Annotated in this window: 47 protein-coding genes and 1 tRNA gene (2 of these 48 running past the window's edge); 9 read left to right on the top strand and 39 right to left on the bottom strand. The window is 50.7% G+C overall.

Annotated elements, in window-relative coordinates; translation table 11 throughout:
* A protein-coding gene (locus DZK30_RS23775) for a T9SS type A sorting domain-containing protein (RefSeq protein WP_118976695.1) crosses the window boundary here: on the top strand, nt 1-133 show its 3' portion. Its footprint begins 1436 nt before the window's first position; only the last 133 of its 1569 coding nucleotides appear in the window; the start codon falls outside the window, past its left edge; it ends in the stop codon at nt 131-133.
* A 144-nt stretch (nt 134-277) separates the two neighbouring features.
* Here the strand turns inward: DZK30_RS23775 and DZK30_RS23770 are convergent, their stop codons facing one another.
* On the bottom strand, nt 278-577 hold the full coding sequence (locus DZK30_RS23770; protein ID WP_118976694.1) for a class I lanthipeptide: 300 nt from the start codon (nt 575-577) through the stop codon (nt 278-280).
* Between the two features lie 1116 nt (nt 578-1693).
* Here DZK30_RS23770 and DZK30_RS26115 point away from each other — a divergent pair.
* From DZK30_RS26115 to DZK30_RS23760, 3 genes are all read left to right on the top strand, one after another.
* Nucleotides 1694-1927 (top strand): hypothetical protein, encoded by a 234-nt coding sequence (locus tag DZK30_RS26115; RefSeq protein WP_162903398.1) that lies wholly within the window; start codon nt 1694-1696, stop codon nt 1925-1927.
* A 59-nt stretch (nt 1928-1986) separates the two neighbouring features.
* Nucleotides 1987-7125 (top strand): PKD domain-containing protein, encoded by a 5139-nt coding sequence (locus DZK30_RS23765; protein ID WP_118976693.1) that lies wholly within the window; start codon nt 1987-1989, stop codon nt 7123-7125.
* 82 nt (nt 7126-7207) lie between these two features.
* Complete coding sequence (locus DZK30_RS23760) at nt 7208-10093, top strand: T9SS type A sorting domain-containing protein (RefSeq protein WP_118976692.1); 2886 nt, start codon at nt 7208-7210, stop codon at nt 10091-10093.
* A gap of 619 nt (nt 10094-10712) precedes the next feature.
* On the opposite strand, the gene DZK30_RS23750 is transcribed toward DZK30_RS23760, so the two are convergent.
* The 12 genes from DZK30_RS23750 to DZK30_RS23695 all read right to left on the bottom strand — a co-directional run bounded on the left by DZK30_RS23750 (nt 10713) and on the right by DZK30_RS23695 (nt 20254).
* Nucleotides 10713-11213 (bottom strand): DinB family protein, encoded by a 501-nt coding sequence (locus tag DZK30_RS23750; protein WP_118976690.1) that lies wholly within the window; start codon nt 11211-11213, stop codon nt 10713-10715.
* Nucleotides 11214-11268: 55 nt separating this feature from the next.
* Complete coding sequence (gene dinB, locus DZK30_RS23745) at nt 11269-12381, bottom strand: DNA polymerase IV (protein WP_240432981.1); 1113 nt, start codon at nt 12379-12381, stop codon at nt 11269-11271.
* An 80-nt stretch (nt 12382-12461) separates the two neighbouring features.
* A complete protein-coding gene (locus tag DZK30_RS23740; protein WP_118976688.1) occupies nt 12462-14801 on the bottom strand; it encodes an FdhF/YdeP family oxidoreductase in 2340 nt (779 codons plus the stop codon).
* 2 nt (nt 14802-14803) lie between these two features.
* Entirely contained in the window at nt 14804-15172 is a 369-nt protein-coding gene (locus DZK30_RS23735; protein ID WP_118976687.1) for a DUF7009 family protein, read from the bottom strand.
* 11 nt (nt 15173-15183) lie between these two features.
* A complete protein-coding gene (gene fdhD, locus DZK30_RS23730) occupies nt 15184-15993 on the bottom strand; it encodes a formate dehydrogenase accessory sulfurtransferase FdhD (protein WP_240432980.1) in 810 nt (269 codons plus the stop codon).
* 57 nt (nt 15994-16050) lie between these two features.
* On the bottom strand, nt 16051-16653 hold the full coding sequence (locus DZK30_RS23725; RefSeq protein WP_118976685.1) for an NTP transferase domain-containing protein: 603 nt from the start codon (nt 16651-16653) through the stop codon (nt 16051-16053).
* The gene (locus DZK30_RS23720) at nt 16650-17144 is read right to left on the bottom strand and encodes a hypothetical protein (RefSeq protein WP_118976684.1); all 495 of its coding nucleotides are present in this window, start codon (nt 17142-17144) and stop codon (nt 16650-16652) included. Before DZK30_RS23720 ends, DZK30_RS23725 begins: the two co-directional genes overlap by 4 nt.
* Complete coding sequence (locus DZK30_RS23715; RefSeq protein ID WP_205529555.1) at nt 17131-18177, bottom strand: hypothetical protein; 1047 nt, start codon at nt 18175-18177, stop codon at nt 17131-17133. The genes DZK30_RS23720 and DZK30_RS23715 overlap by 14 nt, the downstream gene beginning before the upstream one ends.
* A 56-nt stretch (nt 18178-18233) precedes the next feature.
* On the bottom strand, nt 18234-18674 hold the full coding sequence (locus DZK30_RS23710) for a hypothetical protein (protein ID WP_118976682.1): 441 nt from the start codon (nt 18672-18674) through the stop codon (nt 18234-18236).
* 32 nt (nt 18675-18706) lie between these two features.
* On the bottom strand, nt 18707-19096 hold the full coding sequence (locus DZK30_RS23705) for a hypothetical protein (protein WP_118976681.1): 390 nt from the start codon (nt 19094-19096) through the stop codon (nt 18707-18709).
* Between the two features lie 51 nt (nt 19097-19147).
* A complete protein-coding gene (locus DZK30_RS23700) occupies nt 19148-19564 on the bottom strand; it encodes a hypothetical protein (RefSeq protein ID WP_118976680.1) in 417 nt (138 codons plus the stop codon).
* 132 nt (nt 19565-19696) lie between these two features.
* Nucleotides 19697-20254 (bottom strand): hypothetical protein, encoded by a 558-nt coding sequence (locus tag DZK30_RS23695; RefSeq protein WP_162903396.1) that lies wholly within the window; start codon nt 20252-20254, stop codon nt 19697-19699.
* A gap of 184 nt (nt 20255-20438) precedes the next feature.
* Here DZK30_RS23695 and DZK30_RS23690 point away from each other — a divergent pair, with 184 nt between their 5' ends.
* Complete coding sequence (locus DZK30_RS23690; RefSeq protein ID WP_118976678.1) at nt 20439-20879, top strand: hypothetical protein; 441 nt, start codon at nt 20439-20441, stop codon at nt 20877-20879.
* 131 nt (nt 20880-21010) lie between these two features.
* Here the strand turns inward: DZK30_RS23690 and DZK30_RS23685 are convergent, their stop codons facing one another.
* From DZK30_RS23685 to DZK30_RS23675, 3 genes are all read right to left on the bottom strand, one after another.
* Nucleotides 21011-21469: a hypothetical protein gene (locus DZK30_RS23685; RefSeq protein ID WP_118976677.1), complete on the bottom strand. Its 459-nt coding sequence runs from the start codon at nt 21467-21469 to the stop codon at nt 21011-21013.
* Between the two features lie 310 nt (nt 21470-21779).
* Nucleotides 21780-22247, bottom strand: coding sequence for an SsrA-binding protein SmpB (gene smpB, locus DZK30_RS23680; RefSeq protein WP_118976676.1), 468 nt, complete (start codon nt 22245-22247; stop codon nt 21780-21782).
* Nucleotides 22248-22391: 144 nt separating this feature from the next.
* A tRNA-Cys gene (locus tag DZK30_RS23675) sits at nt 22392-22465 on the bottom strand.
* A gap of 181 nt (nt 22466-22646) precedes the next feature.
* On the opposite strand from DZK30_RS23675, the gene DZK30_RS23670 reads away from it, so the two are divergent.
* Nucleotides 22647-23519: a nucleoside phosphorylase gene (locus tag DZK30_RS23670; RefSeq protein ID WP_205529554.1), complete on the top strand. Its 873-nt coding sequence runs from the start codon at nt 22647-22649 to the stop codon at nt 23517-23519.
* Nucleotides 23520-23974: 455 nt separating this feature from the next.
* Here DZK30_RS23670 and DZK30_RS23665 read toward each other — a convergent pair whose 3' ends face one another.
* Nucleotides 23975-25048: an Omp28-related outer membrane protein gene (locus DZK30_RS23665; protein ID WP_162903395.1), complete on the bottom strand. Its 1074-nt coding sequence runs from the start codon at nt 25046-25048 to the stop codon at nt 23975-23977.
* A 257-nt stretch (nt 25049-25305) separates the two neighbouring features.
* Here DZK30_RS23665 and pbpC point away from each other — a divergent pair, with 257 nt between their 5' ends.
* From pbpC to DZK30_RS23650, 3 genes are all read left to right on the top strand, one after another.
* Nucleotides 25306-27666 carry a penicillin-binding protein 1C gene (gene pbpC / locus DZK30_RS23660; protein ID WP_118976674.1) on the top strand — a complete coding sequence of 787 codons (2361 nt, stop codon included), beginning with the start codon at nt 25306-25308 and terminating at the stop codon, nt 27664-27666.
* Between the two features lie 471 nt (nt 27667-28137).
* A complete protein-coding gene (locus DZK30_RS23655; RefSeq protein WP_162903394.1) occupies nt 28138-30108 on the top strand; it encodes a zinc-dependent metalloprotease in 1971 nt (656 codons plus the stop codon).
* 710 nt (nt 30109-30818) lie between these two features.
* Complete coding sequence (locus tag DZK30_RS23650; RefSeq protein ID WP_118976672.1) at nt 30819-32783, top strand: M12 family metallo-peptidase; 1965 nt, start codon at nt 30819-30821, stop codon at nt 32781-32783.
* 289 nt (nt 32784-33072) lie between these two features.
* Here the strand turns inward: DZK30_RS23650 and DZK30_RS23645 are convergent, their stop codons facing one another.
* The 22 genes from DZK30_RS23645 to DZK30_RS23540 all read right to left on the bottom strand — a co-directional run.
* Nucleotides 33073-33324 carry a hypothetical protein gene (locus DZK30_RS23645; RefSeq protein WP_118976671.1) on the bottom strand — a complete coding sequence of 84 codons (252 nt, stop codon included), beginning with the start codon at nt 33322-33324 and terminating at the stop codon, nt 33073-33075.
* A gap of 170 nt (nt 33325-33494) precedes the next feature.
* Nucleotides 33495-34982 (bottom strand): capsule assembly Wzi family protein, encoded by a 1488-nt coding sequence (locus DZK30_RS23640; protein ID WP_118976670.1) that lies wholly within the window; start codon nt 34980-34982, stop codon nt 33495-33497.
* Between the two features lie 12 nt (nt 34983-34994).
* On the bottom strand, nt 34995-35771 hold the full coding sequence (locus tag DZK30_RS23635) for a WecB/TagA/CpsF family glycosyltransferase (protein WP_118976669.1): 777 nt from the start codon (nt 35769-35771) through the stop codon (nt 34995-34997).
* On the bottom strand, nt 35768-36985 hold the full coding sequence (wecC, locus tag DZK30_RS23630) for a UDP-N-acetyl-D-mannosamine dehydrogenase (RefSeq protein WP_118976668.1): 1218 nt from the start codon (nt 36983-36985) through the stop codon (nt 35768-35770). Before wecC ends, DZK30_RS23635 begins: the two co-directional genes overlap by 4 nt.
* Nucleotides 36969-38129, bottom strand: coding sequence for a non-hydrolyzing UDP-N-acetylglucosamine 2-epimerase (gene wecB, locus DZK30_RS23625; RefSeq protein WP_118976667.1), 1161 nt, complete (start codon nt 38127-38129; stop codon nt 36969-36971). Before wecB ends, wecC begins: the two co-directional genes overlap by 17 nt.
* A gap of 46 nt (nt 38130-38175) precedes the next feature.
* Complete coding sequence (locus DZK30_RS23620) at nt 38176-39195, bottom strand: polysaccharide deacetylase family protein (RefSeq protein WP_205529553.1); 1020 nt, start codon at nt 39193-39195, stop codon at nt 38176-38178.
* On the bottom strand, nt 39196-40095 hold the full coding sequence (locus DZK30_RS23615; RefSeq protein ID WP_118976666.1) for an AAC(3) family N-acetyltransferase: 900 nt from the start codon (nt 40093-40095) through the stop codon (nt 39196-39198). It lies immediately after the preceding gene.
* On the bottom strand, nt 40092-42062 hold the full coding sequence (locus tag DZK30_RS23610) for an alginate lyase family protein (RefSeq protein ID WP_118976665.1): 1971 nt from the start codon (nt 42060-42062) through the stop codon (nt 40092-40094). The genes DZK30_RS23615 and DZK30_RS23610 overlap by 4 nt, the downstream gene beginning before the upstream one ends.
* 17 nt (nt 42063-42079) lie before the next feature.
* A complete protein-coding gene (locus DZK30_RS23605) occupies nt 42080-43156 on the bottom strand; it encodes a glycosyltransferase family 4 protein (protein ID WP_118976664.1) in 1077 nt (358 codons plus the stop codon).
* A complete protein-coding gene (locus tag DZK30_RS23600) occupies nt 43153-44196 on the bottom strand; it encodes a glycosyltransferase (RefSeq protein ID WP_118976663.1) in 1044 nt (347 codons plus the stop codon). The genes DZK30_RS23605 and DZK30_RS23600 overlap by 4 nt, the downstream gene beginning before the upstream one ends.
* Before the next feature lies 1 nt (nt 44197).
* A complete protein-coding gene (locus DZK30_RS23595) occupies nt 44198-44755 on the bottom strand; it encodes a serine O-acetyltransferase (protein WP_118976662.1) in 558 nt (185 codons plus the stop codon).
* An 11-nt stretch (nt 44756-44766) separates the two neighbouring features.
* Nucleotides 44767-45540 (bottom strand): glycosyltransferase family 2 protein, encoded by a 774-nt coding sequence (locus tag DZK30_RS23590; RefSeq protein WP_205529552.1) that lies wholly within the window; start codon nt 45538-45540, stop codon nt 44767-44769.
* Nucleotides 45541-45550: 10 nt separating this feature from the next.
* Nucleotides 45551-46198 carry an acyltransferase gene (locus tag DZK30_RS23585; RefSeq protein ID WP_118976660.1) on the bottom strand — a complete coding sequence of 216 codons (648 nt, stop codon included), beginning with the start codon at nt 46196-46198 and terminating at the stop codon, nt 45551-45553.
* A complete protein-coding gene (locus DZK30_RS23580; protein ID WP_118976659.1) occupies nt 46188-47450 on the bottom strand; it encodes an O-antigen ligase family protein in 1263 nt (420 codons plus the stop codon). The genes DZK30_RS23585 and DZK30_RS23580 overlap by 11 nt, the downstream gene beginning before the upstream one ends.
* Nucleotides 47447-47884 carry an acyltransferase gene (locus DZK30_RS26530; RefSeq protein ID WP_162903392.1) on the bottom strand — a complete coding sequence of 146 codons (438 nt, stop codon included), beginning with the start codon at nt 47882-47884 and terminating at the stop codon, nt 47447-47449. Before DZK30_RS26530 ends, DZK30_RS23580 begins: the two co-directional genes overlap by 4 nt.
* Before the next feature lie 107 nt (nt 47885-47991).
* Nucleotides 47992-49311, bottom strand: a complete 1320-nt coding sequence (locus tag DZK30_RS23570) for a flippase (RefSeq protein WP_118976657.1) — start codon at nt 49309-49311, stop codon at nt 47992-47994.
* A gap of 58 nt (nt 49312-49369) precedes the next feature.
* Nucleotides 49370-51784 (bottom strand): GumC family protein, encoded by a 2415-nt coding sequence (locus tag DZK30_RS23565; RefSeq protein ID WP_118976656.1) that lies wholly within the window; start codon nt 51782-51784, stop codon nt 49370-49372.
* A gap of 30 nt (nt 51785-51814) precedes the next feature.
* Entirely contained in the window at nt 51815-52690 is an 876-nt protein-coding gene (locus DZK30_RS23560) for a polysaccharide biosynthesis/export family protein (RefSeq protein ID WP_118976655.1), read from the bottom strand.
* Between the two features lie 113 nt (nt 52691-52803).
* A complete protein-coding gene (locus DZK30_RS23555) occupies nt 52804-54399 on the bottom strand; it encodes a hypothetical protein (RefSeq protein ID WP_118976654.1) in 1596 nt (531 codons plus the stop codon).
* Between the two features lie 41 nt (nt 54400-54440).
* On the bottom strand, nt 54441-55205 hold the full coding sequence (locus DZK30_RS23550) for a hypothetical protein (RefSeq protein WP_162903390.1): 765 nt from the start codon (nt 55203-55205) through the stop codon (nt 54441-54443).
* 47 nt (nt 55206-55252) lie between these two features.
* Complete coding sequence (locus DZK30_RS23545) at nt 55253-56662, bottom strand: undecaprenyl-phosphate glucose phosphotransferase (RefSeq protein ID WP_118976652.1); 1410 nt, start codon at nt 56660-56662, stop codon at nt 55253-55255.
* A gap of 467 nt (nt 56663-57129) precedes the next feature.
* A protein-coding gene (locus DZK30_RS23540) for a tyrosine-protein phosphatase (RefSeq protein ID WP_118976651.1) crosses the window boundary here: on the bottom strand, nt 57130-57671 show its 3' portion. The gene runs 211 nt beyond the window's last position; 542 of the gene's 753 nt are visible here — the last part of the coding sequence; the start codon falls outside the window, past its right edge; its stop codon occupies nt 57130-57132.

The raw sequence follows: 57671 nt of genomic DNA, 5'->3' as shown, positions 1-57671 counted from the left end.
GCGTACAGTTGTTACAGACAATAGCCGGGAGCAGATCGACATAAGACATCTGAGTGATGGCACTTACCTGTTGCGCATTACGAACAATAGCAATAACGAAGTGATCTATAGAAAAATGGTTAAACAACAATAGGACTCGATTGGGTATCCGGGGTATAAAAACGGATAGCTATGCCGCCATTCCGCATAAGTACGAGAGTGAAAATTTTATGTCAAAATAATAGCCGCCCCTGGGGCGGCTATTATTTTTATCGTCCATTTCAGGTATTTACCAGGCTTATCCGCCTGTAGCACAAATCTGAACGGAACAATGGTTAAAGAAGGTCGGACAGCCTTCTGATGGCTGCGGACAATTAAGGGCGGTGGCCGGACAGGTACCGGTACACTGGCAATAGCTTTCCCCGGCTTCTGTATTGAAGCAGGCGCTTCCTACGGTATTACAAGGTTCCAATACGCCACTGGTGGGGCAGCCCTTTGTAAATCCTCCGCCTAGGATCCCGTTTCCTTTCTCCGATCCCAGTTCCGTAATGGTGATCTTCTTTAAAGACAGCTTCGTGTTTAGTGTTTTCTTTTTCATATAGCCCTATTTTTTGTGTGAGCATTAAAGGTCCACGGAACCACTGCGTAAAACTTGCAGTAATGAATAGGTAGCAAGAAAACACAAGAAGACGGAAATTAAGATAAAAAGGCGCTTGCTCAACTGACCAGATAAAAAGCCACTCCTTTATGGAATGGCTTTAAAGCAATTGATCGGGGATAGATCAGCAGATCGCAATAGAACAATTGGGTCCATTTACAGTAGGGCAAGCCAGGGTTTGCGGCGGGCATCCCCATGTAGGGCAGGCATCGACCCAGGACGGACATGTTTTGGCGTTTTGCGTGGGCTGCGGACAGAGACAAGCTGTAGGACCAAGCTGAGAAGGGCCGCCGCCAGCGGCACCCTTTTGATTTTCTAAAGACAGGATATTCTTTTTGTTCAGATGTAGCTTTTGAAGCGCAACCGGTTTCTTTTTCATTTGACTTTATTTTAAGTAGGCCCTAAAGTTCAGCATGCGCACTGCAGGAAAAATGCAGTAACAAACATCAGCAGAAAAGCACAAAAGTCACGCCATAGCCAGGCAGCCGGTATAACCTGCTCAGTAATGACGAAACAGGGGTAAAGGAATATGCCCCCTTTGCATCTATTGTGCAGCGATAATTTGGGAGCCTGCGCCTCCCTGTGGCTTATTGTTAAAAGCTTTTTCCCATCTTAACGGTAGTTTACCAGGGCGTTTACTTATGGTAAACAAGATTTTTGTATTTCCATAACAGCCATTCTTCCGGCATATGCTTTCATTATGCTCCTTTTTCATGGTTTAGCGGGGAAAGCTTATCCCCAATATACCATCATTTCAATAGGTAATAGCGGAATGCGACATATTTTATGGATAGAAAAATTGCATAATATACATAGGTAAAAGCCTGAAAAAAATCGAGTTTAATATCTGTATTAAATACAATTATTGATTTATATTTTTACAGTTCAATAAGGTTTGCTTAACAAAATTTATTGTCACCTGCATCGGATAGCAATATCCGGCTATATCATTTGAATTGATTTTCATCATAATAAATGATACCAAACGAAATCCTATAATTTGTTGTTTTCCACCCTGCCCAAACGGGAAACGACAGGCACCAAAACCCAAGGCTCATGTATCAGCATGCCCTGCATACTATACAGGCGATCACCATTTTACAGCTCTTCTACCCCAGTTGTAAAATCTTCCGGCACCGCTATAATAAGCGGCTAAAGGTGCTATACCCCGCTAAGATAGCTGTGCCCTCCGGCGTCCTTTCGTGCCGGATGCTGAACAGCATTAACCGGCGGCAAAAAGGCATTGCCATTTGCATCCCCGCACCTTCCCTGAGCAGTCACCCACCCTGACGCGGGTGCGCCTGAAAAAACCAAACAAAGAATAACATTTTCACCAAAACATTAATCTCATGAGAAAAATTATCTTATTCACCAGGCATGTGCTGCTCCTTTGTCTGCTCACGGCATTGGGTCAGACCACCTGGGGACAAGTGATCACGGGACCAGATACGGTATGTGTAGGTGTGCCATCGGTATTTACTGCTACACCGGGCGGCACCGCCGGCTATACCTGGCTGGCCAACCCGGCTGTGACACCCACTTCGACCAGCAGCACGGCCACGATCACTTTCAATTCCCCCACCACCACGGGTAACGTTACCGTGCTGTTCCCCGGCTTTACGCCCCCTCCGGGCTATGCCACCAAAACAGTAGTCGTGATTCCCGCACCCGATCTTGCCATTACTTCCAACTTTGAAGTAGGCTGTCAAAGCATCGCCATGGACTCTGTACGCAAAGGCGAGCAGGGCGGCAACAACCAGAACATGGAGCCCGATGGCCCTTGTATCAAAGTTTGTGAAAACAGTATTGTACGCTATTACGCTACCGGTGTTACAGCCGGCACCTTCACCTGGAATGTTGTGGGTGCTACCCTGCTCAACAACTGGGGCGACAGCATCGAAGTACAATGGGGTGCTCCCGGCACCGCCGGCTCCATTTCGCTGCATGCCGTAACCCCCTGCGCCGCTTATGACAAGGAAATATGCGTTCAGGTTACTGCCAAGCCAAGGGCCCTGTTTGCAGTACTCCCCGACCCCGGCCCGGCCAAAGACTTCAAGACCTGTGTCAAAAACCTGATCCAGTTCCAGGACCTGTCGCAAGGCACGCCCCAGTCGCCCATCGTAAGCTGGTACTGGGATTTCGGAGATGGCAACACCTCCGCACAGCAAAGCCCGACCTATTCCTACGATAATCCCGGCTCCTACATTATCCGGCTTACTGTCAAAAATGCTTGTAACTGTACTGACGTTTACGAGATAAAAGTTGATGTAAGCCCCTTAAAGGGACCTGATATTATTTGTCCCTCGGTCGTATGCGAAAAGCAAAAAGCAACTTATAAGACCAGTGTTTCCTGCAGCAACTATCAATGGCAGGTTACCGGCGGCAGCATCGTGAACGGTGGTGGCCCCGGCGATCCCTTCGTTGAAGTCGTTTGGGCTGGCTCCGACTTCGGTTATGTAAGCCTTACTACGCCCGGCTGCGGCGCCACTTGCCCCGGTACAACAACTATTAAAGTACCGGTAGTAAGCACCAGCGCTCAGATCGACGGTCCGCTCGTTATCTGCACTGGAAAAGAATACGAATATACCCTGCCTTTATGGCCCGGCACCCGCTGGAACTGGGGTGTAATCAACGAGCCCACCGCTGTACAAGGTATCCGTACCGATTACAGGGTTGTAGTGAAATTTGACAATCCCGGCAGCTACACCATCCATGGCACCTACCAGAACGGTGTTACCCTTTGCGGCGGCGACGCCCAGCTGAAGGTAGTCGTTGTGGATCCTTCGGTGATCCTGGGTGATGATTTCGCCTGCCAGAACGACAACAAGAACTATACATTGAACACCGGCGACTTTGCTACATGGGTACTGAATGGTCCCGCACCGCAATCCGGATCGGGCACCAACTTCAATGCTTCCTTCCCGCTGCCCGGTACTTATGTGCTGAGCGCTATCGGCAATTTCTGCTCCGATCCCATTACGATCAAAGTGCAGAAACTGCCCGGCATCGTGAACACCATGACCGGCGACGACACCGTATGTCTCAATGTTCCTTATACCTACAAGGCTACAGCCAACGATCCCAACTCGGTATTTACCTGGCAGGCGATTGGTGGTACCGTAACGCCTGGCAACGGCGACGAAGTGACCGTTGTATGGACCTCAGCCGGTTTCAAGCAGCTCAATGTATGGCGCGAGCAGATCGAAGAGCCGCATTGCGCCGGACCGGTTAAATCCATGAACATCATCCAGGATCCGTTCAACCCCACCATTACAGGCCCGGCTACAGCCTGCGGTAATGGTTACAACGATTACCTGACAACTTATAACACAGGTGATTCCTATTACTGGAACGTAACTCCTGGAAGTGCGGGTAGCATCGTTGGCAATGTTTACGGCCAGACGGCAAAAGTGTTGTGGAAAAATGTTCCTTCCACTACTGTTGCTACTATTTCACTCGTAGTAACCAAATGCGGTAAGACGGATACGGTATACAAGACCGTAACGGTAAATCCTTCGCCGCTGCCGATATTAACCTCTCCCGTGAATGCTTGTCCGGGTTGGGTGACCATCTCGACTACTTCCGGTGCCGCGAATTATACCTGGGACATCCCCGGCGTTTACTCCGCTACTACCCCCATGAGTTCTATCACGGTTCCGTTCCCTTACAACAATACATCTTCACCTGTCGTGTACACGATCTCGGTGAAGGCTTCGGGAGCAGCCTCGACCTCCATTACCTGTCCTCCCCAGGGCACGGCGGCGACCACCATCAACATACTGCCTGGCCCTGTAGCCTATGCCAGCTCACCTGGCCCGCTGGCACTGTGCCCCGGTACGGTAACCCAGCTTATCGGCACTTATACCAATAACGCGCCCACACCGCTTACCTTCAGGTGGCTGAACAGCGGTAGCCCGTACACGACACCTACTACTGTAAGTCCTGATACGGCTACAGGGATCGGCGGCTCCTTTGTATTCATCGCAACAGCTGCCAACGGCTGTACTGATACTTCAGATGCTGTGGTGATCACTACGCTGAGCAGCTGTGGTTCCAGTGGCGGACCCGGCGGACCTAGCTGTACGCCTCCGACCAATCCTGCTACCCTAAGCGCTGTAGTGAACTGCAACGTGGTAACACTGACTCCCAGCGCACATGTAGGCGCGACCCAGTCCTGGTCTTATTCTACACTGCCCACATCAGGTATTAATACCACTACCGTAAGCTATACCAATCCTGGTATTTACACGATCAACTATACCGAGACCTGGGGCGGCACTACTTGTGCTTCCAGAGCCTCTGTACAGGTGAAGATCGGCGCCAAAGCTGATTTCTACCATAAGATCGCCTGCGGTCCGGGCACTACGTACAACGTGACCTTCGAAGACCGCACCGCTTACCTTACCGGCTTTGTGATCGGCCCCATCAGCTGGAGCATTTCTCCGGCAGGCAGCGCAGCTCCGGCTACAGGTACCGGTAACACTTTCGTCTCTTCATTACAGGCGGGTGTGAGCTATACTGTTACTGAAAGCGTAGGTGTAACCCCTCCCGGAGGCGGCACCACTACCTTCTGTACGGTAACACGTAATATTCTTATGCCAACCAAGCCGACGGTAAGCATTGTGAACACCACAATACCCCTTACAGCTAACTGTAGCGGATTACCCATCTCCTTCGGGCCTAATATTACACCAGCACCACCTAGTACTGTAGTGGCCAGCTATCTTTGGAATTTCGGTACAGGTTTTGGTACCAGTGCCGTAGACTCTCCGTCAACAGCCTTTAGTACAAACACACCTATCTCGCAGCCCATTTCGTTGACCATTACAGATGCTTATGGCTGTACGGCCAGCGGCAGCACGGGTGTAAACATCTTCCCGCACAACCTGAGTGGCATTGTTACCGGTGGAGATACCGTATGTTCCGGTGCACCAGTCCAGTTGAATTATACAAACACTGGTTCAAGCTCGGCCATTTCGCCATACCTCTGGAACTGGGACGAGCACAGCACGCCAACCAGCGTTCCGACCTATGGCGCCACAGCATCCGGCGCTTATTGGGTACAGGTATTTGACATACACAGCTGCAGGGCCAACACTCTGACGGAGAATGTAATGATCATCAAGAGTCCCGTGGCTACCATCCGTGGCGATGTGGATTACTGCGATGGCGATGCAGTTGAGCTGAACGGCTACCTGGGCGCAGGAACGGTTTATGAATGGCGCCGTAACGGCGGAGCGGTGATCAGCACTGCAGCCACCATCAGCGACGCAGGCCTGAGCCCCGGCACTTACACTTACCAGCTGAAGGTAACCAATACCGATCCGCTGAGCGGTGTATCGTGCAGCAGCACGACCTCAACCTCCATTACCATCAACCCGCTGCCCGGACCTCCGTCTATCAGCGGCCCGGTAATTATCGATTGCGCCACCAACGAGATGACCCTGACCGCCAGCCATGGCAGCCCGGGCACCTTTACCTGGAGCAACGGTACCAATGGCGCCGTAAATACCATCTACCAGGGCGGACCTTACCGCGTATGGTATACCAACAGTGTAGGCTGCCGCAGCCACAAGGACATCTATGTGCCCTATGCTCCGGAGAAGTATTTCGAATACTTCCCATCAGGCTGCTACTCTATGTGTAAAGCACAGATCAGCGATCTGTACCTGTATGGACCTCCGGGTATTGCCTTCCAGCAATGGCAATGGCTCAGGAATGGCGGTGTAGACATGAGCGGTTTCAACAGCACCGTTTCGCCCTACAAAGTGCCTACCTTCGGCCAATACCAGGAAATGCTGAACAATGGCATGTGCGCCGAGAAATCCGACATCATGGATATCAAAGATGCACAATGTATGGATTGCGAAGGTGCGATCAAGGAAGTAAGGCTCAGGTGCGATCCAAGCGTTCCGGGCAGGTATTTCCTCGACATCTCCATTTCCAACAATTACGGCGTGCCGGGCACCTTCTCGCTGGGTAGCGATTATGGTCCCATACTGCCTTCCATCGGTGGCGTAGGACCCTTCGGCGGCGTTTCGCTTAACATAGCGTTCAACAGCCTGTCGATACCGCCACCAGCCGTGATCAAGATCCAGCTGTTGTTCATGTACGGCGATGGACGGAAATGCTATCGCTCTGTTGATGTGAAAGTACCGAAATGCAGCTGGGACCCCCAGCGTCCTGCACCGGAAGACGAAGCTGCCGACAACGGTCAGCGCTTTACCGTTCTGGATGCCATGGAGCTGTATCCCAACCCTGCCGGCCAGCAAGCCACTGTATCTTACGACTACGGCGCCCATACCAAGGGCGACCGCTCGATCGTAGTATACGACATTGCCGGACGCAAGGTAGCAACGCATAAGGTAACCGAGTCTAAAGGCAAATGGATTATGGGAACCAGCGAATGGATATCGGGCATGTACCTGATCCGCATGGAAGCGGACGGAGAAACCCTGCATGTTCAGCGACTGTCCGTAACACACTAGTCTTAATACTTGAAAAAATAACAAAACCGCTTGTCTAAGCGGTTTTGTTATTTTATTTTTATAGGACCAAACCAAAACCTGAATGGCAAAAAAGCTACACTTTCCCTCAAGGGCACTCTCGTCGTGCCTGTTCCTGCTCTTTATCGCTGCAGCCTCTGCCCGCGCCCAACAAGGCAAATGGGTCGTTGGAGGCGGATCGCCGCTGACACCACCACCAACCAGCAATGCCTTCGACCTGGCCAAAGAAATAGCCACAGACGAGCATGGCAATGTCTACATGCTGACCGAGTTTATGGGATCGGGTAACCTTGTTATCGACACCATCACCTTTCCCGTGCAATCAGGCATCAGTTCTCAATATCAGGCCAAGACGGCCTTGCTGAGCTTTAACTGTGACGGCCGGATCCGTTGGGGAAAAGTACTGGAAGGCACCAACCATACCCGCTTTACCGGCCTGGCCTGTAGAAACGGCAACGTATATATCGCCGGTTCGGCTCCGGGCGGCGGCGCGGCCAATATGCGTTACTTTGGCCCCGATAGTACCATGAGCGCCAATTTTTACGCTTCGTGGCTCATCAAGTACGATACTTCGGGCCATTACCAGTGGATGCGCAGCCAAGGCGACAATTCGCTTAATGCGGTTTCTGCACTGAGCAACGACATAGGGCGCCTTGTCCTTCAGGATACATTGATTCACTACCTGAAAGTGCTCAGGGCGAGCGGCGTGCCGCTTATGCCTTCCGTTACCAGCCAACGTGGCATTTACGATTTCGTTTATACCCCACAGGGCAATCTGCTCAGCGCTACCAGGCTGCCGCTCAGCGATTCGCTGATGATCATCAATATGTCCAATCCCTGCTCGCTCTATGAGCCCAGCAATACCCTGTATGTTAGTATTGTAGCCGAGACCCTGGACCGGGCTTACGGCACAGCTACCTTCGATGCATCGAGAAACCTCATCAGCCTCGATACCTTTACCACAACAGGCGCTGCCTATATCGGGCACAAAGCATGCGGCTTCCGTTATGGCAACGCCCAATATTATTTCGGCAGCTTTTTCGGCTCCGACTGCACCTTTAAAGGGCAAACCTTCATCAACCCCGGCGGTAGCCTGGGTCGTTTCGGCTTCGTTATGAAGCTCGACCTGAACAACAACCTCATCTGGAGAAAAGCGATCGATGGCATCGGCATAGCCGACACCGGCCCTACCACCATGTATGAAAATTTAAGCAATGGTAAGCTGATCATTACCGGCCTTGCCAAAAACATTATCATCGGGAACGATTCCATGCTGACACCCGGCATCACGGGAAAGATCCCTATTGTGATCTTCGATTCGCTGGGTAATCTGCAGAAGATGGATTATATCCGCAACAACGACCCCGCCGGTCAGGGTCTGGGTGAGAACGGCATCGAGATCGCCTGCTTCAACGATAATATTTATATCGGCGGCGCCTTGAAAGACAGCATCTGGCTGGGCAATTCCGGTTACAAGACACATGGCGGTCCTACCGACTTCTTTATTGCCAAATACGGCTATAACTGTAACTGCACACCGCCGGTATCGGCTTTTACCCATACTACACCCAATGCCGCCGGTCTTGTGAGCTTTACCTATGCCGGCACACCGGGAGCAGACAGCGTACGCTGGAATTTTGGCGATGGCGGCACCAGTACCCTGCTTAGCCCCAACCATACCTTTGGCATGGGCAACCATACCGTATGCCTTACCGTCTATAATGCCTGTGGCGGCACCCAAAGCTGCCAACCGGTCGATATTTCCTGTCCGCAGCCGGCCGCCGCTTTCAGCTATACCCTTGCCGGCACTACCGTCAATATGACTTATACCGGAAGCACGCCGGTGGATAGTGTGCGCTGGCTTTTTGCACCGGGACAAACCGGTACCGGTAATACAGCCAGCCACAATTACGGTGCGCCCGGATCCTACAATCTTTGCGTAATCGCCTATAAGGACTGCGGCAGGGATACCGCCTGCCAGCTGGTAACCATTACCTGCCCGCAGCCCAATGCCAATTTCAGCTATACGGTGACCAATACCACGGTCAATGTAAGCTATACCGGCAGCACGCCCACCGACAGTATCCGCTGGGTATTTGCACCGGGACAAACGGCCACGGGTAATACGGCCAGCCACAACTTCAATATGGCCGGTACCTACACGATCTGCGTCAAGGCCTTCAGAGGCTGTGGCAGCGATACGCTGTGCCAGCCGGTCACTGTAAGCTGTCCGCAACCCAATGCCGCCTTTAGCCATACTGCCAGCAACACTACCGTTAATGTAACCTATACCGGCAGCACACCGGTAGACAGTGTGCGCTGGACTTTTGCACCCGGGCAAACTGCTATGGGCAGTACGGCCAGCTATACCTATAGCGCGCCGGGTACTTACCAGGTATGTGTCATCGCTTATAAAGGCTGTGGCAGCGATACCACCTGTCAGCCGGTTACCCTTACCTGCCCCGCTCCCGAAGCCGCATTTAGCTATACGGCCAGCGGCAGAGCGCTGCAATTCACGTATACCGGCTCTACACCCGTCACCGCTGTAGGATGGCGGTTTGGCGACGGTCAGCTGGCTACAGGCAATACCGCCAGCCATACTTACAGCAACATTGGCGATTATACCGTATGCGTGAAGAGCAGCAATAGCTGCGGCGTCGATAGCAACTGCCGTACAGTCACTGTGGACAACGGTGTGGGCGTCGACAATATTACCCATACAACCACCATACTACTTTATCCCAATCCTGCCCTGCAAACGGTTATCGTCGAGCGGGCGCAGCCGGGTACCGAGTTGGCCTTGTTCGATGTAGCCGGCAAATGTTTGCAAAAGATCACGGTAACGCAAAGCCCGCAAAAGATCGATGTGAGTGCGCTGGCGCCCGGCATCTATACTTTCCGTGTGCTAAGCGGCATACAGCAGGGCTCCTGGCGGTTTATCAAGCAATAGACATTACCCTCTTTCGTTGCGTAACAAGAAGGTCCCATGATGAAAATCGTGGGATTTTTTTTGGATCATAATATTCATCAGATTTTTTTGGGCTTGATCTCTTAGATGCCGCATTTTCCTTTTCATCTTGCGCTTCTGAACAAAACGGCATTGGCCTGGCAACAGTTAACCTCGCCTTCGTGATCATAGCATGTCCTGACCGGTAGGAACCTGAGGCGATCCGAACGATAGTTCGAATATGCTTGTATTTCAAAACAAAGAAATACTCCCTGATTAAAAGTTTTCTCCCTCAGCTTTTCCGCTTGATCCGGTTGCGCGAAGCATTCCATTTTTTCCACAAAAAGGTAGCCCTCCTTGGAGGGAGGGCGAAACCAAAAACCAATAAACCAAACACACCAGAGGATGGTGTTATGAAAATTTAACCAGAATTATCAGCACAAAAAGTGTGCCAAAAATAAATCATGAAATCACAAGATCAATTAGAAAAATAGCAATAAAATGATTATCAATAAAATAGGAAATGTCATTTTCTGCTTGAGCAAGATATCACAAGCAATTTTGTAGTACTTCTATGACATCGTTTATATGATATCCATCCTCATCAAACAGGCTGTGGTATTTATGCCAGGCGATCTTCCCATACCGGCCCATAAAGACCGGGAACCCTGTTGCCGGTAGACCGCAGATAAACGATCATCTCACCCCGGTGATGATACAAGTGATTCATAAGAAAGCCGCGGGCTACTACCGCACGAGGCAACTCCGGCATCAGCAGCCGGCCCTCCCGCTCCATACGCCAGGTCTCGCCCATCGACTCCTCGCTGGCCGATTCCAGGGCTTCCCGGGCTTTACTTACATTTTCTTCAAACTTAGCCATAATAGCGCCCATATTGCTGATATCGCCCTTATCGTATTGATAGTTGCCCATATCGAATACGCGCTGCTGCAGCGTAGCCGGATACCAGTTATAAATCTCTGCAATGTGGCTGGCCAGCTGCGCCGTAGTCCAGCTGTGTTCGGCAGGCTTCCAATCAAGTGCGCCGTCGGGAATGGCCGCCATAAGCCGGCGGGTATTCTCTGCTTCGTGCAGGAATTCACCAAGAAGTGTTTTAACGATCATGTCTTTTTGATTTAAAGATACGGGCTTTACCAGGCATAGCAAAGCCGGTCGCAATTCAGAAGAGCTCCAACTGACGGGGGCCGCCCGGCTGGCCCGGATCGGGCCGCGGCTCCTCGAAGTTGGACAGTGAGATGCCGAGCAGCCGTATCTTGCGGCCTTCCAGGTCGAGCCGCTGCAGCAGGCTCCTGGCCGTTTCGAGAATGGTTTCGTAATCGTTGACCGGCAGTGTATACGAATGGTTACGCGTCAATTGTTTAAAGTCGCTGAACTTTACTTTAAGCGTGATCGTACGGCCTTTGAGCTCATAGCGCTGTAAACGTTGCACTACCCTGCCGGCGATCTTCTCCAGCTCCCGGTCAAGGTCTGCCGGCAGGTCAAGATCCTGCTCAAAAGTATCTTCGGAGGCCACCGACTTGATCTCGCGGTGCGGTTGTACAGGCCGTTCGTCTATCCCTCTCACCATGTAATAATAGAAAGAGCCTGGTTTGCCGAAGCGCCGTATCAGCTCTTCTTCTGATAATCGCTTCAGGTCGGCGCCGGTAAACAAGCCCATCTGCTTCATTTTTTCCGCCGTCACCCGGCCCACCCCGAAGAATTTTTCCACCGGCAGCTGCTCCATAAAAGCAATGATTTGCGACGGGCCGATAAACGTCAACCCATCCGGCTTATCCATATCTGAGGCGATCTTCGCGATGAATTTGTTGACCGATACGCCGGCGGAAGCGGTTAGCTGCAGCTCCTCCTTTATGGCCTGCCGGATAAGACGGGCGATCTCGATAGCCGAACCTATGCCCTGCTTATCGGTAGTTACATCCAGGAAGGCTTCATCAAGAGAAAGCGGCTCGACAATATCGGTATGACGATGGAAGATAGCCCTGATATGCTGGGATACCGTTTTGTAGACATCAAACCTTGGGAAAACAAAGAGGACATCAGGGCAAAGCTGTTGCGCCTTACGGCTCGACATGGCCGACCGGATGCCGAACTTCCGGGCCTCATAGCTGGCCGTGGCCACAACGCCCCGGCGCTCGGGCGGCCCGCCGACCACAATAGGCCTGCCCCGGTATTGGGGATGATCGCGCTGCTCTACGGAAGCATAGAAAGCATCCATATCGATGTGGATGATCTTCCTGTATGTATGCTGGCTTTGGTCCATGAGTCTCTGCATCCAAAAGTAAGCAGAATGGCCGAACAGGTGCTGTTTCGTCAACCAGTTTCCGATAGACTCATGCGCCAGGCCGGGTAGTATTATTCCGGGGCCTCTGTATAGGGCACGAGCAGGTCCTCGTGCCGGCGCAAGGTAAGGATCACCATTTTGGAGGTAGGCGTATTGCTTTTATGGGCAACACTATCGACCGGCACCAGCACGTTGGCCTCGGGAAAATAGGTCGCTGTACACTTAGGGGGTATGGGATATGGCACTGCGATAAATTGGTGCGCTACGCGCGTGGTGTCGCCGTACTGGTTAAAAAGATCGACCACATCGCCTTGCTGCAGGCCCCGCTCATTCATGTCTGCCTGGTTCATCAGGATCACGCGGCGTTCGTTATAAATGCCACGGTACCGGTCGTTGAGCCCGTATATCGTCGTATTGAACTGGTCGTGGCTGCGTATGGTCATCATCATCAGCTCATCACCGGCAAGGGTAATGTGTTCCGGTATTGCGACGTTGAATTGTGCCTTACCGTCGGAGGTATCAAAGCGGCCTTCGCGGTTGCAGTTGGGCAGGTAGAAGCCACCGTCTTCCCGCGCCCTCCGGTTGTAATCTGTAAAGCCGGGTATCGTCTTCTCGATATCGTCCCGTATGGCATCGTAGTGTTGCGCATATTTTTCCCAATTCACCCTGCTGAAACCGCCCATGACGGCCCTGGCCATCCGGCTTACGATCACCGGTTCGCTCAGCAGCCTGGGCGATACCGGTTTCAGAACACCTTTGGATGCCTGTACCACACCCATCGAATTTTCGCAGGTCACAAATTGGTTCTCTCCGTTGATCATATCCTTGTCGCTGCGCCCCAGGCAAGGCAGGATCAACGCTTCCTCTCCATGTACCAGGTGACTCCGGTTGAGTTTGGTCGATATATGAACGGTGAGCCGGCAGCGACGCAACGCAGCCGCCGTATAATTGGTGTCGGGCGTGGCGCTCAGAAAATTGCCCCCCATGGCTATAAAGACCTTAGCCTTTCCCTGGTGCATCGCTTTAATGCTTTCCACCACATCGTAGCCATGTTCCTTTGGCGGTGTAAAGCCAAACTGATCTTCAATAGCATTCAGAAACCGTTCAGAAGGTTGCTCGTAGATCCCCATGGTACGGTCGCCCTGTACATTACTATGCCCCCGCACCGGGCAGGTGCCGGCGCCGGGCTTGCCTATACTACCTTTGAGCAACAGCAGGTTCACCACTTCTTTAATGGTATCGACAGCGTTCTTATGTTGTGTAAGGCCCATTGCCCAACAAGCAATGATCTTCTTTTTATCTTTCAGCAAGGCAGCCGCTTCCCGCACCTGCTCCTCAGGCACGCCGGAATCCTGTACCAGCGCATCAAAATCACATTGGCCAATGTGACGGGCATAAGCATCATAGCCTTCGGTATGCGTTTCAATAAAAGCGGGGTCAAATACCGTACCGGGATGCTGTTGCTCTTCTTCAAACAGCAGCCGTGCAATCGCCTGCAGCAAAGCCATATCGCCATTGATACGCACCTGCAGGAAAAGATCGGTAAGCGCGGCATCTATACCCAGAATACCTTTGAACTGCTGCGGGTTATTGAATCCCATCAACCCGGTTTCCGGCAGGGGGTTTACTGAAATAATGGTGGCGCCCTTACGTTTGGCCTTTTGCAGCGCCGACAGCATCCGGGGGTGGTTGGTGCCTGGATTTTGCCCCAGGATGAGGATCACCTCTGCCTCGTAAAAATCTTCCAGCTTCACCGATCCCTTGCCGATGCCCAGCGATTCGCCCAAGGCTACGCCGCTGCTCTCGTGGCACATATTGCTGCAGTCGGGCAGGTTATTGGTGCCATACTCCCTTACAAACAGCTGGTACAAAAAGGCCGCTTCGTTGCTGGTACGGCCCGAGGTATAGAAAACGGCTTCGTCGGGACTACCCAGCGTATTAAGGTGCAAAGCAATCTTGTCGAAAGCCTCTTTCCAGCCAATAGGTTCGTAATGACTTCCACCTTTAGGCAGGTACATCGGCTGCGCGATACGCCCTTTGCCGCCGATCTCGTAATCGGAAAGCAGCGAGAGATCGAATACGGAATGGTTTTGAAAAAAAGCCGGTGTTAGCTTTTTAGATGTGGCCTCTTCCGCTACGGCCCTGGCGCCGTTCTCGCAATACTCTGCAATGCCCGAGCGTTCGTCGTCGGGATCGGGCCACGCACAGCTGGGACAGTCAAAACCACCTTTTTTATTAAGATGGAACAAGGCTTTGTTGCCACGTACGATCCCGGCCTCGGACAGTACCATCCGGAATGCCGACAGTACTGCCGGCACACCCGCCGCGGTCTTTTTAATCCGGCCCAGCTTCAGCCCCGTAAAGGTTTCGGGATTCTCGGCATCAGGCAAAGCATGCAGCTCTTCTTCCATGATCAGCAGATTTGGTTGGGATTATCGTAATTATCAGACTGGTCTTCGGTAGTATCGTCGATACACTTGAAATCTTTTTCAACCAGCAGGAAAAGTGAGTCCCCTTCCGCCAGCGGCATATGACTGTCGAAGCCGACCACGTCGTTTCCGGCCCAATGCTCCAGCCATGCGGCAGGTATGGCCACGGTAATCTTGTGTTGCTCGTAAGTGGCTGTCAGCCGATCGCCATCTTCTTTGCGTACCAGGGCATAAGTCAAGGCAGAAGGGCCAAAGACCGTTTGCTCCTCATGATAGCCCTTTGTAGTAAGTAAAGCCACGTCTGTTTGCGACAAGCGGTAACGTACCGAATTACCTTTTATCCTTATTTTCATCTGATCTTTTTTTAGTTGGTGAAAACGATCCGCTGGTCACCGGAATAAATATTAAAACGTTCCGCTCTCAGGAAACCCACAAGGGTGATGCCCTGTTCCGCTGCCAGGCTTACCGCCAGGCTGGATGGCGCACCCACAGCGGCTATAATGCGGATGCCGGCCATAGCAGCCTTTTGCACCAGCTCAAAGCTGGCCCTGCCGCTCAGCAGCAGGATTGCTTGTTCCAACGGCAGGTGCTGTCTCATAAAGGCTGCGCCAATGATCTTGTCGAGGGCATTGTGCCGCCCCACATCTTCCCGCAATTCCAGGAGTCTGCCTTCCAAGTCAAACAAAGCCGAAGCATGCAGCCCGCCGGTACTTTCAAATACGTCTTGCTGCGCCCTTAATTGCTCGGGCAGCGTATACAACAACGTTGCAGGAATGCGAAGGTTGTCGGGTTGTGCCGGATAAACCGCTACGGTGCGGATGGCTTCGATGCTGGACTTGCCGCATACGCCGCAGCTGGATGTGGTATAAAAGTTGCGCTCGGCCTGCTGCAGGTTGGGTAATACACCGGGCGCCAGTGTTACCTGCACCGTGTTCAGTTCCGGAAGTATTACCGAAGCGATCTGCGTCGCGTGCTGCAAAATACCCTCGGTAAACAAAAAGCCGGTGGCGAGCTCGGCATCCCGGCCAGGCGTACGCATGGTCACCGATACTTTGCGCAATACCGGTTGCGGCGTATGGTATAGCAACTGGATTTCCAGCGGCTCTTCGACGGCCAGCATATCCTCGGCTGCAGCGCTGCCGTGGCGGCTCACCCTGATGATCCCGGCGGTCATAACGGCGTCATTTACCATGATTCAAAAGTAGGATTAGTTCGGCAGTATCGACCTTTTTCAACCCGTTTTTCTTTGCGCGATACGGGCCATTACCTGCGCGGCGGTCTGCGGATCGTCCACGCTAATTATACTGTCGGCCCAAAGCGGGATATAACGGTCTGCTGCGATGCTTTTCAGGAAATGTTGTAGCGATCTTTGTCCTTCACGGTATTGCTGCTCCATCAAGACTGCGGCCCCTGCCGAATACCAGGCCAGGAGCGGCTCATACAATCCTGCCGCTTCGTTGTAAAAAGCGACGGCCAGGGCTTCCGGGCGCAGCATTTGTACAAAACGCCCCAGCTCCCGCGCCTCCAGCAAAGGATAATCGCAACCGAATAGCAGGAAGGAATGTCCGGGGAAAGCCGCTGTTGCGCTAAGTAAGGCCGCTACCGGGCCTGCATCAAGGTATGGGTCTGTATCGGTAAGTATGGGGAAAGCGCCCGAATGATCTTGCTGCCGGGAATTAAGGGAAAGCAATACCTGGTCGCAGAAGGGTTGCAGCAGTCCGGCCATATGATACCGTTGTGGCAGGCCATGATAAGCAATGAGGCTTTTGTCCTGGCCCATGCGGCTGCTACGCCCGCCGCACACCACGACACCCAGGCAGGAAAGATCGGTCATAGGGGAAATTGCGTGATGATAACAGCCGTTTTTTCAAGATCATATTTCTGCAGTGCCTGCTCCAGCAGGCTGTCCCGCACCACCAGCAGCAAGCGACAAGCCAACCGGCCTTCTTTGCAGGCTGCCACACTGCGTAGCACCATGGGTTCCCAGCCTTCGCCCTGCCCTATCTCCAATCGGCCTACTTCGTCGATCACGAGCCATTCGGCAGTTGGCGGATAAGGACGTTCGAGTATCTCTTTACCCCGCACAAAAGCCTGGCGTGCAAAGAGGAACCGGCCTATCGACACCTTTTCGCCACCATAGGCTTCCGTCACCTCAAAGCTGTGGTACTGCCGGTGCCCTATGTCGTACAACATACGGGCGCCGTCCTTGTCGGGCGTTAATATACCGGCGGCATTGGCGCCACCATCCAGCCAGCGCTGCAGCTGCGTCGTTTTGCCCGACCGCACCGCACCGGTCAGGATATAGATCTGGTCAGGTTTCTTCATGAAGCGAAAGAACGATAAGGCTTAAGATAAAAAAAGACAGCTGTCGCAGCAGGCCCCGCCGCTTGCGGGCCAGCTTCCACGACGGCCGCACAAATCGCCTGAGTCCCGGCAGCATTCCGATAAGCTCCGCTGCCTCCTGCCGCGTACCTTTATCGCGCGACTGCAGCCAATAGCGGATCAGCCGGTTCAGCAAGGGGCGCAACACATAAAACAGGAGGATCACCATGGCCAGGCTGCGCAGGATGACATACAGGATCATATTGTTGCGGAAACGTCCCTCGCCAAACAATACCAGCACGATAAGCCCCAACAGCAATACCAGCATGGCCATGCGCCCGTAATGTCGCCTTTTAACAACAGGCGCGACAACGGCATCTGCCGCCGGCCGGTAAGTATCATAGAAAAGTAAAACCTCCCCGGTATGCCGGCCAATGCGGGCAGGAAGGCCGGCGCTGTAATAGCCGACAAATAACCCCCAAACTACATGAACCAACAAGTATAAGCTTATGATCCAATAGCTGAAAGGCAAATGGCCCGGCAGCGAAAAATCGTGGGTAATACTTTCAAACAGGCGATTAAGCGCTTTCCAGAGCGGATTTCCATAGATCAATGTCAATACGATGAGCTTCTGGGCCGCCGATTCCAGCATAGCCAATGGGGCCAGCAGCATAGCCGCCAGCGTAACATTCCGGATATTACTGTAGAGTAAAGCCCCAAGCAATCCCTGGAAGGCGACCGCCAGGTAAGCCGGTGGCGGCGCATGCGGGCTCACAGTAGCTTTGACAATAAGTACCAGTACGGTGGCCTTAAGCAGGTCTTTGGCGCGTGACTGGCTATACGAGGCGATCAGCCCTATGAGCACCACGGCAAAGCCGCCGACAAAGAAACCGGTAAGCGGGATCTTAAGAGCAAACATGAGCCCCCCAAGGCCACATTCATTCAAGGCCCATAAGGCCGTTAAACGGGTAATCGCTTGTGCCTGGTTTTCGGTTGGTGCAGCAATCATAAATTCGGAGAGATGGTGTTTCTCCACGGCACAAAAATACCTTTTTGATAAGAATCGGCGCCGACAGATTATATATAGCCGTTTTACAACGCTGCTATATAGTGGTCGAGAAAAGCTTCGTCCTTATCCATGAAGGCAGCAATGCAGGCAATCACATCCAGCTCGCCGGCATCCTCACGCTCCGACAGGAAGGCCTTGTCGAGTTTCTCGCCGCCAAACAGGCGTTTACGCATCCGGGGGCGAATATACCGGAGGGTAAAGCGTAGCGCTTCGGGGCTTTGTGCGCCCGTCACATATTCCGGGCTTATATTGAGCGTATGTGTAAGCCCTCCGGCATCCTGATAGCTGATCTCGAAAAACCAGAAATCGTGCAACACATCGTCATGACGGGAATAGATAGCCTCATTCAATGCCAGCCAGGGTATCGTATGGTATAAGGGGATGACCAAAGCAGGTTCCTTCTCACCGTAATGGACAATATCGGGGAGGAAGGGATCGCAAAAAGAAAGTGAAAAGCGGTTCATCGTATGATCGTTGTACCCTGGTTGACAATGGTCTAGGCAGACCTGCCCGGCAGACCCGAATCAAGCACCGTAACCGGGAAAGCGCTTACGATCACTTCGTTGACATCAATAACCAATTGTCTGCGTGTACCAAAAATAGGACGGGCGATAAAGCGGTCAAGCAGTCGGCTGGACCTCATTAAGGAACGCAGTAGCGAATTGGGGCTTACCCAGGCGGTCGAAAGAAATTGCCGGCCATCCTTTTCGACGAAACGGATCTCAACGCCATGATAGGCATTTTGCTGTACGAGCAACAGGCCTTCCCGCCCGGCCATAGCGCCGGAGCCGGCCGCGTTATATGCGATCACATAACGGTACCGGTCTCCGGTAATTCTTCTGAATGCCGCTTCCAGCTCATCGATCCCGGAAAGTACCTGGTTCATCGCGTAGCAAGGCATTGGAGGTTGGCTTTAGGTGGTGGGTAAGGGGCTGTACTAAAATATCTGGGAAGAATCGTCGCTGCTGTTTACAGCATGCTGCAGATCGGCGTAGAAAGCATCGAATTTTGCCTTGTTCCGGCTCTTGAATATTGCCTTTACAATAACCAGGCTGAGCAATATCCACAGCACGCCACCAAAGCCAAAAACAAACTGGCCATAAATGAGGCTCAGGATGGCCGAGACCATTACCGAGCTCAATACGATTGCAGCAATGATCCACAGCACCGGCGGTGTAAAGTCGACCTTGAAGAACTGGGAACGGTCCCGTACCAGGAACTTGAAATTGTCGCTCGGAGCAATGATCGTTCTCGGCGTGAGGAACGGCTTTTTGATCTCGGCGCCCGGGTATTTGGAGGCCAGGCGTGACAATACTTCCTGCAGGGGCTTGCTTTGCGGATTCTGAACCTTCATCTTTTCGTTGGATTAATTACTGTTATATTTGGTATTACAAACTTAGGCTACCTGCGGGTACTGTAAAAGGAGAATATAAATCCGCCGCGGTTTAGGGGCAGATGTGGTGCCGCGGCGCCATATTCGTATAAGTTATTGCAGCCCTCCGCAGCTGTCTGCAGGCTTTATTACCGGCTCTTCCTCGATAACCGGCACGCCACCCATCGACTGATCAGGTATAACGATGACCGGAGCTTCCGGCACAACGGTCTTTATTTTGGGCTTTCGAATAGGCAGCGGCAGCGTGTCTTTCCCGGGCAATGGTGTATACGCCGGCGCTCCCGTTAGTTGTTGCTGGGCCGGCGCTTCGTTAACAGGAGGCTTTTCATTTGGTTTATCGGCGCAGGAGCCGGCCAGGATCGCGAATACGAATACCACAAGAACCGCAATGCGGGCAGGGAAGGAAAGCGGCGACCGGTTGAGCTGCATCACAAATACTTCGGGTTCGGGCAGGGAACGGTCAAGCTGGTCGCTGCGAAAACGGCCGCATGCTCCCTTGTGTTCCCGCAGGTAAGCCAACACGGTTTCCGGTTCCCATTGCGTAAAATCAATCACCGTATGACAGCATTTGCCACAAAAACGGCCGCCTTCGGTCGGTTTCATCTCCTCCCAGGACTGGCTACAGGGTTCGGGAAGTCGTATTATTGCCATATATTCTGCTGTTTTTCTTGTAATGATGCACAACGCTACCTATTCCATAAGTCCTTTATAGCCCGTTGCTGTTCTTTTAGAAATACTTTAATGTATTTTATCCAAACTTTCGTGCTTATTCTTTCATTCCCTAAATAATTGGTATTATTTTTGCTATACAACGTCTAACAAAAAACAACTGTTTATGAAACAACGCCTTTTGATTTTAGCTGCTGCAACAGCTGTAGCCTTTGCAGCCTGTAACGGCGGTAACAACCAAGAAGGTTCTTACACGAAAGCCCAGCTGGATTCTATCACGACTGCGAAGACCGACTCTGCCGCGGCTGCGCTTAAAGCACAAAATGACTCTGCCATCAATGCCAAGGCTGCCGACGAGGCCCGCAAGGCCGACTCCCTGCGCGTAATCGATTCGGTAATTGCAGCAACGAAAAAATCGTCCAGCACCACCACTACTGTTATTAAGAAAAGCGGCAACGGCGGTATTAAGAAAACAACTACTAAAAAAGAGAATGTAGAAGAAAGTAGCGAACCGGCCACTATCGGCAGAGGCAAACCTGCCATGGGCGACAACCAGCCTAAAAAAGAAGATAACAATACGATTGGTCGCGGTAAGCCTAAAATGTAAGCCGTTTCTAAACCTGCTATAAAAAGGGGCTGTCCAAAAAATACGGACAGCCCCTTTTTGCATTCACAGGCGTAACGGCAAAGGGCAGCCTGTATGGCTGCCCTTTGCTAATGGACTAAATCCAGATATTCTTACAGCTTTGTACCCTTAAAGGTGCAGCTGTTGGTAGTTAAGCCGCTGATCGTATAAGTGATCGTCAACTGACCTGTGCTTTGATCCAGGCTGCCGACACCGTTGAAGGTAACCGTAGCGCCGCCGGTACCGATACCGTTGCCTTCAAAAGAGAAGCCATTAGTACCCGTCATGGTACCGGTAGCAGTGAAGGCCTGATTATACACATTGGTATACACCAGCTTCACATCGCTGCTGCTGCTAGCAGTAAGGGTAATTACGTATTCGTCATCGCCCTGTGTACATTGCTCCTGACCTTTCCACTGCCCAACGAACTTATCGCGGCTCAGGGTTTTACAATCTTTTCCTTCATAGCCTACCTGACAAGTGTCATCTTTCGAGCAGGAAGAAAATGTTACCGCAGAGAAAGTGCCTATGGATAACAAGGAGGCAGTTAAGATCAGACGTGCTTTTTTCATAATTTTTGTTTTTGTAAGTGTTTATTGTTTCGTATTTTTTGTTGGTATTTACAAAAGCATTGTGCCGGGGATGTTTCCTCAACGACTATAGGACAACGAGCAGACTTCCTATTGATTTTCAAACGCCTTGTACCGCTATGTAGCTACACAAAATTTGTGCCAAAAATAAACTTCTTCCGAAAAAAACCTTACAAAGAAAACGATAATAAGATTACAACAGATTGTTAATATACCCAAAACAGATGTTCAACAGGAAGACAATAAATAATTTATCAATTTGATAATAATTTATCAGATCAATTTGATTGTATTACCATTCCCCGCTTTTCATATTCCGTTCGGCCTCGCGGTTCTTGATGGTCTCCCGCTTGTCGTAGAGCTTTTTGCCTCTTCCGAGACCGATATCCAATTTGGCGAAACCGTTCTCGTTGATGTAGATCGATAGCGGAACAATGGTAAAGCCTTTTTCCTTGATCTTCTGCTGCCATTTCCGTATTTCTTTGCGGTTGAGCAGCAGCTTCCGTTCCCGTGTAGGATCATGACCGGCGTAGCCCGCGTTGACATATTCGGCGATATGAAGACTCCTGATCCACAGCTCGTCTTTATGAAAAAAGCAATAGCTGTCGTTGAAGCTCACTTTACCCATCCTTACCGACTTGATCTCCGAACCGGTCAGTACAATACCTGCAGTAAGCTTGTCTTCGATGCTGTATTCGAAGGTTGCAGGCTTATTTCTCAGATAGACGCCTTTGCCGGATGTGCTATTGGGTTTAGCCATGGGTATTTGTGGGATCTTGCTGTTTTTTCGGGCTTTCTTAACGTTTAAAGCCCATTATTAACACCTGCAACATTACTAAGTTGCAGGTGGATAAAATTTTGCTACTAAAAATCCCGCCGGATAGACCAGCGGGATATTTTTACCTGGAGGTATCGAGCGGATTCGAACCGCTGTAGCAGCTTTTGCAGAGCTGAGCCTAGCCACTCGGCCACGATACCCTGTTCCTTGGAAGGTTGGCAAAGGTAATTAAGAATAGACACTTTCCAAACAGTTTTACAAATATTCTTTAAGCTCATCTTTCAATGATAATAAAGGCGTAATCTCTACTGATTATGCCGTAATGGATATTTACGTACTTTGAACGTTTATCTTAACCTCCAAATTTCTCTTTTACTGTCCATGATAGGCCATTCAGAACTGATCATTACCGATTCGGGCTGCATTTACCACCTCGACGTACATCCCGATGAGATCGCCCATACGGTGATCACGGTAGGCGATCCAGGTCGCGTACCCGAAGTATCAAAATATTTTGACCGTATAGAGCACCGGAAAGCCCATCGCGAATTTGTAACGCATACCGGCTATATCGGCAGCAAACGCCTGAGCGTGGTGAGCAGCGGCATTGGTCCCGATAATATCGACATTACACTGAACGAGCTCGATGCCCTGGTCAATATCGACTTCGCAAGCCGGATGCCGAAAGAAGAGATCCAGGCGCTCAATATTATCCGCCTGGGCACTTCCGGCTCTCTCCAGGAAGATCTGCCTGTCGATAGCCTGGTCGCTTCTACTTTCGGTATAGGGCTCGATAACCTTTTGCATTACTACCGGTTTGAGAACAATGCCGATGAGGCGTATATGCTGAAGGATTTCCAGAACCATACACTACTTTCCGGCAATCCGATCCAGCCTTATGTCGCCGAAGGTTCCGTGCGCCTGCTCAATCATTTCGGCGAGGGCTATACGCATGGTATCACCGTCACCTGCCCGGGCTTTTATGCGCCGCAGGGCCGGCGGCTCCGGCTTCCGCTCGCCTTCCCTACCCTGGTTGATACGCTCTCCACTTTTAGCAGCGGCATGCACCGGATCACCAACTTCGAAATGGAAACATCGGCGATCTACGGCCTCGGCAAGCTGATGGGCCATCATTGCCTTTCGATCAACACGATCGTAGCCAACCGCCAGGCAAAGACCTTTTCAAAAGATGCGCCTTCGGCCATCGACCATATGATACGGAAATCACTGGAGATCATTGCGCAAATACCTTAACCGGGCAAGGCCACATTATCCGGCAAAGATGACAGCGGCCGTAGCTTGTCTATGACAAGCAGCACAGGGTATGCTTTCTACCTTTGCACCGGTTAAGCGTGTGGTTCGATTCGCTAAAAGCTGTCCTCCGGGCAGCTTTTATTTTTGCCTGGCCTTTTCCTATCACAGCCAAACATTGGGGACAAGATTCGCCGTATACGGCTGTCGACATCCCTTGCTCAAAAAACAATAAGCTTCCCACCAGAGGCAGGAAGCTTACAGCACTGATTAGCCAGTCCCGGTATAGGTTCCCCGGAGGGGAGTCTCTGCAATACGATCTTATTTGATATCCCGATACAGGAAATATTTAAATAACTCGATCCATGATACCGCCTACCGGTGGTATCATGCTGCCCTTTCGATGGGTTTAGGGACCGGAGGGTATTTATTTCCTATACCGGGATAGTCATTAAACTTTACCGGGTTACGGAAAGGCGTTGTACCAAACGGCCATCCTTGCTACTGATGACTACATTGTAAAGTCCGGCCTCCATAGCATTCAACGGCAAGGTAAAGCTGTTCTCGCCCTGAACCAGGTTATTGTTCTCGCTGGCATAGGTAGTGCGGCCCAGCATATCGGTGATATGAATAGCGACCTGCTGCTGCGCAGTAGCTGAAATAGACAGGGTTGCGGTCTGCGATGCCGGATTGGGATAGATCGAAGCTTTGGCTACACCTTCCAGCTTATCGATACCTGTGGTGGCTGCCTTCGCCTTTTCGGCATTGATTACCTCATATTTACCATTGTTCATTTTAAAGAGGACCACAAAAGCAGATAGTTTGGTCTTGTTCCAATCAGATTTGATGCTCACTTTAAAGGTCTTCGAAAATTCGGCATTAGCGGCGGTGGATGCCGTTCCGATCTGCTCGCCCCATGGAGTGCTCGCCAGTTCGGTGCCGGTTGTTGCCATTGCGCCCCGCAATACGTACGGATGCTTGGCAGGGCCCCCGGATACGCCATTCTGAGCGGCTTCAACCTCATCTTCGGCAAGCAATACCGTCATGTAATACTGCCCGCTGGCGGCCGTCCAGAATTTGGCTTTGGCAGTTACCGTGATCGTTGTACCGGCAACCGATATATTGGCCGCAGCGCTGGCAACAGCTGCGGTGCTGTTGGCAGTGGTAACCTTACCTACGATGTCCTGCGAGGTGGCCGTTGGGCTGGCGCTTAGTGATCCTTCAACCGAACCTTTATTGATATAAAACGAAGGCACGGATTCTACGCCATAATTATCCGCCAGTGCATTACCGCCCGTGGCATTGATGGAAGAAGGGGTACTGGAAGTCTTTACGCCGATGATATATCCTTTGTCGCTGGTGGCGAGGTCGGCTTTCAATTGCTCCGCGGCAGGCTTGCCATATGCGCCGCAAGGTCCGCACCATGTTTCACTAAATAAAAAGACAACGGAACGGGTTTTCTGCTGCGGTGTTTGGGCATAGAGGCCAAAAGCAAGGCCACATGCCAATGCGCTGAGTACGGTTTTCTTCATAGAAATCTTCATTAAGGTTAACAATTTTAATTAATATCAATGAATAAATGTAATGCGCTTCCGGCGACTGCACACTAATTTTAACATTAATTAACGATATTATACTATATGTTTTCTATTTTAAAACAACGAACTAAATTCTTAAATAATCTGAATTGGGTGCCTGGAAGAGCCTTGGCGCAAAATACGGCCCGCGCTGCCGCATCCCGCCGGGAAATCCGTAACTTTAGCCCGCGCCTCGTCAAGAGCCCTTATCTATGTCCCTTCACATCCGGCAACGGCTGAAAAGATTACGCAATCGCCTTACCCGTAAAAGCTTTCTGAAACGCGGCTTTCATATCGTGCTCGCGCTCTGTTCACTGTTTGCCTTGCTCGATGTGCTCTTTCCGTTAAAACCAACTCCTGAATATGCGCCGCTGGTGCGGGCGGCAGATGGGACGCCTTTATATATGTTCCTCACCCGTGATCAGCAATGGCGTATGTTCACTACCCTGGATGAAATCACACCCGAGTTGCGGCAGGCTATCGTGTTCAAAGAAGACAAGTACTTTTACCGGCATGCCGGCATCAATCCCCTGGCCGTAATAAGAGCCGGCTGGAACAATCTATTCCGGCTGAAACGGACCTCAGGCGCTTCTACGATCACCATGCAGGTGGCCCGCCTGCTTTCGCCCAAAAAACGCAGCTATGGCAATAAGCTGATAGAAATGTTCAGGGCCCTGCAGCTTGAAGGACATTATAACAAGGACGAGATATTACAGCTGTACCTGAACCTGGTACCCTACGGCTCCAATATACAAGGTGTAAAAGCCGCTTCGCTGCTGTATTTCGGCAAAACGCCGGATCAGCTGTCGCTGGCCGAGCTTACGGCGCTAAGTGTGATCCCCAACCGTCCCAACTCCCTGGTTATAGGCAAGGACAATAACCGCATCCTGGCGGTGCGCAACAAGTGGCTGGAACGCTTTGGCGCAGCCGGCTTGTTTGCACCCGATGTGATCCGGGATGCGCTGGCCGAACCGCTCGATGCTTACCGGCACAATCCGCCGCGGACTGCACCGCAGATGGCTTTGCGGCTGCGACGCGCCTATCCTGGTGTGCTCGATATTACCGCTACGATCGATGCCGGTCTGCAGCGGAAAGCCGAAGAGTTGGCTGCCCAATATGTTTCGGCCTTAAAGCTGCACCAGATCCACAATGCGGCAGTGATCGTGATCGACAACCGCGACCGGCAGGTCAAGGGCTATATCGGCTCCTCCGACTTTTTTGACAAAGAGCATCACGGCCAGGTCGACGGTGTGCAGGCCCTGCGCTCCCCCGGCAGCGCCCTGAAGCCCTTGCTGTACGGGCTGGCTTTCGATAAGGGACTGGCTACGCCAAAAACGGTGATAAACGATGTACCCATCGACATGAAGGGCTATACACCAGAAAATTATGATCTCGATTTCAGGGGAAAGGTAACCGTGGAAGAGGCCCTGAGACAATCGCTGAACATACCTGCCGTCAAGCTGCTGAATGCGCTGGGCACGCCCGTGTTCATTAATGAATTGCATGCAGCGGGCTTCCGGTCGGTATGGGACAGCCGCAAAAAACTGGGCCTTTCTATGATCCTGGGCGGCTGCGGGGTGCAGCTGGATGAGATGGCAGCCCTGTATTGCACCTTTGCCCACGAAGGCTTGTACCGGCCGCTGCAATGGCGTATCGACAAACAAAGCAACAGCGCCAGGCACACAGATACGCTACGACTGCTGAGCCCGGGCGCCAATTATATGCTGAGCCAGATCCTCTCGGAGCTGCGCCGCCCCGACCTGCCTAATAACTTTGCTAACGCTGCCAATATACCACATGTGGCCTGGAAGACGGGCACCTCTTACGGACGGCGCGATGCCTGGAGCATAGGCTACAACCAGCGGTATACCATTGCGGTATGGATCGGCAATTTTTCGGGCCAGGGTGCGCCGGACCTCAATGGCGCGGGAACGGCCACGCCATTGCTGTTCCAGTTGTTTGGCGCGATCGACCGCAATGGCAACGAAGAATGGCGACCTGCGCCAACCGACCTCGCCTACCGCCTGGTATGCACCGAGAGCGGCAAGGTACCTGGCGATTATTGCACGACCACCCTTAGCGATACCTACCTGCCGGGTATCTCGGACAATGCGCCCTGCCGCCACCTTAAGGAGGTGTACCTGTCAGCCGACGAGACATTTGCGTATTGTACCAGCTGCCTGCCGCCAACCGGCTACAAGATCAAAAGCTTCCCCGATATCGATCCCGAGCTGGCTTCGTTCTATGAAAGCCGGCATATCGCTTACGATAAGGTACCGGAACACAATCCGGCCTGCAGCCGCTATTTTGAAGGCAGGGCGCCGGTGATCAATTCGCTTACCGGCGGCGCCACTTATCTCATTACAGACAAAGGCAAGCAACAGCTGCAGCTCAGCTGTGCGGCCGGTAGCGATGTACATACTGTGTACTGGTACATCAACGATCGCTACCTGGGCCGTTGTACCAAAGAGGAGAAGCTGTTCTTCATTCCCGCCGATAATAACATCAAGGTTTCCTGCACCGACGATAAAGGCCGGAACAGCGACCTTCAGATCAGGGTGAAATTTATCTGAGCCACAAATAGTGTGGCCGGTATCTGCCAGCTTTTCCTCTTGTGGGCATTAAGGTGATAATAGTATAACCGGCATCTCCTGCTCTTGTCCTAAATTTTCCCTTACAAAAAGAATAAACTACGTTAAAATATACTTTCAGGCTCAGAAGAGCAGCACGCAAACCCCTGCCGGCTAAACCCTTACACCAACACCAATTCACCGAAACATAAGCCTGGAAAGACTTTCAGGTTTTCACCTGAAGCATTTCGCCCCTGGAGAGGATATATTTGTTAAACGCCGGTTATCACAACGCCATTGCCCTCTTTTGCCTTAAAACCTGCTGCCCGGAACCAATCTTTTCATTGTATAAACTTACATTCCTTGTTTGTGAGCCCCTTCGCATACCACCTTTTACCTGCATGGATCGGCGATGGCCCTGACGGTAGCCGGCGTTTTATGGTAACCTTTTTTTTCTACACCAAAACCTGTTTTATGAAGAAACAACGTTTATCCATTCTCCTGGGCATTGGCCTGTACCTGTGTACTGGCATAGCCATGGCCCAAACCAATGATCTGCGCCCGCTCGACCGGCAGGTAAGCCAGGCAAAGACGCAAGGTCTTTTCACCAAAACCTATTCTTTATTCCACGAGGAGCAGGGCCTGGCCAAGAGAGCAACCGACCAGGTAGTGACCGATGCCACTTACCTGCAGCTGGAACCGGAGCAAACACAACGTCTTTTCCGTGAGCGTCCTGAAGCGCTCACCCTCAGCATCCCGGTGGCCTCGGCAGCGCCGCTGGAGCTGGAGCTGGTACAGCAAAGCCCCCTGGATAAGAGCTTCTTTGTGAGCACCAGCGCCGATATCAATAAGCCGGTAAGCTATACGCCCGGAGTATACTACCGCGGCATAGTAAAAGGCATGCCACAGACCACCGTTGCGATCAGCGTGTTTGAAGACGAGATTATCGGCATAGCATCCACACCCAACCAGGGCAACCTGGTATTGGGCAGGCTGCAGGCCCAGGGCAATGGCGGCGGCTATATCCTGTATTCAGACATGAATTTGCATGCGCCACCTCTGCCCCCCTGCCAGGCCGTGGAGCCCCTCGGCTATACCGAAAAGATGCGGGAATACCTCAATGCACAGGCAAAGCCTACTGCCGACAAGTGTGTGAAAGTATTTCTCGAATGCGACTATGCACTCAATACGAACAAAGGCGGCGTGGCCGGTGCCACCAATTTTATTACGGCGGTGTTCAATAACATTGCCGTGCTGTATGCCAATGAGTCGATCACCACAGCAGTATCGCAGGTGATGGTATGGACCAGCCAGGATCCCTATTCGACTACCAATTCCAACACGGCGCTGAACACCTTCCGCACAACCAGGACCACCTTTAACGGTGATATCGCACACCTGGCAGCGCTTGGCGGCCAGAACATAGGCGGTGTAGCCTGGATCGATATTTTGTGCAACAATACCTACCGCTATGCTTACAGCAATATCTACAGCAACTACAGCACCGTGCCCACTTATTCGTGGTCGGTAGGCTGTATGGCACATGAAATGGGCCATAACCTGGGCTCGCCGCATACCCACAATTGTACTGCCTGGAGCGGCGGTGCGATCGACGGCTGCGGCCCTGCAGCCGGCTATCCCGAAGGCACCTGTACAGCCCCGGTTCCTTCGCCCTCGGTAGGCGGAACGATCATGAGCTATTGCCACCTGCTTTCGGCCGGTATTAATTTCAACAACGGCTTTGGCCCCCAGCCCGGCAACCTGATCCGCAGCCGGGTCAATGCCGCTACCTGCCTGTCGTCCTGCACTACTTCCGGCTGCACTACCAACAGCGCGACGCTGACCATTGTGCTGGATAATTATCCGGAAGAAACCAGCTGGAACATCACGAACAGCGCCTCGCAGGTGGTAGCATCAGGCGGTACCTATGGCAGCTCTCCCGACGGATCTACCATTACCGTTCCCCTTTGCCTGCCCAACGGCTGCTATACGCTCACCATGCTGGATGCTTATGGCGACGGCATCTGTTGTTCCTACGGCAACGGTTCCTATACACTGAAGAATAATGCCAACAATGCCGTGCTGGCCAGCGGTGGGCAATATACCAGCCAGGACGTGAAAACTTTCTGTTTCAATGCAGGCATGCCGCCCCAACAGGGAAGCATGAGCAATATAAGCAGCCTCAACGATGCCGGCTTTATGGTATATCCCAATCCTGCCCGCGACCTGCTGCATGTGCGCTGGACCGGAACCGGAACAGGCGCCGCACAGATCACGTTCACCGACCTTGCCGGCAGGAAGATCGCAAGCTATACGGTCAACAGCGTAGCAGGCAAGAACAGCTTCGATATACCCTTGCAGCAAATGCCCACCGGCATGTACCTGCTGCAGCTGGATAACGGCAGCGCCCGTTTCCAGCAGAAAGTAATGGTGCAGCAGCGTTAAAGCACCATATATAACTGCTGATAAAGGGGCCGTAGTGCCCCAAAGGTCCCAGGCCTGTTGCATTTCGAATCGTTCGATGTGACAAAGCCTGGGACCTTATTTTTGCCGTAGCCCTACCCCATTCAACAGAACCCCGATCCACCATTTGGGAGATGGTTTTCCCCCTATTGCCCTTTCGCAGTACGTTTGGGATACCTGCTGCCTTTCAGCGTTACATTTTTTATCTATCGCAATAAGCGAAAAATCACCTCCGATATAATCAGTAAACAGTGCTATCTAAGGTCCTGTCAGCGAATACCGCATGATCATGCAGGCATTAAAAATGCGTGTTTTGCAACAATAAAACAATCATTTTATTAAAATATTCTTTCTTAAAAAAGAATGTATTGTTAAACCAATCTGTTCCTTTAAAAGCCCACTCTCGTTAATAACCTGCAAATTAGCGTTTTATTTCATTTGAAAGATGAGGGCCTATTTATCCGCAACTGCTACAGGTTTTTACCTGTAGTTTATTTTTATGAAGCAATCTTAGATTTGTTGCGCAACCTGCCGGATCGTTCCTGTAACCTGTCTCTTATGAAAACGATCCAATCTTATTGTTAACCGTCTAAACTTGCATGCCTTGTCTGTAAGAACCATCATCTTTATAACCAACCCGGAGCCGGCGTTTGCATAAAAAAATACATTCTTTCATGTAAAAAACGCTACTTATGAGAAAACAGTATTGGTCTTTATTGTTAGTGGGAATATGCGGATTGTACAACCCCCTGCGTGCGCAGCAACCGATCGACAAGCAGGTAAATGCCGCACGGGAACAAGGTCTCTTCAGGCAAACCTTCACTCCTTTTACCAAAAACACCAGCGCTGCCCGGCCTGCCGCAGCCTCGCTGGTCGACAACGCCACCTATCTGCAGATGCAGCAGGAACAAACACTTCGTATCTACAACGAGCATCCTGCCGCACTGACCTTGTCCTTACCGCAGCAATCGGGTCAGGAACTGGAACTGGAGCTGGTACAGCAAAGCCCCTTCGCTCCCGGCTTTTTTGTGAGCACCAGCAGCAGCAATAACCAGCCGGTATCCTATACACCGGGTGTTTATTATCGTGGCAAAGTAAAAGGAATGGAGGGCTCGGTTGTGGCCGTAAGCGTGTTCAAAGACGAGATCATAGGCGTGGCCACTACGCCCGATAAGGGTAACCTGGTGCTGGGCCGGCTGCAGAATAGCGGCCAGGATGACTACATTCTCTATTCTGACCTGGACCTGAAGCAGTCCTCTTCCTTTAGCTGTGATGCCGAAATGCCGCTGGGATATACCGAAAAGATAAGGGAATATCTTTCTGAAGCCGCACGCCCCACAGCGGATAAATGTGTAAGGGTATACCTGGAGTGCGACTATCGTACCAATCAAAGCAAGGGAGGTGTAACCGGCGCTACCAATTATGTAACGGCGATCTTCAACAACCTCGCCACGCTTTATGCCAACGAATCGATCACGACGGCGATCTCGCAGGTATTTGTATGGACCACACAGGATAACTATACGGCATCATCTACCTCTTCGGTATTGAATACCTTCCGTAGTACACGCACTACTTTCAACGGGGACATCGCCCACCTGGTATCGGTGCGCAGCGGTGGCGCAATGGGCGGTATCGCCTGGGTGGATGCCTTATGCAGCTCTTATCGCTATGCGTACAGCCAAATCCTGGCAAGCTATAGCAATGTACCGACCTATTCCTGGTCGGTCGAATGCATGACCCATGAAATGGGCCATAACCTGGGCTCACCGCATACCCACAATTGCGCGGCCTGGAGCGGCGGTGCGATCGATGGCTGCGGCGCTGCCGCCGGCTATCCCGAGGGCAGCTGTTCCGCCCCTATTCCTTCATCTGCGGTAGGTGGCACGATCATGAGCTATTGTCATCTAACTTCCACTGGCATTAAATTCAGCAATGGCTTTGGCCCGCAACCCGGCAACCTGATCCGTAACCGGGTGGCTGCAGCGTCCTGCCTGGGTTCCAACTGCAGTACAACACCGCCGGCCGGCTGTACCGATAACGCGGCTACCCTGACCATTGTGCTGGATAATTACCCTGAAGAAACCAGCTGGGATATTAAGAATAGCGCCGCACAGGTGGTGGCTTCCGGAGGCACTTATGGCAGCTCGCCGGATGGATCTACCATTACAGTTCCCCTTTGCCTACCTAATGGCTGCTATACACTGACCATGAAGGACGTTTATGGCGATGGTATGTGCTGCTCCTACGGCAACGGCTCCTATACCTTGCGGAAGAATGCGGATAATAGCGTGCTGGCCAGCGGCGGGCAATTTGGCACCCAGGATGTGAAGACTTTTTGCTTCAATGCCGGTCTTCCCTCACAGGGTGGCTTGAACAATGTAAGCGGCCTTGCCGCCAATGCGGGTTTCAATGTATATCCCAACCCTGCCCGTGATGTGCTTCATGTACGCTGGAGTGCAGTTGAGGCTGCCGCTGCGCAAATGATGCTGACCGATATAGCCGGCAGGAAGATCGCCGTTTATACGACGAATGGCGTAGCGGGCAAAAACAGCTTCGATATCATGCTACAACAACTGCCAGCCGGCATGTACCTGCTACAGCTGGAAACAGGCGGCAATCGCTTCCAGCAAAAAGTGATGATACAGCAACGTTAATCCCATCCCGCTTTTGGCGCCGGATACGATATCGGGCCTATCCGAAAGGGCTAAGGTAAATGGAGTCCCAGAGCATTGCATACATGCTTAATGGCCTTCATCAAGGATAAATACAAAAGGGGCTGTCCGTATTTTTGGACAGCCCCTTTCTCATTATTCTGATACACCCTAACGTCTTTGACGACAATAAAGGAAGAATGTTTAAGCGCCAGCGCAAACCTGAGCGGCAGACAACCAGCCTCCGAATCCCGGCAACAATAACAATAATACGTATTGTGCGGGGAGGAAACTAGAACAGGCTGATGGATTCCATAAGAGTCCTGTTCTGCTCTTCTGTGTGATAGATAGCCGGATGGCGGGCATCGAGGTCCCTGCGGCCGAGGCGCAGCACTTCGTTAATAAAGCGGATCCGGTCTTCGAGAAAAATATAACTTCCGGCAGCGGCCTTCATTTCTGTGGCGAACTGTTCGGGATCCAGGTATCTATCAGTGAAATGATCAAAGTAGAAATTTTTCGCGGACAAAGCAATGGTTTGATTCATATGGTTCTAACTTTTAGGCTAACGATTCACCTATAATGCTGCTAAAACTGTGCCAATAATCAGCATTTTATATACCTCTAATATTTTATACCATCAGCCCATAGCTTGCAGGCTGAAAATCAGAATACTAGAAAGCATTAAAGAATTAATTATGCACAAAAATCACCCTATCACCACCCTTTGCTCAAGCTGATCAGGCCACCGATACTGTTATACAATAAGCCGCCTTGATCTCCGGCAAGCGCAAAACCGATGCGGAAACCGTTCTTCAATGGTCGTGACGCCTCGATATAGCCGCTGAATTGTTTCACTCTTGTAAAGTATGGAGGCGGCCCCGGACTACGGAGCTCAGCGCCGGAATGGCCGAAGGGACTCGATCCCCAGGTACCATAGTTGAGCGAATAAGTGGCTTTGGCAGTAACGGACCAGCGGTACAAATTGCCCATAATACCGGCATGAAATGCCATTACACGATTATTGACGATATAGTCGTTAACACTGCCATGTGGTAAACCGGCGCGCATATATTGCCGGTTAGTGAGCAGCGGCGAGCCCAGGTTCTGCTGCTGGTAGGTCCAGCCTTCGGTATACATGCCATTATAATAGTTCTCGTCGCCGGAGGGCGTTATTTTAGCATTGGGCTCCCCGCCCTGGCTCTTGGTATAGAGGAATTCAACCAGCACTTTTTGCCAGCCTATGGTCTCCTTGCTCTGTTCCTGTCCGTTGGTGAGGCTAAGTCCCCATAATCCATCCTTGATGTTGCTGAGGTGGTACAAACCGCCTACATCGTAGAAGAACTGGTGGTAAGCATTGATCTTAACACGGCTGAGGTCTATCTCTATACCCTGGTCGATCGAGCCCAGGTGATTACCCACTTTGGAGCCATGATAAGTAGTTCCAGTGAGTGCTTTGAAAGCGGTAGGCAAAGGCGCCAGGTCCCAGTCGTGGTAATATCTGTTCTCATCGCCCCAGAATACCTGGTGGTTGAAGCCGCCGTAGAGCTTTACCTTCCAGCTGTCTTTTCCCAACCTGCCGTAAAACGATTTCTGATGATACCAGGTATCGGCGTTAACGCCGGGCATATACAAATTGGTCTCAGTGCCGATAGAACCGATATAACCGATGGCAAAGTTGCCTTTTATAGATAAAACGCCGTTAGTAAACGGTACCTTCCAGTAGTCGGGAATACTAAGCTCCAGCTTGGGAATGCCCAAGGCATTGCCCGATACGGAAAAAGCGCCGCTGGAGAGGTTGCTGTCTACGAGGCCCATACGATCGCGGGAGCGACCCGCTTTTATTTCAAATATATTCAGCCGGGCTTTAAGATAGGCTTCCACGAGGATTAGCTGCGCCCGGTTGCCCAGGTTGGTGCGTGCCTCCACAGCACCACCCCAGTCGGGCTTCCAGTCTTGCGTCCGCTCTTTATAGTCACGGAATACATAACCCGAAAGCGATCCCGAAACACCATCCAACGGAATGCTGCCATATTGGTTACTGCGCATCCAGAAAGGCACCTGGCCGTTGCTGGCGCCTATCGCCATTACCGATAGTCCGTAATGAAACCTGCCAGCCGTATCGTCCGGCGCTTGTGCTTTTACCGTTCCCGCACAGCAGGCCAGGGTTACCAGCAATGCCCATCTTTTGATCATCGTTTGCATGTTTGGATCGATTTATACTGCGGCTACAGGTTTCTTTTTGCGAAAACATTCCCTGACGAGATAGCCGAGGAAAAGCGTATTGGTGACCAGGTAACGCTTCCACATGCGCCGCGGCTCCTGCAGTACCCGAAAAAACCATTCCAGGCCGGCGCGCTGCATCCATAGCGGGGCACGCTTGGTAATGCCGGACACTACATCGAACGAACCACCAACGCCCATAATAAACGGTGTTTGAATGATATCTTTATACTGATTGAGGAAGATCTCTTTCTTTGGCGAGGTAATGGCAACGAACAGGATATCGGCGTCGCTGGCGGCAATGCTTTCGGCAATCGATGGTTCGTCGGCTGCCGTATAGTAGCCATTACGATAGCCGGCGATGATCGCGGGTGAGTATTGTTCTGAATATTTTTCTACCACCTTTTTCACTACTTCTTCCTTGGCGCCGAAAAAAAAGATACGGTAGTTTTTGTCATGCGCCAGCGCTACAAGATTGCCCATAAGGTCGATACCGGCCACCCGCTCGGGAAGCGGCCGGCCCAGCAGACGCGCAGCCCATACAACCCCCTGGCCATCGGCGTTAATGATGTCGCTGGCGACCACAGACGCCTTCAGCTCGGGGTTCCGCTGCATATTGACCAGCTTGGCTACATTGACAACCACATGATGCAAAGGCTTCTTCCCGGCAATGGCTTTGTCGATACGGTCTACTGTCTCGGCCATAGTAAGGCTGTGAATAGGGCAATCCATCAACGCTATGGTAGCGATGTCCCCATTATGTGTGGTCATACACCCGTGAAGTTTAATACCGTTTTTAAAGAAAGGTTCTTGCCGTTCAGCAGATTGTTGAATTCTTTGTGGGCCACCAGGAAGCACAGGATATCGGCATGCTCGATCGCATGCTCCTTGGTGTACAACTCGTCATTGTCCATGCTGGAAATATTGGGCTCTATCGGCAATATCTTGAACTCTGTCTGCTTCAGCGCCTTGTATATTTCCAGCGCAGGGCTTTCCCTGAGGTCGTCGATATTGGGCTTGAAAGCCAGGCCCAGACAGGCGATCACAGGCTTACGCTTGATGGCCAGTTCAAAGGACGAGGCTTCATTCTTAATTCTTTCGATCACCCACTCGGTTTTGTAGTCGTTGATCTCCCTTGCCGCTTTAATGATCCTGGCCTGCTCCGGGTAGGCCGAAACGATGAACCAGGGATCGACGGCAATACAATGACCGCCAACACCAGGACCGGGTTTCAGGATATTGACACGCGGATGCCGGTTGGCCAACGTGATCAGGTCCCATACGTTGATGCCGGCAGTCTCACAGATCATGGAGAGTTCGTTGGCGAAGGCAATATTGACGTCGCGGTAAGAATTCTCCACCAGCTTGCACAGCTCTGCTGTCTTGGCATCGGTAGGCAACACTTCGCCGCTTACAAACTTCCGGTAAAAAGCCACCGCCACTTCCGTAGCACGCGGGGTTACACCACCCACGATGCGATCATTGGCGATGAGCTCCTGCATCACGTGACCAGGCAGCACGCGTTCGGGGCAATGTGCGATAAAGATCTTGCTGGTATCGATCCCTTCTGCTGCCAATGTTTCCGCTACCTTATCGGTAGTACCTACCGGCGAAGTGGATTCAAGGATTACCAGGTTGCCCTCTTTGACAAAAGGGGCTATCGAACGGGTAGCCTGGATCACGTAATCGATATTGGGCCGGTATCCCTCATGAAAAGGTGTGGGCACCGCCAGGATAAAGACGTCGGCCGGCGCCGCTTGTGTAGAAGCTTTCAGCTTACCGCTGTTGACCGCGGCGGCCACGAAGGTATCCAGCTCAGGCTCCACAATATGGATGGCGCCGGAGTTGATGGTTTCGACAACGTGGGGCACCACATCCATGCCGTGTACCTGGAAGCCCCGGTTGGCCAGCAATGCAGCAGTGGGAAGACCAATATAACCCAGGCCTACCACGCAAATATGTTCAAATTTAGGAGACGTATTCATGTTTATGGTTCGTTAGTAAAAATTGAGCGATTCGTTTTGTAGCTTTTCCGTCGCCGTAAGGATTGTGCAGCCTTGCCATACGGTCGTAACGTTCGGTATCGTACAGCAAGTCGAGCGTTTCCTTTACGATACGGTTTTCATCGGTACCCACCAGGATCACCGTGCCGGCGCTTACAGCCTCCGGTCTCTCGGTGGTATCGCGCATCACCAGCACAGGCTTGCCGAGCGAAGGCGCCTCTTCCTGGACACCACCGCTGTCGGTAATGATGAGGCGGGACTTGTTCATGAGCCAGATAAAAGATTCGTAAGGCTGCGGATCTATGAGGTGAATGTTGCTGACGTCCGAAAGCAGCTCGTATACCGGGCCCTGTACGTTGGGATTGAGGTGTACCGGATAAACGATCTCGGCATCGGCATGCTCCGCGATCCGCTTCAGCGCCCGGCAAATGCTAAGGAAGCCTTCGCCGAAATTTTCGCGGCGATGCCCGGTCACCAGGATCACATCACGATGCATCGGTAGCTGCTGTTTCAGCAATCGTACCGACTCCGGCTCCGCTTCCTCGATCAGGCGCAGGCCATGCTGCAGTGCGTCGATCACCGTATTGCCGGTCACGACAATATGCTGCTCAGCGATGTCTTCACGGAGCAGGTTCTCCCGTGATTGCTGTGTGGGTGCAAAATGAATGTCGGCAATGCGGCCGGTGATACTGCGGTTCATTTCCTCGGGGAAGGGCGACTGCTTATTGAAAGTGCGCAGACCTGCTTCGACATGGCCTACTTTGGCGCCGCTGTAAAAGGCCGCCAGCGCTGCCGCCATGGAGGTGGTCGTATCGCCGTGAACGAATACATAATCGGGCCGGAAATCTTCCAGTACCGGCTTCATGCCCTCAATAATAGCTGCCGTAAGGTTATGCAGGTTCTGCCCTGGCTTCATCAGGTTAAGATCGTAACGGGCCGGTATGCCGAAGAAGCGGATGACCTGGTCAAGCATTTCCCGGTGCTGGGCCGTAAGGCATACGGCCACCTCTATTTCATCGGGATGTTTGCTCAGCTCCAGGTACAAAGGCGCCATTTTGATAGCCTCCGGACGGGTGCCGAATACCAGCAGCACCTTCCTGGGGTACGATGTGGGAGCGGTTAACATGGTTCTTTAAAATTGGTTATTGTGTTGATTGGTTCGGTTGTGTACGCTACATTGATTGGGTTATTTCGTGTTTGTTCTCTTGAAACGTAGCCGGTGAAAAGGTTGCCCGGTATGCCTCCAGGAATTGTTTGAATTTGGTTAATGAATAAGGTGTAAACGCTTTCGGATGACCGATGATCACAAAATTGAGGTTATCCTTACCGGTACGCCATTGACGATAGGCGCGGGCCAGGTAGCTTGATTTATAGCCGTCGATCGACACTACTGAGTAGGAAGCGCCCAGGAACTTCTTTATGATCCAGGAACGGCTTTGTGCAATCGACCTGCCGTCGCCAAAGGCCTTATGCTGTGCCCCTCCTTTCTTTTTGGCCAGGGCAAACCGGGCAAAGAACAGGGGTGTTACCTTATATGCTGCGATAGGGACTTCTGTAAAAAAACCTCCTTGTTGCGCAACGACCGGGTCCTGGTCAAACTGCCATACCGTCTTTTCCGGCGCACCTTTAAAGTCAAAGGCATGCGCCTCCGAGTCGGCATTGCCATTGTAAAAAACCGTGCTGTCCAGCCAAATGCCGTGCTTCCGGAAAGCCTTGCTCAGCTTATGAAATGGCTGAATACACCAGCCCCCGGCACGATAGGCAAATACTTCCTTTCCGCTGATATGCTCCAGCTCCGCTTTGTAGCGCCTGACAATGTCGTCGATCTGTACCTCGTCAAAATCGGCCAGCTTATACCGCGATATATCGATGTCCCACTGCTGCCGGGCGGTATCGTAAAAGCTATCTTCCCAATGCGGGTGAATATGCAGTTGTATATCGTGCCCACCGGCGCTCAATGCCCGGAGATGGGCTGTTACTGTTTCATAATCCTGCTGCAGAGCAGGGCAATCACCCATCTGTCTCTTCAAGGCAACCAGGTAGCCGGCATCGACAAAGAAAACGATCTTTAGGTCATGGGCATCGGTAATGCGTAGCAGCGCTTCCGTAGGCTCAATGAGGCAACGGGCAACCGATCCGGTACGCGTACCGAAGAAGAGCTCATAATCGAGGGTCAGAAAGAGACGTTTCATTTATTTTCCGTTAGGCGTATACATAGTGATCCCTTTTTCCAGGAAATTGCGGACCATACAATCGTGCAGTTTTTCGGCATCAAGCAGGTAACATTCCTTAATACCAACCATCCCCGGCACCAGCACTTCTTCGCGTGTAAACAGGTCAAAAAAGTCATTGCATCGCCGCTTAACAGACATTTCGGGATTATGCACGCGGGTCTTCGTTATCGAACGGGTTCCATCAACATCGATCATCTGCAGCTCATAAGCCTGCTCTTCGTAAACCGGGTAAGGAAAATCAAGGGCGTCCTCTAGCGTATGAAAATTGGTGAGTGAATCCAATGAAACGCCCAGCAGCAGTATCTTTCCTTTGTTTGCAGATAATCTGAAAAACGGCGACTGCTTATTAAAGGGGGTAAGCTGTCCGGCATGGCCGCCGGTGTAGTATTCGGCCAATGGTCCTTTTGCTGCTACAGAATGCGTAGGATGAAGGCTGCGGAAAACACCCTCCTGCTTACGGAATACTTCTGTAATTTTTCCCATACCAGAGGGCGTATGCGTTGCATCAAAGACCGGATTTCCGGCTACATAAGATTTCACATCGCTGGTGAAGGGATAAACCGGCAACAGTAAAGTCCCTTCTTCTCCCAGAACATTGCTGAGCGCCGTCAATACAGTCGCAGGTCCGTTCTCTACATAGCCGATACGGCTAAGACTGCTGTGTACCAGCAGCGAATCGCCCCGCTTTATACCCAAAGCAGTTAGCTGCTCTTCCAGCATAGCGCCCGAAATGACCTGCCCCGACTCTTTATAGGACGCGATCTGCTTTTCGCGCTTCTTTTTCTGCATTGCCTTCAATCTCGCTTTTAGCGATTTCGGCAGTGTTTTCTTCAATAAATAGAATATAGCGTTGTTCATGAGCAGGTCTGTATTTTTAATTGGGTTATCCACTGGTAGCTTCCTTTATTGAGCCGTATAGAGGCCAGCAGGGTTTCGCCCGGTTCCTTAACAAGGAACGAAGGCGAATACCAGCCGCAAAGCGGTGCTTCAGCTCCCTTATGGCTTTCGATTTGCCATGCAGGGTCAAAAAGGATACAAAGCTGCCGCGCTCCGCCGGTACGCCGGGCCGTGTAGCTGCCGTCCTTTGTCCGCGTTATTTCGGTTGCCGGGTGAAAGTGCCAGGGGTGATAAAGCAGCACATCCTGCTCGGCTTCGATGCTATCCGTTATCAGGAAGAGGTCTTCATCTCTTTGGAACGACACATGCCGGGTATGTCTTATCCCGAGAGCGACGTAGCCGTCGTGCGAAGCAGAAGCACTTTCCCTGTCCTCCGTTTGTGCCCCGTCGGTCACCGTAACGTTATAATGTTTCAGCCACATCATTGCACCGGCAAGCAAAGCCTGATCCTGTCCGTCGACAGAAATGGTATTGTGCGCCATGGTACCCGCAAAGTATTTCCGCCAGGCGGGATATGCATGGTAAGTATAGGTTCCGGGGTCTACCAGCAAAGGCATACCGTCGAGATGCAGCATAACGGACAAAGCATCGGCATGACCATGCGCAGCGATAGACAGGTAACCCAACGGCGCCGCATCAAAGTGAAATAATATTTCCTGCTCACCTTCCTGCTTGCGGAAAATGAAATGCCCTTCCTCTTTATAAAAGGCGCTGCGCTGCGCAAGGGCGCCGGTAGCTTTGGCTTCATTAAAAAGCCTTTTACCTTTTTCCCCAAAAAGCAACCCGTTTTTCAGGTCCCATTGCAGGCCCCGTCTTGCCTTAACCCCGCCATCACCGCTAAGCACGGTCCCAGCAACAAGGAGGCTATAAAAATTATTGAAATGCGGTTCCAGTCCCAGCCATAAGACCCTGCCATCATCCTCATCGCCATAGCGTAAGAAATTACCTTCCCGGTCGAGAAGCTGATCGATATAGCAGATGATCCTGATCAGCTTTTCCCGGTATCCCGGTGAGAAAGGATCGTTGTATTGTTCTCCTGCCAGGTAAGGCAGCAACAAGAAGTCTGTAATGAACTGGATGTACTCCGAGGCTTCCTCTTTATTGATGCCATCAGCGCTATGCTGTCGTTGTATCTCAGCCTCGAGACCTGCCTTGCTGGTGCTTCGCCAGGCTTCGGCGCCGGGGAAACACCAGCAGGTAGCAGCGAGATAAAGGCCGGAATATTCTGATATCAGGTGGTTATTGGCAGATGAATAACGGGAAGGATTGTTGTGGCTGTGCAGACAATGCTGATAGACCAGGGGCAACCATATTCGCTCGCAAAAAGAACGGAACTGCGGATCGCCGGCTACGCTTGTATCGCTGGCCAGTATCTGCCACGAATAGTACCATACCACCAGCCTTATATTCACCTCGATATTGCTGTACCAGTTGATCCCAACGAGATAGGGATTTTTATTCGCCCAATCGGCTACTATCTCCATCCACCGTTGTAACAGACCCCTATCCCCCGTCATCCTGAACTGCAGGGCCATAGGCACCAGGAATTGCAGGCGGTTCACCTCCAGGACTGCTTTGGCGATGCCATACTTTTCCGAAGTGGCTGCTATGCTCTTGGTAAACTGGCGTGGAAAATGCTTGCCGGTCAAAGGATCACGGTGCCAGTCAATGGCCCCGTTCAGATCGAGCTCGGTACCGAAAAAGTAAAGTTTATGATAGTCCCGCAGCGATTCCAGCGCCGATGCGGGGATGTCGTAAGCAACAGATGTCAGGGCCTGCTGGTATACAGCGGCGTAATCCACATGGCTTGCTGGTGTATTCCTGGAATACTGCTCTTTTTTCTTTTGGACATATTGCTTCGTCCGGAATCCTATTTCGGGTATGGACATCGTCTTCAGCCTGCTGATATACCAATTGTATCGGTTCATGTCTTTGCTTATTTCCTTTATCCGGCTATCTCTTTATAATTTGTAAAAAGCCATTCCCGTACGGCCTGCGGTGTAAAGCTTTCCAGCGCTCTTTGCCGGTTGTTTGCCGACATCCGGCTACAGGTTTGCGGATCATTTGCCAGGGTCCCGATGGCAACCGAATATTCATGCGCATTCCAGTCGTCGACCAAAATCCCGTTCTCTCCGTTGGTGATCCAATCGGGGATGCCACCGACCGGACTGGAAACAACAGGCAGCCCGTAAAGCATTCCCTCCAGAATACTGATCGGCATGCCTTCGCTTAGCGACGGCAACAGCAGCAGGTCGGCAGCTTTTAGCAGCGCGTCCTTCTCGGTTCCTGTCACATAGCCCGCAAAGCGGATATGGCCGAGCGACTGTTCGGCAACCAACGCTTTTGCGGCTTGCTCCTCCGAACCAGATCCGGCAATAACCAGGCGCACATCGCATTGCTCCCGGAGCGCCTTCACTGCGTCTATAGCAATGTAGATCCCTTTGTCTTTTTCGATACGGGACAGATAGAGCACATGAAAAGGCAGACCTTCAAATTGTTTCCTGTAGGATATGGCTACGCCCGAATCGTCGGCAGCATTTCGCCCCACCCTTATCTTTTCCCGATCAATTCCCAGCGCGGAAAGCTTCTGCTCGAAAATGCGGCCCAATACGATGTGCCTGTCGGCCTTACCGAATGTGTGTTTAAAAAAGAACCGCATCCAACCGCTGGCCCGCAGCTTTTGCTCAAAGGGCTCTTTCCAGCCATGCCAGTAGACCAGCACCTTCTTTTTCCTGCGCCTGGACAGGCCGGCGAAAATACCATCCCTGATAAAGCTTTTCTTATCCAGAGAAGGATTAATGTGCACGACATTTACCTTGCCCGCCTGCCTGTAAAAATCCCGGAAACAGCTTAGCAACTGCAGGTAGCGCGCCATACCGGAGCGCCTGGCCCCGCTATGCACATCGAAATAGGAGACTCCTTCTTTGCCATCCAGATCGAGAATATTATACAGGGAGGCGACACCACCCGGCTGGCTCAGGTCGGGAACAGTGATCAATATATCGTACGGACTCGCTTTCATTTTATGGTTTCATATGCTTTGAGGTAATGACTCACGGCAATATGGATATCGAAATGCCGGCGGACAGCTTCCCGCGCCTGCAATGCCGACATTGTTCCGGCTGCTGCATTCCCCTCCCGCATAGCGGCGATGCCGTCGGCCAGCGACCGGACATTGCCGCAGGTAAAGCTATCGCCCCATTGCAGCGTTTTGATGATCTCCATCGGCCCTTCCAGATCGGAGACCAGCACCGGCAACCCGGCAGCAGCAGCCTCAACAATGGTCAGCCCGAAACCCTCAACAAAGGAGGGCTGTACCAGCAAATCATAATCCTGCAGTCGCTGATAGATGTATTGCCGGTTACGCGCTCCCAGGAAGCGCACTTCATCGTTAAGTCCCAGCGATGACCTCAGCCCTACCAGCGAAGGCATGGACGGACCATCGCCCACCAGGTCCAGCCTGATATTGGCGATGCCCTGGTCTTTCAATATTTTCAGGGCTTCGAACAGGATATGCTGTCCCTTTACTTCCTGGTTCAGGCGGCCCACCTGCACGATGCGGAACAGCTGTGGATCGGCCGGCTTCGTTCGCATCGCTATGGCGGCAACGTCGATACCATTGTGGACCACTTGCAGCTGTTGGCTGCAACGATCGTGAGCATCTTTCCGGACCGCTTCAGATATAGCGAACAGCTTCCCGTATTTTTTCAGGTTGACCACCGGTACCTGCGTTGTATGCAGGGTGAGCATCGTTCTTTTTCTTAATGAAGGCCGCAGCAGGTTGACTGCCTTATGATGGTGACAATGGATCACGGTAGCTCCAAACCGGCTTAACGCACGGTTGAGCCGTAGCAGGACCATCGGATTCTTTGCGCCTTCTTTCCTGTTGAGCCGGGTTACTTTTACCTGATCGCTGATCTGACCCAGCAAGCCCTCATTGACTTCGTCGTTGACGATGAATAGCGCAACGGCATGACCCTCGGCCTGCTGGTTAAGGATATCGACAAGCATGGTTTCCGTGCCGCCGGTATTCAGGGAAAATATAAGGTGTCCGATGCGCATATTAGTCAGCTTTATTAATGATATAACCGGCTGCGCCGTTAGTAGATACCACTCTCGCGGGATTACCGGCCGCTACGCTATTGTCCGGCAAATCGTCGAGCACGACGGCGTTGGCACCGATAGCCACATTATTCCCTATGGTCACCCGCCCAATGATCTTAGCTCCCGGTGCGATATATACTTCGTTGCCTAATACAGGGTAACCTTGTCTTTTCCCACGCGGATTAAATCCGATCGTTACGCCCTGCGAGATATTGCAATTCCTGCCGATCTTCGCCAAGGGCGATACAACGATCCCTCCAAAATGACCGATATAGAATCCGGGCTCAATATGCGTTTCAGCCGGGATATCATAACCATATTTGTATTTGAGCCGCGACAGGACCAGCCAGGGGAACAAATAGAGCGCCTTATTGCTGCGACAGCGGTGCGCTATACGATGCCAGAACATAAAGCGGAATCCCGACACGCGCAGGTAAGCGATCACGCCGTCTTTAAACGAAGCACGGCCGCGATAACGTTTCAGATCGGCTCCTATCAGCTGTCGTAAACTGCTCATATAATGAATGACTATGCTTTACTTTTGATTACCGACTTCATTACAATCTTCAGATCATACCATTTCAGACGCATCCGATTAGGCGACCAAAGGGGCGCTTTATACCGTGCGAGGGTGGCATCTATATCGGCCACAAACTTTCGCTTCCCGGTGCTCGTCTTGCTTTCCTCCCATATGCGGAAGGACGCCAGCGGCTTTTCCTGGTAAGCCTTTATGCCGCCGTGCTGCAACAGGCGCAGCCAGAGATCAAGATCCATACTGTAATGAATAGCTTCATTGACAAAGCCCACCGATTTCATTATTTCCAGATTGTAAAAGGATCCCGGCTGCACCAGGTTATAGTTCTGCCTGAGCAATGTTTCCCGGTTATCGATCAGTTCTTTCCGTACGCCTTTTACCTTGCCGCTCCCGTCGATGATCTCGAGCAATGCGCCATAGAAAATAGCCTCTCCGGGATACTGGCGGTAAAGCGCCACGATCTCTTCTACACAGGTGGGCTTGAGCAGGTCGTCGGAGTTGATCCACCCTGCCAACGTACCTGTCGCCAGGCGAAAACCCTTGTTGATAGCATCGCTTTGCCCTTTGTCCTTTTCATGGATCACGATGTCGATGCGGTCGCGATAGCGCTCAACGATCTCCATCGTATTGTCGGTAGAGCCGCCGTCTACCACGATATATTGAATATTGCGATAGCTCTGGTTGAGCACCGACTGTATGGTTGCCTCTATAAATTGCCCCTGGTTGTAGGAAGGGGTGATGATTGACACTTTAATCGTTTCTTCCATTGTTATCACTTTATTGCCAGCTAACATTCTCTTTTATTACCCTTGCCGGATTGCCTGCGATCAAAGCATTCTTTGTCGTAAATGCTCCCCTTACCACTGAGTCTGCGGCAACAATGCAGCCATCGGGTATGATAGTTCCTTTATAAATTTTTGTACCGTTTCCTACCCATACATGGTCTCCCAGTTGAATGCCGTTGTATTCCTTAACGCGTTTATCGGGGTAAGTCAATTCGTGATAATCATCATCCAGAAACTGACAATCCCAGGAAATCACGCAAGCCTCTCCGATAACCAACTCATGCTTGATAACAAACCGGGTATTGACATTGGTATAGCCACCATTCCCAATCCGCACGCTTCCATTGGGACCGATATCAATCCTGCAACCGGAACCAAAGCTGTATCTGCCGTTGATTGCCAGCTGGCCCCGGATATTCAGGAACGTAAGGTCCCGTGAGTGAGCAAAGCCCGTATCGGTCAGACCAATGCTCAGCAGGCCTCCGGTGGTTATATTGCTTATACCTTTGATCCGGGTCCGCTGCTTGGCAATAATATTCCGTTGCCGGAAAATCCTGTAGAAGCCCAATGAAAACAAAGCGCAGCTCATCGTGTAGAACGATCCTTTACATTCATTAAAAAAAAAACTTCTAAGACGCATATACTTCCCGGTTTTTGGCCTTCATCTTTTCTGGTGACTGAATCATGTTGCCTGCATGCACACTATTGGGATTAAGGCTGAAAGCATATAGCGAGAACATCATATACATGCTGAGGAAATTGGATAAATGATTGAAAATACCACCCCAGAAAAAAGGAAAGAAAAACCAGAAAAAATACAGGAACCGATAGTCTTTATTAAAACGCTTATTGCAGGCAATGCTGTTCTTTGCGAAGATGAAAAAGTAAAGAATAACGACGATCAGGCCACTCTGCAACAGCAGGCTGATAATGGAATTATGCGGATCATTTAAATTATTGTGCAGTGCAAAATTGTTATTTTTGAGCGGTTCCGCACTACCATATCCTGTCAATAAATTCTGCGCTGCAATTCCCAAAGTGAAAAGCCATATCTGCGTTCTGAAGTTCGTGTCGTCTTCCGCTGCACCCAAAGAGCTTGTTATGCCAAGCCAGGCAGGAACAAACATCGCCAGGAAATAAATACCGATAAGCAACAAGAACAGTTTGTAGAATTTAATATTCTTCAGAAAAATAAAAAAGACAGAAAACAAGGTCGCAAACCAGGCGCTTCTCGTATCTGTTGCGAGTAATACCAATAATGAAAATACGCCGGCCAATGCATATTTCAGCTTCTTCTCCTTTCTATATTTAATCAGGGAAAACAATAATGTTATTCCGGCAATCGCCCCGGTATGGGCATAATAAAACATGCCGCCTAGTCGCTCAAAATTCCCAACAGATCTATCAGGGAAAAAGAGTATTCTATGCCCTTGCAATACGTGGAAAACAACGCATATCATTAATAAGACAACGGATAAGAGGATGAAGCAGTCTTCGAGCACAGAGAACCTGATCCGGTACGTATGCCTCAGCAAAGCGAAAAGCATGAGGTAACTAAAAAGAATGGTTCCGAAATTCGTAATATCTCCTTCAATATTACCTCTTAAAAAAGCCAGTGCCAGCACGACCAAAAAGAAAAGCCCCCACAGCTTATAATTATGAGCAATGCCGAAATCAATCTTCGTTTTTTTACTATAAAGAATAAAAAGAACGATCGTGGTTATGATAAGGAAAGAAGCTTTTGACGGTTCCTTATCAAGTGTAATCAATTTCCTTTCCACTGCTTCAGCGTCAAAGTCGATGCCATGGGCATATACAAAGAGTATACCCAGAAAAAAGGCAATAACGATCCGAACGCTATACCAGTCCACCTTTTTACGTGCTATATTCATCGCTGAATGACATCTTCTTTAACATGCTTCATTAATCTTGCGGGCACACCAGCCACAATGGAATGTGCCGGCACGTCTTTCGTTACTACGGCGCCAGCACCAATCACGGCGCCTTTACCAATGTGAATACCGGGCATGATAATAGCATGTGCCCCAATCCATACATCATCGCCAATTTCAATTCCTTTATCTACCGGAGGCGCAAACCGCATGGACTCATCTTCATAGTCGTGTGTCAGTGTCGTGATAGCAACATGCGAAGCGATCATTACCCTGTTCCCTATTTTTAACCCGGCCGGGCCGGCCCAGATGTGCACAAAAGAATTGATCACACAGCTTTCCCCAATCTCAAGATTTCTTTGTCCTTTCAGATTGACATATTTGTCGATGACCGTTCCCCAGCCGCATTTCCGTAGCCTGAGCTTGTAATACATTCCCCGCAACTTCATCGTTCTTATTGGATATAAAGATGCTCTTACCGGTTCCGATAAGCCAACCGCCGTTGCTATTTTGCCTGCTAGTCCCATTTACAACTGATAGTTTAGCCGATCTGTTTTGATCTGGGCTTTAAAAAATAGGCGATACACTGTTTTAGTTTAAAATATTCCCGGTTGAATATTTGTATCCCGTGTTTCCTCAATAAGAAGGTAAGCATGCATAAATTGAGAAACTCCGTAACTGTCCAGGTGATCGCGGCTCCGATATACCCCAATAAGTTTACCAATAAGAGATTCAATACAACTCCGGTAATAGCGCCGATACAGGTAACCTTCAGAAATACTTTATCCATTTTCAGGTTAAGCATCACATGGATACCCATAACCGTTCCCAGGGCAATGATCATGGGAACGAATGCCAGTATACGGCAAACCGTAACCGCAGGCTGAAAAGCACTACCATAAAAAAAAGATATGAATAAGGGTGCTCCGAAAAAGATGACAAGGCCGGCCAGGAATGTAAACCCGAAAACGGCGGGAAGCATACGTTGTACCATATCGATACCTTTGTTGTAATCGTCCCCGAATGCCTTTCCTATGTAGGGATATATTGCCTGTGTCAGCGGCACCGTGATTACCATCTGCATAATCAGGATCAGCTTTTGCCCCGCAGTGTAAAACCCGACATTCTCGCTATTATGCAGCACACCGAGCACAACGATATTGGTATTGGTATAAATGCTGATGACACACAGAGAAAGAAAGAATACTTTTTCCTGCCACAATAAACTCAGGCAATCGCGCACGCTTGTCTTAAGGAGCTTTAGCTTGTACTTCTTCACTGACCATATAAAAGAACAAAGTGCAACAACTACTTGCGAAACGCTTAAGGCCAGCGGCTGCCAGTAATAATCCTCCCGGCTGTGTATCGTTAGCAAAATAACTGCCGTAAACAATACTTTTCCGATCAAAGAAAGTATGGCAATCTTATGCAGGTCCTGCATAGCCTGGAATAGCCAATTTTGCGTCAGCACCGTAGCCAAACAAGTAATGAATGTAAAAATCGCAACCTGCTTTTCTGCTTTTAGCTGAGGGATGTTTAACAGGCATATCGAAAACAACACGACAGAGATCGTCAGCAAAATAATCTGCGATATAAAGACAGAGCTGAAAACCCGGTTCCGGTTTTGTTCGTTCCCCGGATCCACAGCCACTTTTCGTGTCGCCGTAATATCAAATCCGAATCCGATCAGCAAGGTAAAATAAGCAATGAAGGACGCGGAAAAATTGATCGTGCCGAATTTATCCGGTCCAATGATCCTGGACACAATAGGAATAGTAATCAGCGGAAAAAAATAGTTTGCGATCTGAATGATTCCTACCGAAAAAATATTCCTGAATAATAAACGCCGCCCGCTTGCCATAATGATAATGCTTGATAATGCTTCGATAACAATTGCAGTAGTCCCTTAGTAACACCGATCAGGATTTGCTACCCAGCAGATCCCTTACCCAGCTTTTCTTTTTGGTCTTCTCATCCTCGGCGTAGGCGCCGTAACCATAGCCGTAACCATAGCCATAGCCGTAACCATAACCATAGTAGCCGCCACCATATTTCTTTTGACGAATATCGTTGACCACAAGGCTCAGACTCGGCATTTTGTGCTCACGATACAAAGCATTGGGCAGCTTGAGCTGCTCCTTACGGGTTACATCTACCCGCACGATGTATAAGGTGGCCTGCGCATAGCTGCTCAGCAATTGCGCATCGGTAACCAGGTTGGGTGTGGTATCGACGATTACATAATCAAACTCAGCCTTCAGCTTTTCAAACAGCTGTCCGGTACGCTCGTGCAACAGCAGCTCCGTAGGATTGGGCGGTATGGGGCCCGAGGATACCAGGTACAGGTTTTCGTGCACACCCGATGGCTGAACGATCTCTTCCATAGTGGCCAAACCGATAGCATACTGGCTGAAACCCTTACGACTACCCAATCCCAGCGATGCGGTAATCTTGGGCTTACGCAAGTCCAGTTCCAGCAGCACTACCTTTTTATCCGCCATGGCCAACACCGCCGCAAGGTTGGTCGAGATGAAAGATTTACCCTCGCCACTCATACTGGAGGTCACCAGGATCACTTTATCGTCTTTATTGGTAAGCAGGAACTGGAGGTTGGTGCGCAAGGCACGGAATTGCTCGGAGATCACGGAACGCGATTTATGCGTCACCAGCATAAAGGTATTCTCTTCATTATGCCCTATTTCGCCAATGATCGGGATATTGGTATTGGACTCAATATCGCTTTTACCAGACAATTTGGTATTGAGCAGATCCCTGGTATAAGCATAGCCAAAGGGCAATGATATGCCAAGTAAAACAGCCACTGCAAAGATTATTTTTTTCTTTGGGCTAAAGGGATAATCCTCGGCCTTCGCCGCATCGATGATACGGGAATTGGCAATGGTGGAAGACCGAGAAATAGCCGTTTCTTCACGCTTTTGCAGCAGGAAGAGGTAAAGCTCCTGGCGTATGGATTGCTGCCGGCTATAATCGAGAAATACCCGCTCCTTGGCCGGCACCTGGCGGATCTGGCTTTCCAATTGTCCGGCATTGCTGCGCAGGGAGCGCAAAGCCACCTCTGCGCTACGTTTTACCGAGGTTATACCATGAAGCATGTCGGTACGCAGATCCTGCAGTTGCCCGTCGATGTTCTGTACCATCGGGTTGCTTTCGGTGGAGGACAGCAGCAGGCGCGATCGCTGCATCAGCAAGGCATTGTACTGGGTCATAAGCGCGCCCAGCGTAGGATCCTGTACTGCCAGAGAAGCCGGCACCACCCGGGTATTACTACTATTTTCCTGTATGTACTTTTCCAGCGATTCGATCACATTGAGCTGTACCTCCTGTTCGGCTACCTGTTTGGTATAATCGCCGGTATTGGAGATCAGCACTTTGGCCTGCTCGCTCAGATCGGCCAGCTCATTTTGCTGCTTGAAGCTTTGTATTTGCTTTTCAATATCGGTAAGCTGGTCGCCCACTACTACCAGACGGGCATCGATAAAGGTCATTGTGCTATCCGCGATGCGATTGTTATCATCCACATTGGCCTGCATGTATTCCCGGATCAGCATATTGATAATCGCCTCGCCTTTCTCCGGAATAGAGTTGGCCAGACTAAGGTTTATAGTGCTGACCTGTTTGTTTGGAATGCCCGCCTCAAGGGCTTTCATATAGGTTCGCGTCGTCTTTGCAGGATCGGCTACCAATACTTCGTACGTTTTCTTCCATTCCCCTGAATAGTAGGGATTTTTTTCAGCGATAGCAATACCGGCCGGCAAAAGTAGTGTGTCTCCCCATTTAGCCTTATAGACCCCGTCTCCGTCTTTAGTTTCGACAAAACCATCCTTGGAGATCGAAACAGAATAAACCTGGTATTCCTTACCAAGAAGCCCCTGGTTAAAAGAAAGGAAACGAAAGGAAAAGGGGGCATGCTTACCATAAAGCTCTACCGACTTCAATGCCTTACTCGTCCGGTACATTACGTTCAGCTGCAGATCGCTCACCACTTTGCTCATTAGAGTATAGCTCTTAATGATCTCGAGCTCATTGTCCACATTGCTTGCCCCACTCAACAGGCCTATACTCTTCAGCATGGAGAGATCGCCCATACTGCCACCACTCTTTTTGTCGTCGTCCTTGATCAGTATTTTGGCATTGACCTTATATACCGGCGTCGTGAAATATAAATAAACTAGTGCACCGGTTCCTGTAATAATGGCACAGATCAGCATCCAGGGCCAAAGACTGAGGGCCTTGCTCATGATCTTCCTGATATCAACTCCTTTTTCCTCCGTCACATTATCCCATTCGGAATTGGGTATCGTGTTTTGTTGCATGTATGCTCAAATAAACGCTCTTTGATGAAATTATTTCGTTCGTGTCAGTACGATCACCAGCAGCGACAAGGCCGAAGTGATGATGGTATAAGTCCTCAGCATAGCAGCATCGTTGGCCGCCGCCTTGCCTTTTCCCGGCTGCACATACAATACGTCGCCCTGGCGCAAATAGAAATAAGGCGATTGGAATATGTCGGTCGAATTCATGTTGAACCGGACCATTTTTTGCCTGCCGTTTTCCTGGCGCGCCAGGATCACATTGGTACGTTTACCGAAAATGCTCATGTCCCCGGCCTGACCCAGGGCGTCCAGCACAGTTGCCTTTTCACCATTGATCAGGTAAGATCCCGGAGCAGTTACCTCGCCCAGCACAGTTACTTTGAAGTTGACGATACGCACATTGACAATGGGTTCTTTGTAATAGGTCAGGGCCTTCTGCCTGATGGCTTCCTTAGCCTCGGCCGTACTGAGGCCCGCTACTTTGATCTTACCGGCGATCGGCAGCTCGATAGTACCGTCGCTGCTGACCAGGTAGCCGGGCATGGCCTCCCGGTTCTTTTCCATACGGCTCAACGCCGGATTGATGGCAGGGTTGGCAGTACTCACATCGGCGCTTCCCATAATATTGTTCATATCGGGGTCTACCGTTTGTATCGTAATGTTGAGAATATCGTTGGGCAATATCTTAACGTCTTCGTAAGCGGCCACAGCCACCTGTACGCCATTACGGTATACATAGCTGCTATCGGGCAGGTCCTTAAAATAAGGAATGTTCCTGTAGCTGGCACAGGAACTGAGCAAGAGGCATAACGCGACGATGCTGAAAAGCGATATTGACTGCGGGACGTTGTGCTTTGCGGTTACGCTTCGTTTTAGCTTTTGAATAAACTGGATTGGGTTCTTCACGCTTTAGTCCTTGTTTAGGTAATGCGGGAACAGGTCCCCCTGAATAATACCCCCGTTATGGATGTTCTTCAGATTTTTTGCCCTGATAGACCTGAACCCACATTAATTTTATTCTAGTTACAGAAATGTTGCTGTTCGTTCTCCGGTACGGTAATGGTACGGGTATAGGAAGTACTGTCCACGTATTTCGTCCTCAGGTATACCCTGCTGCCACCCCATATTACCTTGAAGTCGTAGGTTGATTGAAAATTGATATTGGTGGTCTGGAACTTGCCCTGGTTCACATGGCCCAGCAGCTGATACTCGCCAATGTTTTTTATACGGTACCATACGTCGACCGATGGACGCACATAAGGATTGGCCGAATTGCTGGGGCAGCGCCCTTCAATATCAAACAGGATCGACGTGAGCGAAGGCATATTGAGCGTAATCGTGGGCTGATTGCCGCAGAGTGCGCCTGTATAGACCGCCAGAGGCGTTGCCTCCCTTACTTTCCAATCTGTCTGGCTATTGTTTGCTGTGTTGCGGTACACCTTCATGGTCACATTGCCTTGTGGCACATTCTCGAAAGCAGCCACGCCATTATTTTCTACCTGCATGATCGCACCGGCAATAGCAGGAATAGCCGTCTCTCCCTCGGGGAAAATATCTACCAGGAAGCTTTCGGCCGAAGGCAAACCTGTAACGATAGTGGCCCTGGCTTCAAGACATACATTATCCAGAAACGCCAGGTTATAATAGGTCAGATGTGTGGTGGTGAAATCTACTTCCAGCTTTCCACCATTGCTCACAATGGTCCCGTTTTTTTCAAAGGCCCATTTACCGGTCTCTATCTGATAGCTCCACACCGGGATCACATCACCAGCAGCAAAGGCAGCGCCTGTGCGTGGATTAACCTGGTCGTTGCGTACATCGATCTTTACATTCACCGGCTGGCTGAAGGTCTTCACTGCTTTACCGTCCAGCGCCATATCGATATTACAAAAACCTGCGGTGCGGAAATTGCCGCTTACCCTGTTACCGGTCTCATCGGTAATATCGTCGGAATGGAAACCACTACCAGGAAAGGCATTGAGTGACGCTGCTTCCAGTGTATTGAAATGGGCAATGGTAGTCTTAAGTGTGCTGCCGCTGATAGCATTACCGGCCGCATCGTTGAAACGGGTATTGGCAGGCAGGGATACCGTAGTCGCTACCGGGCTTTTGGTAGTAGGTGTGGCAATCGTTTCCGTTGCCGGTACCGCATTGCCGGTCAGCGTTGTATTCTGCTGCACGACGGTTACACCCGGAGGAGGATTGTTGAGGTTAACCATGCTAATGGTAACCAGCTTGGTCGCCTGGCCGGCCAGTATGGTCACCGGCACCCGTACCGGAAGATAGCCGTCGGCTTCTGCATTGATCACGAATAGCGCAGGCTGACCTTCGGCCGGCGCCGCTGCAGGCAGCAGGCCCAGCGATATCACACCATCGACTACATTAAATATCTTATGGCCGCTGATCTCGTAGATAGACTGTGCCTGATCGCCGGAGATGGTAAGCCGGATGCCCGAAGGCGCTACGCCCGGTGTTGCAGCATCATAAAACTTTACAGCCACTACATTGTCAAACACGTCGGGGTTGATGCTGATGGTAAACCCTTCGGTGGGTTTGGTACATTGTGTGAACAGCATGCTGCTCACAGCCAGTATTGCAATAAATATTTTCTTCATTGTTGTATAATTAGGAGGGGTGATGGGTTGTGGTTATAGCATTACAATTTATAATAAAGACCAACCTGCACTACAGGCAACCAACGATAGCCTTTAAGGTTCTCTTTCAACTGCTCCTGGTTGCGCTCGTTCCCGGTAAGGTAGCCGGTGGTTTCCATCTTTACACTGGCCTCGGGCAACAAGTAATAAGTGCCCACGTCAAGCGAAAGCTGCAGCTGCTTCGATGAGAACAGGTTGAGAAAACCAGCTCCCAGGTATGGCGCAATACCATTGCGCTTAACGGTAGTATTAATATCACCCATGCGGTCGTCGTTGATCTGGATATCGCCGTAATAGTAATCACCCACAGGTATGGAACGTACCTTGCTTTGCGCATGTACAAACCAGGCCAGCCCGGCGCTCACACGAAAGCCGGTATGCTGCAATACGGGCAGGTAATAATCGCCCAGCAAATGAATATTCACAAAACCGGTCTTGAATTTCTGCTCCAGTGTTGTGGTCCCTACCTTGTCGGTGCGGGTATAAGTGAAAGTGGGGATCCAGCTCAATCCTGCTCTCAGGCTGAATTGATTGTTAAGCGGATAAATGCCCTGGATACCGAGGCCCGAGCTACCCAATGTGATCCCGATCGCGGGACTGTGCGCCATCGCTACGGGCGCTGCCGTAGCCACACTGCTATCCTGCATTGCTATGGCATCGCTTTCCTGTGCGCCGGAGTGCAGGCTTCCCAGCGAGAGCGCCATCAAACCGGCCAGGAACAAGGCTTTGCTGCCTTTATCTGACCGCCTGTGTCTACTGTTCATCATAATGGTTGTATTAGCGTATTTCATGGTTAGGTTGGATTTATAGTATGTTATATTGCTTTTTCATCACCTTTGAATATGTTCCAGACCGTAAGGAATATGATCTTCATATCAAGCAGTATAGACCAATGCTCCAGGTAATATACATCGGCTTCTACGCGACGCGCCATATCTCCGGTGGTACGGGTTTCGCCACGAAGACCGGTAACCTGCGCCCAGCCGGTAATGCCGGGTTTCAGGAAATGCCGCACCATGAATTTATCAATGAGCATAGCATATTCCTCCGTATGCCGCAGCATATGCGGCCGCGGGCCTACAACCGACATATTGCCCACCAGCACATTAAAGAACTGTGGCAATTCGTCGAGGCTGGTCTTTCTTAAGAACGCGCCCAGCCTGGTAATACGGGCATCTCCTTTGGTAGCTTGCTGGGCATCGGCTTGTGCATTTACCGTCATGCTCCTGAATTTGAGGCAATAGAATGGCTGGTTGCTGCGCCCCGAGCGGCGCTGGCGGAAAAAGACCGGCCCGGGCGAGTCGATCTTGATCAGCAGCCCCAGCAAAGGGATCAGCCAGCTCAGCACGAATACGATCACGAACAGGGAGAACAGGATATCGAAGCAACGCTTAAACGCCGCATTGCGAATGTCTTCCAGCGGCTCCTTACGGCCGGTCATCACCGGTATGTTGTCGATCATCTCGATGCTGATCGTACCAGGAAAATACTCCTGATAATCGGGCACCAGACGGAAACGGGTAAGGTTGCGATCGGCTTCATGCATCAGGATGTTGACATTTTCTTTGCTCACCCCGGGAAGCGTACAAAATATCTCATCCACCCGGTTGTTGCGGATAAAAGGTATACAGTCGGTAGTGCTGCCACGGTAAAGGGCGCTTTCGTCCAGCTTTTCCTGCTGGTCGTGAAAAATGCCCATAATGTTGTAATCCGATACTACATTGGCTCCAAAGAGATTGGATAAGGTACGGGAAGAAGAATTCTGACCTACGATCACGATATTCTTCTTGCTGTAGTGTATGCTCTGCCTTATGGTCTTGCGTATGCTCAGCAGTACAATACGGTTGAGCAGCAGCAGGTAGGCAAACATGCCCCAGGCGCCAAGATAGAAATACAGGTGTGTGGAATGGATCACCCTGAAAAAACTATTCTGTATGCTTAGCATAAAGACCAGGAACAAGCACAAGCTGAAGAGAAGAAATGATTTGATGGTACGGCTGAATATGGACACCGAATTCCGGTGCTGGTAATTGTCGTATATCTTAAAAAAGGACTGAACAAAAAGCCAGCCGAAATTGATGATCAGCAAATAAGGTAGCACCTGGAAGAGCTGTATATTCTTTTTCGCAGAAAAAACACCATAAGAAATCCACAATGATGCGTTGAGGGCAAGCACATCAAGTATAAAGTTGAACCATTTGAGCAGGCGTAAAGTTCTGGGCATAAATATTAGCTATAAAACACCTGTGAAATACTACACTCATTCCGGTTTTTGTATGTGTTTCGATACAAAATGACAACTGGTTCCGCTATGGAGCAAGCAGGATAAGGTGGTAAAAAGGGTTATGCCAGTTTTACACTACTTCAGATTCAGAAAAGAAAAAAGGGAAAGGCAGTCTTTGAAGGACGTGCAAAGATACGGCTATGCCGAAGGGGGTGGTTAAGCTATTCATGACGGTTCATTTGGCGCTCAAGTGGTTAGTTTGAGCAATTGGTTATGTAGTTGATTCAGGATGGCAATTAACAAATCACCAGGTTCTTAACAAAAGTACATGATCTTTGTGATTCTTATACATTTATTCTGGTTTTAACACAAAAACAACATTTTCCTAACCCATAATGTACCATTAATAGGTAGGTCCTTATGAATTAATCTTAATTAAATTAAACATTGGAAGATGCATACAATATTTATAGTGTATTATTTAATACCGAAACTCGCATTAATCTCGCTGAATCTTCGGTTCTTAAAATGGTGTTAAGAGCTTTAAGGTGCCGCCTATGGTGAATATCTGAGCCCAGGAAGCTGTAAAGCCCATTCGTTAACATTTTATTGGCACAAATGTTAACACTTTGGCCATAGTAGCCCGACAGGGCTATCGTATTTAATTGAAATAAACAACCGCTTTCTTTTAGCTGCATTAATGGCTCAAGTGGCTGTGCATGGTAGTAATTGTACCGTTCGGGATGTGCCAGCACCGGCTTATAATCCATTGCCTGCAATTCAAACAATACCTCGTGCAATAGCGGAGAGGCCTGTATAAAACCCATTTCGACAAGCACATAACGATCGCCGAAATACAGCACAGGCGCTCTTTGCTTAAGCTGCTGCAGGAAACGTTCATCAATCATATATTCCGCCGCCGCTTCGATCGCAATGGGAATCCCGGCCTGTGTAGTAGCAGCAACGAGCTTTTCAAGGCCGTTCAATATGGTGTCACGTGTATTGGGAT

Source organism: Taibaiella koreensis, from assembly GCF_003545715.1.
Classification (GTDB): Bacteria; Bacteroidota; Bacteroidia; order Chitinophagales; family Chitinophagaceae; genus Taibaiella; species Taibaiella koreensis.
The sequence above is the reverse complement of the archived record's forward strand: the minus strand, read 5'-3'. Positions and strand labels throughout refer to the sequence as shown.

Coding starts and splice junctions, on each gene's coding strand:
- DZK30_RS23770 (WP_118976694.1), bottom strand. CDS start 577: ATGAAAAAGAAAACACTAAACACGAAGCTGTCTTTAAAGAAGATCACC.
- DZK30_RS26115 (WP_162903398.1), top strand. CDS start 1,694: ATGTATCAGCATGCCCTGCATACTATACAGGCGATCACCATTTTACAG.
- DZK30_RS23765 (WP_118976693.1), top strand. CDS start 1,987: ATGAGAAAAATTATCTTATTCACCAGGCATGTGCTGCTCCTTTGTCTG.
- DZK30_RS23760 (WP_118976692.1), top strand. CDS start 7,208: ATGGCAAAAAAGCTACACTTTCCCTCAAGGGCACTCTCGTCGTGCCTG.
- DZK30_RS23750 (WP_118976690.1), bottom strand. CDS start 11,213: ATGATCGTTAAAACACTTCTTGGTGAATTCCTGCACGAAGCAGAGAAT.
- dinB (WP_240432981.1), bottom strand. CDS start 12,381: ATGCAGAGACTCATGGACCAAAGCCAGCATACATACAGGAAGATCATC.
- DZK30_RS23740 (WP_118976688.1), bottom strand. CDS start 14,801: ATGGAAGAAGAGCTGCATGCTTTGCCTGATGCCGAGAATCCCGAAACC.
- DZK30_RS23735 (WP_118976687.1), bottom strand. CDS start 15,172: ATGAAAATAAGGATAAAAGGTAATTCGGTACGTTACCGCTTGTCGCAA.
- fdhD (WP_240432980.1), bottom strand. CDS start 15,993: ATGACCGCCGGGATCATCAGGGTGAGCCGCCACGGCAGCGCTGCAGCC.
- DZK30_RS23725 (WP_118976685.1), bottom strand. CDS start 16,653: ATGACCGATCTTTCCTGCCTGGGTGTCGTGGTGTGCGGCGGGCGTAGC.
- DZK30_RS23720 (WP_118976684.1), bottom strand. CDS start 17,144: ATGAAGAAACCTGACCAGATCTATATCCTGACCGGTGCGGTGCGGTCG.
- DZK30_RS23710 (WP_118976682.1), bottom strand. CDS start 18,674: ATGAACCGCTTTTCACTTTCTTTTTGCGATCCCTTCCTCCCCGATATT.
- DZK30_RS23705 (WP_118976681.1), bottom strand. CDS start 19,096: ATGAACCAGGTACTTTCCGGGATCGATGAGCTGGAAGCGGCATTCAGA.
- DZK30_RS23700 (WP_118976680.1), bottom strand. CDS start 19,564: ATGAAGGTTCAGAATCCGCAAAGCAAGCCCCTGCAGGAAGTATTGTCA.
- DZK30_RS23695 (WP_162903396.1), bottom strand. CDS start 20,254: ATGGCAATAATACGACTTCCCGAACCCTGTAGCCAGTCCTGGGAGGAG.
- DZK30_RS23690 (WP_118976678.1), top strand. CDS start 20,439: ATGAAACAACGCCTTTTGATTTTAGCTGCTGCAACAGCTGTAGCCTTT.
- DZK30_RS23685 (WP_118976677.1), bottom strand. CDS start 21,469: ATGAAAAAAGCACGTCTGATCTTAACTGCCTCCTTGTTATCCATAGGC.
- smpB (WP_118976676.1), bottom strand. CDS start 22,247: ATGGCTAAACCCAATAGCACATCCGGCAAAGGCGTCTATCTGAGAAAT.
- DZK30_RS23670 (WP_205529554.1), top strand. CDS start 22,647: ATGATAGGCCATTCAGAACTGATCATTACCGATTCGGGCTGCATTTAC.
- DZK30_RS23665 (WP_162903395.1), bottom strand. CDS start 25,048: ATGAAGAAAACCGTACTCAGCGCATTGGCATGTGGCCTTGCTTTTGGC.
- pbpC (WP_118976674.1), top strand. CDS start 25,306: ATGTCCCTTCACATCCGGCAACGGCTGAAAAGATTACGCAATCGCCTT.
- DZK30_RS23655 (WP_162903394.1), top strand. CDS start 28,138: ATGAAGAAACAACGTTTATCCATTCTCCTGGGCATTGGCCTGTACCTG.
- DZK30_RS23650 (WP_118976672.1), top strand. CDS start 30,819: ATGAGAAAACAGTATTGGTCTTTATTGTTAGTGGGAATATGCGGATTG.
- DZK30_RS23645 (WP_118976671.1), bottom strand. CDS start 33,324: ATGAATCAAACCATTGCTTTGTCCGCGAAAAATTTCTACTTTGATCAT.
- DZK30_RS23640 (WP_118976670.1), bottom strand. CDS start 34,982: ATGCAAACGATGATCAAAAGATGGGCATTGCTGGTAACCCTGGCCTGC.
- DZK30_RS23635 (WP_118976669.1), bottom strand. CDS start 35,771: ATGACCACACATAATGGGGACATCGCTACCATAGCGTTGATGGATTGC.
- wecC (WP_118976668.1), bottom strand. CDS start 36,985: ATGAATACGTCTCCTAAATTTGAACATATTTGCGTGGTAGGCCTGGGT.
- wecB (WP_118976667.1), bottom strand. CDS start 38,129: ATGTTAACCGCTCCCACATCGTACCCCAGGAAGGTGCTGCTGGTATTC.
- DZK30_RS23620 (WP_205529553.1), bottom strand. CDS start 39,195: ATGAAACGTCTCTTTCTGACCCTCGATTATGAGCTCTTCTTCGGTACG.
- DZK30_RS23615 (WP_118976666.1), bottom strand. CDS start 40,095: ATGAACAACGCTATATTCTATTTATTGAAGAAAACACTGCCGAAATCG.
- DZK30_RS23610 (WP_118976665.1), bottom strand. CDS start 42,062: ATGAACCGATACAATTGGTATATCAGCAGGCTGAAGACGATGTCCATA.
- DZK30_RS23605 (WP_118976664.1), bottom strand. CDS start 43,156: ATGAAAGCGAGTCCGTACGATATATTGATCACTGTTCCCGACCTGAGC.
- DZK30_RS23600 (WP_118976663.1), bottom strand. CDS start 44,196: ATGCGCATCGGACACCTTATATTTTCCCTGAATACCGGCGGCACGGAA.
- DZK30_RS23595 (WP_118976662.1), bottom strand. CDS start 44,755: ATGAGCAGTTTACGACAGCTGATAGGAGCCGATCTGAAACGTTATCGC.
- DZK30_RS23590 (WP_205529552.1), bottom strand. CDS start 45,540: ATGGAAGAAACGATTAAAGTGTCAATCATCACCCCTTCCTACAACCAG.
- DZK30_RS23585 (WP_118976660.1), bottom strand. CDS start 46,198: ATGCGTCTTAGAAGTTTTTTTTTTAATGAATGTAAAGGATCGTTCTAC.
- DZK30_RS23580 (WP_118976659.1), bottom strand. CDS start 47,450: ATGAATATAGCACGTAAAAAGGTGGACTGGTATAGCGTTCGGATCGTT.
- DZK30_RS26530 (WP_162903392.1), bottom strand. CDS start 47,884: ATGTATTACAAGCTCAGGCTACGGAAATGCGGCTGGGGAACGGTCATC.
- DZK30_RS23570 (WP_118976657.1), bottom strand. CDS start 49,311: ATGGCAAGCGGGCGGCGTTTATTATTCAGGAATATTTTTTCGGTAGGA.
- DZK30_RS23565 (WP_118976656.1), bottom strand. CDS start 51,784: ATGCAACAAAACACGATACCCAATTCCGAATGGGATAATGTGACGGAG.
- DZK30_RS23555 (WP_118976654.1), bottom strand. CDS start 54,399: ATGAAGAAAATATTTATTGCAATACTGGCTGTGAGCAGCATGCTGTTC.
- DZK30_RS23550 (WP_162903390.1), bottom strand. CDS start 55,205: ATGATGAACAGTAGACACAGGCGGTCAGATAAAGGCAGCAAAGCCTTG.
- DZK30_RS23545 (WP_118976652.1), bottom strand. CDS start 56,662: ATGCCCAGAACTTTACGCCTGCTCAAATGGTTCAACTTTATACTTGAT.